This is a genomic window from Pseudonocardia sp. Cha107L01, assembly GCF_052566575.1.
Map to the genome: position 1 here is coordinate 9577270 of NZ_CP199579.1, position 55256 is coordinate 9632525.

58 protein-coding genes, 1 tRNA gene and 1 pseudogene (2 of these 60 only partly in view) are annotated in these 55256 nt (G+C 72.1%); 27 read left to right on the forward strand and 33 right to left on the reverse strand.

What is annotated here, in order from left to right; all coding sequences use genetic code 11:
• Positions 1-565, reverse strand: the 5' portion of a protein-coding gene (locus ACTXG6_RS45130) for a TrmH family RNA methyltransferase (protein WP_445185430.1). 326 nt of this gene lie to the left of the window's left edge; only the first 565 of its 891 coding nucleotides appear in the window; it begins with the start codon at positions 563-565; the stop codon falls past the left edge of the window.
• 114 nt (positions 566-679) lie between these two features.
• On the opposite strand from ACTXG6_RS45130, the gene ACTXG6_RS45135 reads away from it, so the two are divergent.
• Positions 680-1174 carry a limonene-1,2-epoxide hydrolase family protein gene (locus ACTXG6_RS45135; RefSeq protein ID WP_445185431.1) on the forward strand — a complete coding sequence of 165 codons (495 nt, stop codon included), beginning with the start codon at positions 680-682 and terminating at the stop codon, positions 1172-1174.
• 110 nt (positions 1175-1284) lie between these two features.
• Here ACTXG6_RS45135 and ACTXG6_RS45140 read toward each other — a convergent pair whose 3' ends face one another.
• Together ACTXG6_RS45140 and ACTXG6_RS45145 are read right to left on the reverse strand one after the other, a co-directional pair.
• Positions 1285-2385, reverse strand: a complete 1101-nt coding sequence (locus ACTXG6_RS45140; RefSeq protein WP_445185432.1) for an ABC transporter ATP-binding protein — start codon at positions 2383-2385, stop codon at positions 1285-1287.
• A 53-nt stretch (positions 2386-2438) separates the two neighbouring features.
• Positions 2439-2660 (reverse strand): DUF3618 domain-containing protein, encoded by a 222-nt coding sequence (locus ACTXG6_RS45145; RefSeq protein ID WP_445185433.1) that lies wholly within the window; start codon positions 2658-2660, stop codon positions 2439-2441.
• 113 nt (positions 2661-2773) lie between these two features.
• On the opposite strand from ACTXG6_RS45145, the gene ACTXG6_RS45150 reads away from it, so the two are divergent.
• Together ACTXG6_RS45150 and bcp are read left to right on the forward strand one after the other, a co-directional pair.
• Positions 2774-3355, forward strand: coding sequence for an antitoxin (locus ACTXG6_RS45150; RefSeq protein WP_445185434.1), 582 nt, complete (start codon positions 2774-2776; stop codon positions 3353-3355).
• Between the two features lie 185 nt (positions 3356-3540).
• Positions 3541-4008: a thioredoxin-dependent thiol peroxidase gene (gene bcp / locus ACTXG6_RS45155; protein ID WP_445185435.1), complete on the forward strand. Its 468-nt coding sequence runs from the start codon at positions 3541-3543 to the stop codon at positions 4006-4008.
• 21 nt (positions 4009-4029) lie between these two features.
• Here bcp and ACTXG6_RS45160 read toward each other — a convergent pair.
• A tRNA-Leu gene (locus tag ACTXG6_RS45160) sits at positions 4030-4105 on the reverse strand.
• A 91-nt stretch (positions 4106-4196) separates the two neighbouring features.
• Here ACTXG6_RS45160 and ACTXG6_RS45165 point away from each other — a divergent pair.
• Both ACTXG6_RS45165 and pcaC read left to right on the forward strand, forming a co-directional pair.
• Positions 4197-5513: a lyase family protein gene (locus tag ACTXG6_RS45165; protein ID WP_445185436.1), complete on the forward strand. Its 1317-nt coding sequence runs from the start codon at positions 4197-4199 to the stop codon at positions 5511-5513.
• Positions 5503-5877 carry a 4-carboxymuconolactone decarboxylase gene (gene pcaC / locus ACTXG6_RS45170; RefSeq protein ID WP_445185437.1) on the forward strand — a complete coding sequence of 125 codons (375 nt, stop codon included), beginning with the start codon at positions 5503-5505 and terminating at the stop codon, positions 5875-5877. The genes ACTXG6_RS45165 and pcaC overlap by 11 nt, the downstream gene beginning before the upstream one ends.
• Before the next feature lie 520 nt (positions 5878-6397).
• On the opposite strand, the gene rdgB is transcribed toward pcaC, so the two are convergent.
• The 8 genes from rdgB to ACTXG6_RS45210 all read right to left on the reverse strand — a co-directional run bounded on the left by rdgB (position 6398) and on the right by ACTXG6_RS45210 (position 11286).
• Entirely contained in the window at positions 6398-7009 is a 612-nt protein-coding gene (rdgB, locus tag ACTXG6_RS45175; RefSeq protein ID WP_445185438.1) for an RdgB/HAM1 family non-canonical purine NTP pyrophosphatase, read from the reverse strand.
• Positions 7010-7019: 10 nt separating this feature from the next.
• On the reverse strand, positions 7020-7781 hold the full coding sequence (gene rph, locus ACTXG6_RS45180; RefSeq protein WP_445185439.1) for a ribonuclease PH: 762 nt from the start codon (positions 7779-7781) through the stop codon (positions 7020-7022).
• Positions 7782-7873: 92 nt separating this feature from the next.
• Positions 7874-8659 (reverse strand): MBL fold metallo-hydrolase, encoded by a 786-nt coding sequence (locus ACTXG6_RS45185; protein ID WP_445185440.1) that lies wholly within the window; start codon positions 8657-8659, stop codon positions 7874-7876.
• Between the two features lie 5 nt (positions 8660-8664).
• The gene (locus ACTXG6_RS45190) at positions 8665-9093 is read right to left on the reverse strand and encodes a hypothetical protein (protein ID WP_445185441.1); all 429 of its coding nucleotides are present in this window, start codon (positions 9091-9093) and stop codon (positions 8665-8667) included.
• Positions 9086-9451 (reverse strand): hypothetical protein, encoded by a 366-nt coding sequence (locus ACTXG6_RS45195; protein WP_445185442.1) that lies wholly within the window; start codon positions 9449-9451, stop codon positions 9086-9088. The genes ACTXG6_RS45190 and ACTXG6_RS45195 overlap by 8 nt, the downstream gene beginning before the upstream one ends.
• Positions 9452-9523: 72 nt before the next feature.
• Positions 9524-10438, reverse strand: a complete 915-nt coding sequence (murI, locus tag ACTXG6_RS45200) for a glutamate racemase (RefSeq protein ID WP_445185443.1) — start codon at positions 10436-10438, stop codon at positions 9524-9526.
• Positions 10435-11073 carry a rhomboid family intramembrane serine protease gene (locus ACTXG6_RS45205; protein ID WP_445185444.1) on the reverse strand — a complete coding sequence of 213 codons (639 nt, stop codon included), beginning with the start codon at positions 11071-11073 and terminating at the stop codon, positions 10435-10437. The genes murI and ACTXG6_RS45205 overlap by 4 nt, the downstream gene beginning before the upstream one ends.
• A gap of 21 nt (positions 11074-11094) precedes the next feature.
• On the reverse strand, positions 11095-11286 hold the full coding sequence (locus ACTXG6_RS45210; protein ID WP_445185445.1) for a TetR-like C-terminal domain-containing protein: 192 nt from the start codon (positions 11284-11286) through the stop codon (positions 11095-11097).
• On the opposite strand from ACTXG6_RS45210, the pseudogene ACTXG6_RS45215 reads away from it, so the two are divergent.
• Positions 11231-11773: pseudogene (locus tag ACTXG6_RS45215) on the forward strand (aldo/keto reductase); the annotation flags it as partial. The gene ACTXG6_RS45210 and the pseudogene ACTXG6_RS45215 sit on opposite strands and share 56 nt — an antisense overlap.
• A gap of 339 nt (positions 11774-12112) precedes the next feature.
• Here ACTXG6_RS45215 and ACTXG6_RS45220 read toward each other — a convergent pair.
• From ACTXG6_RS45220 to ACTXG6_RS45240, 5 genes are all read right to left on the reverse strand, one after another.
• The gene (locus ACTXG6_RS45220) at positions 12113-12925 is read right to left on the reverse strand and encodes a DUF559 domain-containing protein (protein ID WP_445185446.1); all 813 of its coding nucleotides are present in this window, start codon (positions 12923-12925) and stop codon (positions 12113-12115) included.
• 251 nt (positions 12926-13176) lie between these two features.
• The gene (locus tag ACTXG6_RS45225; protein WP_445185447.1) at positions 13177-14127 is read right to left on the reverse strand and encodes a PLP-dependent cysteine synthase family protein; all 951 of its coding nucleotides are present in this window, start codon (positions 14125-14127) and stop codon (positions 13177-13179) included.
• 22 nt (positions 14128-14149) lie between these two features.
• Positions 14150-14425 (reverse strand): MoaD/ThiS family protein, encoded by a 276-nt coding sequence (locus tag ACTXG6_RS45230; RefSeq protein ID WP_445185448.1) that lies wholly within the window; start codon positions 14423-14425, stop codon positions 14150-14152.
• Between the two features lie 81 nt (positions 14426-14506).
• Positions 14507-14971, reverse strand: a complete 465-nt coding sequence (locus tag ACTXG6_RS45235) for a Mov34/MPN/PAD-1 family protein (protein WP_445185449.1) — start codon at positions 14969-14971, stop codon at positions 14507-14509.
• Positions 14972-15041: 70 nt separating this feature from the next.
• Positions 15042-15503 carry a winged helix-turn-helix transcriptional regulator gene (locus ACTXG6_RS45240; RefSeq protein ID WP_445185450.1) on the reverse strand — a complete coding sequence of 154 codons (462 nt, stop codon included), beginning with the start codon at positions 15501-15503 and terminating at the stop codon, positions 15042-15044.
• 116 nt (positions 15504-15619) lie between these two features.
• On the opposite strand from ACTXG6_RS45240, the gene ACTXG6_RS45245 reads away from it, so the two are divergent.
• Entirely contained in the window at positions 15620-16651 is a 1032-nt protein-coding gene (locus tag ACTXG6_RS45245) for an NADP-dependent oxidoreductase (protein WP_445185451.1), read from the forward strand.
• Between the two features lie 54 nt (positions 16652-16705).
• Here the strand turns inward: ACTXG6_RS45245 and ACTXG6_RS45250 are convergent, their stop codons facing one another.
• The gene (locus tag ACTXG6_RS45250) at positions 16706-17257 is read right to left on the reverse strand and encodes a DUF2017 domain-containing protein (RefSeq protein ID WP_445185452.1); all 552 of its coding nucleotides are present in this window, start codon (positions 17255-17257) and stop codon (positions 16706-16708) included.
• A 10-nt stretch (positions 17258-17267) separates the two neighbouring features.
• Positions 17268-17576, reverse strand: coding sequence for an ATP-dependent Clp protease adapter ClpS (gene clpS, locus ACTXG6_RS45255; protein ID WP_445185453.1), 309 nt, complete (start codon positions 17574-17576; stop codon positions 17268-17270).
• 98 nt (positions 17577-17674) lie between these two features.
• Here clpS and ACTXG6_RS45260 point away from each other — a divergent pair, with 98 nt between their 5' ends.
• From ACTXG6_RS45260 to ACTXG6_RS45270, 3 genes are all read left to right on the forward strand, one after another.
• A complete protein-coding gene (locus tag ACTXG6_RS45260; protein ID WP_445185454.1) occupies positions 17675-18961 on the forward strand; it encodes a nicotinate phosphoribosyltransferase in 1287 nt (428 codons plus the stop codon).
• 10 nt (positions 18962-18971) lie between these two features.
• Positions 18972-19514 carry a nicotinamidase gene (locus ACTXG6_RS45265; RefSeq protein ID WP_445185455.1) on the forward strand — a complete coding sequence of 181 codons (543 nt, stop codon included), beginning with the start codon at positions 18972-18974 and terminating at the stop codon, positions 19512-19514.
• Between the two features lie 174 nt (positions 19515-19688).
• Positions 19689-21758, forward strand: a complete 2070-nt coding sequence (locus tag ACTXG6_RS45270; protein WP_445190293.1) for an ATP-dependent DNA helicase — start codon at positions 19689-19691, stop codon at positions 21756-21758.
• Positions 21759-21795: 37 nt separating this feature from the next.
• Here the strand turns inward: ACTXG6_RS45270 and ACTXG6_RS45275 are convergent, their stop codons facing one another.
• The 3 genes from ACTXG6_RS45275 to ctaD all read right to left on the reverse strand — a co-directional run bounded on the left by ACTXG6_RS45275 (position 21796) and on the right by ctaD (position 25686).
• Positions 21796-22557, reverse strand: coding sequence for a peptidyl-tRNA hydrolase (locus ACTXG6_RS45275; protein ID WP_445185456.1), 762 nt, complete (start codon positions 22555-22557; stop codon positions 21796-21798).
• Positions 22558-22622: 65 nt separating this feature from the next.
• Entirely contained in the window at positions 22623-23867 is a 1245-nt protein-coding gene (gene serB / locus ACTXG6_RS45280) for a phosphoserine phosphatase SerB (RefSeq protein WP_445185457.1), read from the reverse strand.
• 55 nt (positions 23868-23922) lie between these two features.
• The gene (gene ctaD / locus ACTXG6_RS45285) at positions 23923-25686 is read right to left on the reverse strand and encodes an aa3-type cytochrome oxidase subunit I (RefSeq protein ID WP_445185458.1); all 1764 of its coding nucleotides are present in this window, start codon (positions 25684-25686) and stop codon (positions 23923-23925) included.
• Between the two features lie 799 nt (positions 25687-26485).
• Here ctaD and ACTXG6_RS45290 point away from each other — a divergent pair.
• The 11 genes from ACTXG6_RS45290 to ACTXG6_RS45340 all read left to right on the forward strand — a co-directional run bounded on the left by ACTXG6_RS45290 (position 26486) and on the right by ACTXG6_RS45340 (position 38849).
• A complete protein-coding gene (locus ACTXG6_RS45290; protein WP_445185459.1) occupies positions 26486-27547 on the forward strand; it encodes a Gfo/Idh/MocA family protein in 1062 nt (353 codons plus the stop codon).
• Positions 27544-28653 (forward strand): DegT/DnrJ/EryC1/StrS family aminotransferase, encoded by a 1110-nt coding sequence (locus ACTXG6_RS45295; protein ID WP_445185460.1) that lies wholly within the window; start codon positions 27544-27546, stop codon positions 28651-28653. The genes ACTXG6_RS45290 and ACTXG6_RS45295 overlap by 4 nt, the downstream gene beginning before the upstream one ends.
• Before the next feature lie 206 nt (positions 28654-28859).
• A complete protein-coding gene (locus ACTXG6_RS45300; protein ID WP_445185461.1) occupies positions 28860-29516 on the forward strand; it encodes a hypothetical protein in 657 nt (218 codons plus the stop codon).
• A 7-nt stretch (positions 29517-29523) separates the two neighbouring features.
• Positions 29524-30915 carry a YveK family protein gene (locus tag ACTXG6_RS45305; RefSeq protein ID WP_445185462.1) on the forward strand — a complete coding sequence of 464 codons (1392 nt, stop codon included), beginning with the start codon at positions 29524-29526 and terminating at the stop codon, positions 30913-30915.
• Positions 30916-30928: 13 nt separating this feature from the next.
• Positions 30929-31783: a polysaccharide deacetylase family protein gene (locus tag ACTXG6_RS45310; protein WP_445185463.1), complete on the forward strand. Its 855-nt coding sequence runs from the start codon at positions 30929-30931 to the stop codon at positions 31781-31783.
• A gap of 155 nt (positions 31784-31938) precedes the next feature.
• Positions 31939-33552, forward strand: a complete 1614-nt coding sequence (gene murJ, locus ACTXG6_RS45315) for a murein biosynthesis integral membrane protein MurJ (protein WP_445185464.1) — start codon at positions 31939-31941, stop codon at positions 33550-33552.
• Positions 33549-35015, forward strand: coding sequence for a hypothetical protein (locus tag ACTXG6_RS45320; protein WP_445185465.1), 1467 nt, complete (start codon positions 33549-33551; stop codon positions 35013-35015). Before murJ ends, ACTXG6_RS45320 begins: the two co-directional genes overlap by 4 nt.
• Before the next feature lie 61 nt (positions 35016-35076).
• Complete coding sequence (locus ACTXG6_RS45325; protein WP_445185466.1) at positions 35077-35658, forward strand: sugar transferase; 582 nt, start codon at positions 35077-35079, stop codon at positions 35656-35658.
• Positions 35655-36665 (forward strand): glycosyltransferase, encoded by a 1011-nt coding sequence (locus ACTXG6_RS45330; protein ID WP_445185467.1) that lies wholly within the window; start codon positions 35655-35657, stop codon positions 36663-36665. Before ACTXG6_RS45325 ends, ACTXG6_RS45330 begins: the two co-directional genes overlap by 4 nt.
• Before the next feature lie 683 nt (positions 36666-37348).
• Positions 37349-38440 carry a lipid II:glycine glycyltransferase FemX gene (locus tag ACTXG6_RS45335; protein ID WP_445185468.1) on the forward strand — a complete coding sequence of 364 codons (1092 nt, stop codon included), beginning with the start codon at positions 37349-37351 and terminating at the stop codon, positions 38438-38440.
• 202 nt (positions 38441-38642) lie between these two features.
• Complete coding sequence (locus ACTXG6_RS45340; RefSeq protein WP_445185469.1) at positions 38643-38849, forward strand: hypothetical protein; 207 nt, start codon at positions 38643-38645, stop codon at positions 38847-38849.
• Between the two features lie 46 nt (positions 38850-38895).
• On the opposite strand, the gene ACTXG6_RS45345 is transcribed toward ACTXG6_RS45340, so the two are convergent.
• On the reverse strand, positions 38896-39720 hold the full coding sequence (locus tag ACTXG6_RS45345; RefSeq protein WP_445185470.1) for a right-handed parallel beta-helix repeat-containing protein: 825 nt from the start codon (positions 39718-39720) through the stop codon (positions 38896-38898).
• Entirely contained in the window at positions 39717-40043 is a 327-nt protein-coding gene (locus ACTXG6_RS45350; protein ID WP_445185471.1) for a hypothetical protein, read from the reverse strand. The genes ACTXG6_RS45345 and ACTXG6_RS45350 overlap by 4 nt, the downstream gene beginning before the upstream one ends.
• A 182-nt stretch (positions 40044-40225) precedes the next feature.
• Here ACTXG6_RS45350 and ACTXG6_RS45355 point away from each other — a divergent pair, with 182 nt between their 5' ends.
• Together ACTXG6_RS45355 and ACTXG6_RS45360 are read left to right on the forward strand one after the other, a co-directional pair.
• The gene (locus ACTXG6_RS45355) at positions 40226-41308 is read left to right on the forward strand and encodes a lipid II:glycine glycyltransferase FemX (RefSeq protein ID WP_445185472.1); all 1083 of its coding nucleotides are present in this window, start codon (positions 40226-40228) and stop codon (positions 41306-41308) included.
• A gap of 31 nt (positions 41309-41339) precedes the next feature.
• Positions 41340-42611: a nucleotide sugar dehydrogenase gene (locus ACTXG6_RS45360; protein ID WP_445185473.1), complete on the forward strand. Its 1272-nt coding sequence runs from the start codon at positions 41340-41342 to the stop codon at positions 42609-42611.
• Between the two features lie 142 nt (positions 42612-42753).
• Here ACTXG6_RS45360 and ACTXG6_RS45365 read toward each other — a convergent pair whose 3' ends face one another.
• Positions 42754-42999 (reverse strand): hypothetical protein, encoded by a 246-nt coding sequence (locus ACTXG6_RS45365; protein ID WP_445185474.1) that lies wholly within the window; start codon positions 42997-42999, stop codon positions 42754-42756.
• Positions 43000-43103: 104 nt separating this feature from the next.
• Here ACTXG6_RS45365 and ACTXG6_RS45370 point away from each other — a divergent pair, with 104 nt between their 5' ends.
• Positions 43104-44063 carry a GlxA family transcriptional regulator gene (locus ACTXG6_RS45370; protein WP_445185475.1) on the forward strand — a complete coding sequence of 320 codons (960 nt, stop codon included), beginning with the start codon at positions 43104-43106 and terminating at the stop codon, positions 44061-44063.
• Positions 44064-44139: 76 nt separating this feature from the next.
• On the opposite strand, the gene ACTXG6_RS45375 is transcribed toward ACTXG6_RS45370, so the two are convergent.
• The 3 genes from ACTXG6_RS45375 to ACTXG6_RS45385 form a co-directional block, all read right to left on the reverse strand.
• Positions 44140-44973, reverse strand: coding sequence for a metallophosphoesterase family protein (locus tag ACTXG6_RS45375; RefSeq protein WP_445185476.1), 834 nt, complete (start codon positions 44971-44973; stop codon positions 44140-44142).
• Positions 44974-44989: 16 nt separating this feature from the next.
• Positions 44990-46174, reverse strand: coding sequence for a carboxylate--amine ligase (locus tag ACTXG6_RS45380; protein WP_445185477.1), 1185 nt, complete (start codon positions 46172-46174; stop codon positions 44990-44992).
• Between the two features lie 602 nt (positions 46175-46776).
• Positions 46777-48657 carry an AAA family ATPase gene (locus ACTXG6_RS45385; RefSeq protein WP_445185478.1) on the reverse strand — a complete coding sequence of 627 codons (1881 nt, stop codon included), beginning with the start codon at positions 48655-48657 and terminating at the stop codon, positions 46777-46779.
• Between the two features lie 321 nt (positions 48658-48978).
• On the opposite strand from ACTXG6_RS45385, the gene ACTXG6_RS45390 reads away from it, so the two are divergent.
• Entirely contained in the window at positions 48979-49917 is a 939-nt protein-coding gene (locus tag ACTXG6_RS45390; protein ID WP_445185479.1) for a hypothetical protein, read from the forward strand.
• Positions 49918-49957: 40 nt separating this feature from the next.
• Here the strand turns inward: ACTXG6_RS45390 and ACTXG6_RS45395 are convergent, their stop codons facing one another.
• From ACTXG6_RS45395 to ACTXG6_RS45415, 5 genes are all read right to left on the reverse strand, one after another.
• Entirely contained in the window at positions 49958-50743 is a 786-nt protein-coding gene (locus tag ACTXG6_RS45395; RefSeq protein ID WP_445185480.1) for an enoyl-CoA hydratase/isomerase family protein, read from the reverse strand.
• A gap of 2 nt (positions 50744-50745) precedes the next feature.
• Positions 50746-51849, reverse strand: coding sequence for an NAD(P)-dependent alcohol dehydrogenase (locus tag ACTXG6_RS45400; protein WP_445185481.1), 1104 nt, complete (start codon positions 51847-51849; stop codon positions 50746-50748).
• A 204-nt stretch (positions 51850-52053) separates the two neighbouring features.
• Positions 52054-52887: a crotonase/enoyl-CoA hydratase family protein gene (locus tag ACTXG6_RS45405; RefSeq protein ID WP_445185482.1), complete on the reverse strand. Its 834-nt coding sequence runs from the start codon at positions 52885-52887 to the stop codon at positions 52054-52056.
• A gap of 21 nt (positions 52888-52908) precedes the next feature.
• Positions 52909-53802 carry a zinc-binding dehydrogenase gene (locus tag ACTXG6_RS45410; protein ID WP_445185483.1) on the reverse strand — a complete coding sequence of 298 codons (894 nt, stop codon included), beginning with the start codon at positions 53800-53802 and terminating at the stop codon, positions 52909-52911.
• 68 nt (positions 53803-53870) lie between these two features.
• Positions 53871-54380 (reverse strand): DUF5313 family protein, encoded by a 510-nt coding sequence (locus ACTXG6_RS45415; RefSeq protein ID WP_445185484.1) that lies wholly within the window; start codon positions 54378-54380, stop codon positions 53871-53873.
• Between the two features lie 79 nt (positions 54381-54459).
• Here ACTXG6_RS45415 and ACTXG6_RS45420 point away from each other — a divergent pair, with 79 nt between their 5' ends.
• Positions 54460-54942: a MarR family winged helix-turn-helix transcriptional regulator gene (locus ACTXG6_RS45420; protein WP_445185485.1), complete on the forward strand. Its 483-nt coding sequence runs from the start codon at positions 54460-54462 to the stop codon at positions 54940-54942.
• Positions 54939-55256: the 5' portion of a DUF309 domain-containing protein gene (locus ACTXG6_RS45425; protein ID WP_445185486.1), read on the forward strand. The gene runs 219 nt beyond the window's last position; the window shows 318 of its 537 coding nt (coding positions 1-318); it begins with the start codon at positions 54939-54941; its stop codon lies off the right edge, out of view. Before ACTXG6_RS45420 ends, ACTXG6_RS45425 begins: the two co-directional genes overlap by 4 nt.

Consider the following 55256-nt stretch of genomic DNA (forward strand, 5'->3'; position numbering starts at 1 on the left):
GGGCCCAGCCCTGGAACTCCGCGGGGTCCGCGACGGTGACCACCGGGACCGCGAACAGCGACCCCATGCTCGCCTTCACCGCGGCCGGCGCGAACGGGTCCGCCGTGTCGCCGAGCAGGATCACCCCGGCCGCCCCGGCCGCGTCCGCGGTGCGGATGACCGTGCCCAGGTTGCCCGGGTTGCCGATCTGGTGCAGCGCCAGGAACACCGCGTCGGGACGCACCGCCAGCGCGTCCAGCTTGCTACCCCGGGCCCCCACCACGGCGAACAGCCCGGGCGGGCGGTCCCGGTCGGTGAGCCGGCCGGCCAGCTCGGCGGTCACCGCCGCCACCCGCACCCCCCGGGCGCGCTGCTGGGCCACCATCTCGGCCGCCGAGTCGGGGAGCAGTTCGGGCACCACGACGAGCGTCTCGACGTCCCAGCCCGCCTCGACCGCGCGCCACACCGGCTGGATCCCCTCCACCACGAACGCGCCCTCGCGGCGGCGGTGCTTGCGGTCCGCGAGCGACCGGATGCGCTTGACCAGGGGGTTGGCCGCGCTGGAGATCACCTCTGCGGAAGTCATGGCCCGCCTAACCTACTTGCCACCGCCGCCCCCGGGTTGATCGGCAAGCCGAGGTAGGCAACGGTGGCACCAGGAGCCGCGACGCACCGGCCGATCCGATCCCGAGGAGCCCAGATGACCGTGCCGAACACCGAGCCGAACACCGAGCCCAGCCCCGCGCCCAGCGCGGCCGCCGGCGTCAGCGCAACGACGACCGCCGGCTCGGTGGCCACCGTGAAGGCCTTCCTGGACGCGCTGGGCCGGCTGGACACCGACGGGGCGCTGGCGCTGCTCGCCGACGACGTCGTCTACCAGAACGTGTCGCTGCCCAAGGCCAACGGCAAGGCGGCGGTCGCCAAGCAGCTCGGCCTGTTCGGCCGCTACTGCAAGGGCTTCGAGGCGATCAACCACCGGATCGTCGGCGACGGCGACACCGTCCTCACCGAGCGCACCGACATCATCGAGATCGGCCGGGTCCGCTCGGAGTTCTGGGTGTGCGGCACGTTCGAGGTCCGCGACGGCAAGATCGTGCTCTGGCGCGACTACTTCGACTGGGCGAACATCATCGCCGGCACGGCGAAGGGCGCCGGACGAGCGCTCGTCGGGCTGGCCAAGAGCTTGCGGCGCTGACTGCGATCGGGCCGGCAGCCCCGGTTGGGCCGTCGGTCGGACTCGGACCGTCGCCCCGGTTGGGCTGCCGGTCCGCTTCGAGCAGGCGGCTTCGGTCAGGTGGGCGGGCCTCAGTCGGGTAGGCGGTCGCCGCTGCCGGGGTCGAACGTGTGGACCCGCTCCGGGGTGCGCAGCCCGACCCGCACGGTCTGGCCGAACGCCGGCGCCTCGGTGCCCACGGTGCGCACGATCATCCGCACCGGCTCGTTGTTGATCGACACCTCGCCGTAGACATACGCGTCGGCGCCGAGCTCCTCGACCAGTTCGACCTTGAGGCTCATACCCGGCGCGCCCTCGCCGACCAGCCGCAGCGACTCCGGCCGCACACCGAGCCTGACCTCGGTCAGCGCCGCGGTCTTGGCGGCGTCCAGGGTGGTGCGCGGCAGCGGCACGCTCAGCCCGTCCAGCGCGACACCGTCGGCCCGCAGCGGCGCGGTGACCAGGTTCATGCCCGGCGAGCCGATGAAACCGGCGACGAACGTGTTCACCGGCCGGTCGTAGAGCTCGCGGGGGGTGGCGCACTGCTGCAGCAGCCCGTCGCGCAGCACCGCCACCCGGTGGCCCATCGTCATGGCCTCGACCTGGTCGTGCGTGACGTAGATCGTGGTGGTGCCCAGCCGGGTCTGCAGCGCGGTGATGTTCGCCCTGGTCTCGACCCGGAGCTTGGCATCCAGGTTGGACAGCGGCTCGTCCATCAGAAAGACGGCGGGCTCGCGGACGATGGCCCGCCCCATCGCGACCCGCTGGCGCTGACCACCGGACAGCGCCCGGGGCCGCCGGTCCAGGTACGGCGTCAGATCCAGCATCCTGGCCGCCTCGGCAACCCGGGAGGTGATCTGGTCCTTCGGGATCCGCTTGAGCTTGAGGGCGAACGCCATGTTCTCCGCGACCGTCATGTGCGGATACAGCGCGTAGGACTGGAACACCATCGCGATGTCCCGATCCTTGGGAGGCACAGCGGTGACGTCCCGACCGCCGATGTCGATCGCACCCTCGTCGACGTCCTCAAGCCCGGCCAACATGCGCAGCGCGGTGGACTTACCGGAGCCGGACGGACCGACCAGCACCAGGAACTCACCGTCCGCGATGTCCAGGTCGAGTTTGTCGACCGCGCGTACCGGAGGGGACCCTGCGAAGACCCGGGAAGCTTCCCGGTAACTGACCTCTGCCATTCGGGTCATCCTGACATGTCAAGGCCCCGGACGGCAGAGGCGCGGGCCAACGACTAGCGGAAGAGCTTGCGCAACAAGAGAAGGGCGACCAGGGCACCAACCCCGATCAGCGCGAACTTGACCTTCGGATCGCCGAGCTTGGCCTTCGCGGTGTCCTTGCCGCTGTCGACCAGTCGCTTCGGGTTCGCCCGCTCGGCGAGCGCGTCCAGCGTGCCGGCGAGCGCGTCGCGGGCCTGCTCGATCTCCTGCTGGATGGCGTCCGGATCGCGTGCCACGGCTCCTCCTCGCATCGAACCACGTACGTGGAGGGCCAACCGTAGATCACTCGGTCGGCTCCGGTTGAGCCAGCTACCCCTGGCCGGCTTGCCGGACTGACTACGCTTGCTGGATGGACGCCGATGACCTCATCAAGCAGGGCCGTGAAATCGCCGGCAAGCTGCGCGACGGTGCCGGCGAGCAGGTCGCGCAGCACGAGAAGCAGATCAAGAGCACCCTGGGCAAGGTCGTGAGTTTCGTCAACGACAAGACCGGCGGGAAGTACGCCGACCAGGTGGGCAAGGCAGTGGGCTACGTCGAGCACGGCGTCGACCTGCTGGCCGCCGGCAACCGCCCCGGCGACGCTCCCGGTGACACCGGTGACACCGGTGCCACTGGCGCGCCGGGTGCGCCGGGTGCCGGTGGCGCGCCGGGTGCCACTGGCGCGCCCGGCGCCGGTGGGCCGACGGGTGCCGGTGGGGCTCCCGGCGCCGGTGGGCCGACGGATGCCGGTGGGGCTCCCGGCGTGCCGGATGCCAGCGGGGCTTCGGGAGCTGGTGCACCAGGAGCAGCACCCACCCCGCCGCCGACTTCAGCCGCGCCGCCACCGCCGCCGCCGGCCCCGGCGCCTCCGTCGGCCACACCTCCGCCGCCGCCCGCCGCACCGCCGGCCGAGGAGCCGCTGCCACCCAGGTACGAACCGCCGACCGGCTGACCGGCGGCGCCGCCGTCCGAGTTCCGTCGTCGAGTTCAACGTGGTTCTCTTTTGATCATGCTGGAAACCAGGACCACGTTGAGTTGATCAATCGCGGTGGGCCGACCGCGTGCGGGACTGCGCGGCGCGCGGGGTAGGGCCGCGACCCGTCGGCCGGCTGACAGCGGTAGCGGTAGCGTCGGGGCATGACTTCCCGCCTCAAGCCCGGCGACCCGGCGCCGACTTTCACACTGCCCGATGCCGACGGCAACCCGGTATCCCTGGCCAACTACCGCGGTCGCCGCGTCGTCCTCTACGCCTACCCGGCGGCCAGCACGCCCGGTTGCACGAAGCAGGCCTGCGACTTCCGGGACAGCCTGGCCGAGCTCAACGGCGCCGGCCTGGACGTCATCGGCATCTCCCCGGACAAGCCGGCGAAGCTGGCCAAGTTCCGCGACGCCGAGGGCCTGACCTTCCCGCTGGTCTCCGACCCGGAAAAGGCGGTGCTCACCGAGTACGGCGCGTTCGGCGAGAAGCAGATGTACGGCAAGACCGTGACCGGGGTGATCCGCTCGACGTTCGTGATCGGCGCGGACGGCAACATCGAGCTCGCCCAGTACAACGTGCGGGCTACCGGGCACGTCGCCAAACTGCGCAAGGACCTGTCCGTCTAGCCCAGCCGGGCTGGAGACTCCTGGTGCCGGCGGCGGGATTCGAACCCGCACTGACGGCCACCTAAAGACCGCGCCTCTGCCGTTGGGCTACGCCGGCGTTGCGGGGACAGAATACTCAGCCGCCCGCAACTCCGGCGCCGGCGGCGCAACTCCGGCTGCCCCGGCGGGCCCCGCTACGGTGGGAAACCGTGCAGCCCGAGTCTGACCAGGGTCTGCTCGCCCCGATCTGGGCGGGCAGCGTGGCCGAAGCCCGCACCGGGGACGGTGCACTGATCCGCGCGATGCTCAGCGCCGAGGCCGCGTTGGCCCGGGCCCTGGCCAGCACCGGACTGGCACCGGCCCGGGCCGCCGAGGTGATCACCCGGGTGGCCGCCGAGCTCAGCATCGACCCGCGCGCGCTCGCGCTGGCCGCCCGCTCCGGCGGCAACCCGGTGATCCCACTGGTGCGCGAGCTGCGCGCGGCGGTGGCCGCCGCCGACCCGGACGCGGTCGAATGGGTGCACCGGGGCACCACCAGCCAGGACGTCCTGGACACCGCGTTCATGACGGTGTCCGCCGCCGTGCTCTCCGACGCGGTACTCCCCGGTCTGGCCGGCGCTACCGAGGCGGCCGCGCGACTCGCCGCCGAGCACCGCGACACCGTGTTGGCCGGGCGCACGCTGACCCAGCACGCGGTGCCCACCACGTTCGGCGTCAAGGTGGCCGGCTGGCTGTCCGGGTTGCTGGACGCCGACGAGCGCTGCCGGCAGGTCCGCGCCAAGTTGCCCGCGCAGCTCGGCGGCGCCGCCGGCACGCTCGCGGCGCTGGACGGCCCGAGGGTGGCCGTGGCGGAGGCCTTCGCCGCCGAGTGCGGGCTCACCGCGCGGGAGACGCCGTGGCACACCGTGCGCACCCCGGTCGCGGAGTTGGCCGGCGCGCTCGCGCTGGCGACCGGGGCGTGTGGCAAGGCCGCGCTGGACGTCACCGTGCTGGCACAGACCGAGCTGGGTGAGGTGGCCGGTGACCCGGGCGGCGAGTCGTCGGCGATGCCGCAGAAGCGCAACCCGGTGACCGCGGCACTCGTGGTGGCCGCCGCTCGCGAGGCACCCGGGGCGTTGGCCGGCCTGCACCTCGCGCTGCTCGCGGAGAACGAGCGACCGGCCGGTGCCTGGCACGCCGAGTGGCAGCCGTGGCGGGCGTTGCTGCGGCTCGCCGGCGGGGCGGCGGCGGGCACCGCGCGACTGCTCGGCGACCTGCGACCGGACCCGGCGGCGATGGCCGCGACGGTGCGCCGAGGTGAGGGCGCGCTGCTGGCCGAGCGGCTGGCCGGGGCACTGCGCCCGGAGTTGGGCACCGGCGCGGCGGCCGCCGTGCGCGAGGCGGCACTGGGCGGTCGGCTGCCGGCGCTGCTCGCCGAGCACGGGCTGGACGACCCGGCCGGTTACCTGGGCGCCGCACCGGAGTTCGTGGACCGCACGCTGGCCCGCTACGAACGGCACATCGAAGGGAATGCACATGGAGCTTGACCAGGACGGGCTCGCGGTCCGCCGCGAGGTGCTGGGCCCCGAGTATGTGGACGCGGCACTGGCCAATGCGGACGGGTTCACCTCGGACTTCCAAGAGATGATCACCAAGTACGCCTGGGGCGGTATCTGGGGCCGGCCCGGGCTGGACCGCCGGACCCGCAGCGTGATCACCTTGACCGCCCTGGTCGCCGGCGGGCACCACGACGAACTGGCCCTCCACGTGCGGGGCGCGCTGCGCAACGGGCTGAGCAGTGCCGAGATCGCCGAGGTCCTGATGCAGACCGCGATCTACTGCGGCGTGCCGGCGGCCAACGCGGCGTTCCGGGTGGCCAAGGACGTCATCGCCGAGGAAGCGGCCGGCTGAGTAGCGGCTGCGATCCGGCTCCGGGAGACCGGGAGCGGCGGCGTCTGCGCGGGCGGGCGGGAGCGGCTCGGCCGCGGGAGCGGGAGCGGCTCGGCTGCGGCTCGGCCGCGGGAGCGGGAGCGGCTCGCGAGCGCGGGAGCGGCTCGGCCCGACCGCGAGAGCGGCCCGACCGCGGGAGCGAGAGCGCCGGTTCCGACTTCGCACCGAAATCGACCGCACGGCTGATTTCGCCGCGCAAAATCGCCCTCACTTCGATCTCGGTGAGTTCGATCCGCTCGGCACGAACCGGCCCGAACTCGTGGGAACCGGTCGGACACCCGCTGCGTCCTAGTAGATAACCGACCAGATGCCGCGCCCAGCGGCCCGATCGGTCACAGCCTCCACCGGCGGGCACGACCGGTGGAGGGATCGGTTGCGCGGCTCCCGGCCCCATGGGCGCGGGCCGGGGCCCCGCACCCGCACTCCGGCACGGGGCCAACCTTGGGGGAGGGGGGAGGGCCCGACAAATCAGCGACGCAACTCAGCTGCCGGCCAGCCCACGAAGCGCGGGCAGCAGCGCGCGGAACGCCCGGCCGCGGTGCGAAGCGGCGTCCTTCTCCTCGGCGGACAACTCGGCGGAGGTCCGTTGCCCGCCGTCCGGCACGAAGATCGGGTCGTAGCCGAAGCCGTTGGTTCCCCGGGGCTCGCGGATCAGCCGACCGCGCCACTCCCCGCGCGCCACGGTCTCCTTGCCACCCGGAACCACCAGCACCGCGGCACACACGAAGGCGGCGCCGCGACGCTCGTCCGGGGTGTCCGCCAGCTGGCCGAGCACCAGGTCCAGGTTGCCCTGATCGTCACCGTGGCGGCCCACCCACCGCGCGGACAGCACCCCGGGCATCCCGTTGAGCGCGTCCACCGCCAACCCTGAGTCGTCGGCCACGGCGGGCAGCCCGGTGGCCGCCACCGCGTCGCGCGCCTTCGCCAGCGCGTTCTCCGCGAAAGTGGCCCCGGTCTCCGGCGCCTCCGGGTACTCGGGGACGTCAGCCAGCCCGACCACCTCGACGCCGGACGCCGACCCGAGCTCCTCGCGCAGGATCCGCTCCAGCTCGGCCAGCTTGCCCGGGTTCCGGGTGGCCAGCAGCAGCTTCACGCCGGCTCCGTCACGCCGAGCTTCCGTCCGACGGCAGCTCCTTGGGGTAGGGCTCGGCCAGCGCGGCGGCCTGGGCGGCGGCGAGTTGGACGCAGCCGGCCAGCGCCATGTCCAGCATCGAGTCCAGCGTGGACCGGGTGAAGGTGGCACCCTCCGCGGTGCCCTGTACCTCCACCAGGGTGCCCACGTCGGTGGCCACCACATTCATGTCCACCTCGGCGCGGGAGTCCTCGTCGTAGGGCAGGTCCAGCCGGACCCGGCCGTCCACCACACCGACGCTGACCGCCGCGATCTGACAGGACAACGGCTTCGGGTCGTTCAGCCGGCCGGCGGCGCCCAGCCAGGTCACCGCATCGGCCAGTGCCACATAGGCGCCGGTGATCGCGGCGGTCCGGGTGCCGCCGTCGGCCTGCAGTACGTCGCAGTCGATCGCGATGGTGTTCTCGCCGATCGCGGCCAGGTCGATGCAGGCCCGCAGCGAACGGCCGATCAACCGGCTGATCTCGTGGGTGCGGCCACCGATGCGGCCCTTCACCGACTCACGGTCGCTGCGCGTGTGGGTGGCCGAAGGCAGCATCGCGTACTCAGCGGTCACCCAGCCCAGCCCCGAGCCCTTGCGCCAGCGCGGCACCCCGTTCGACACGCTGGCCGCGCACAACACCTTGGTTTCCCCGAACGACACAAGCACCGAGCCCGCCGGATGCCGCTGGAACCCTCGAACGATCTGCACCGGGCGGAGTTCGTCGTCCGCCCTGCCGTCTCCTCGTGTCACCTGGACACCCTAAAGGGGGCGCCGCGGCGCGCACGCCGGAGTCCCGGTAAGGAGATCGTCCGGGCCGCACCGCCCCGCCGCGGCACGACCGCTCAGATCTCGTAGCTGGCGCCCGCGCTGACCAGTTCGACCGGGCCGTCGTAGGCGGACTTGGCCTCGGCGAGCAGCACGGCGGAGTCGTACCAGACCGGGATGTGGGTGAGCAGCAACCGTCCGACGCCGGCCGCCGCCGCATGCTCCCCCGCCTCCCGCCCGGACAGGTGCACACCCTCCGGCTGTGCCTCGCCGTGCGGCCCGACCTGCGGCCAGGTCGCCTCACAGAGCAGCACGTCGGCTCCGCGCGCCAGGTCGATCAGCGATTCGCAGGCCCCGGTGTCGCCGCTGTAGACCAGGCTCCGGCCCTCATGCTCCAGCCGGGTCGCGTAGGACTCGCACGGGTGCACCCCGAGCCGGGCGCGCACCTGGCAGCCGCCGATCTCGAGGGTCAGCGCATCGGTGATCACCTGGAAGTCGAGCACGTCGGTGAGGTCCTCGACGCACCGCTCGGCGGTGGATGCGCAGTACTGCGCGGCCAGCCGGTCCGCCGCCTCGCCGGGGCCGTAGACCGGCAACCGCCGACCGGCCGGCGGATACGGCGGCGCCGGGTGGTAGCGCCGGTAGACCACCAGTGACGCCACGTCCGCGCAGTGGTCCGGATGCAGGTGCGAGAGCACCAGCGCGTCGAGCTGGAACGGATCCAGGTAGCGGTGCAGCGCACCCAGCGTGCCGTTGCCGAGGTCGAGCGCGACGGTACTGTCGCCGGCCCGCACGAGATATCCCGACGACGGCGACCGCGGCCCCGGTCCGCTGCCCGAGCAACCCAGCACGGTGAGCTCCATGCGGGTTATCTTGCCTTTAACCCACCGGTTCGGCCGGTCCTGTAGAGCCAAAACAACCCGAGTAGCGGCAGCACCAGCGGTATCCAGCCGTAACCGGCGCCGTAACCGGACCACACGGTGGCACTCGGGAACGCCGCCCGGTCGAACACACTCAGCGAGCCGACCACCAGTACCCCGACCAGTTCGATCGTCACCGCCGTCCAGGCCAGCCGGCGCGCACCGGGACCGTTCCGGGCCAGCCCGATGGTGGCCAGGATGTACACCACACCGGAGAACGCGGACAGCAGGTAGGCCAGCGGCGCCTCGTGGAACTTGGTGGCCAGCTGCACTCCGGCCCGGGCGGTCGCGGACAGCGCGAACACCGCGTAGACCGCGATGAGCACCCGGCCGGGTCCGGTCGCGGTGGCCCGCCGCTCGGGTACCGGCTCAGACATTCGCCCCCGCCCACAGCGCGAGCAGCCGCAGTACCACCACGCCCATCGCCACGGCCGCCACCGCGATCACCGCGCCACCCCAGCGGGTCGGTTCCGCCCGGGCGAACTGCAGCGAGATCGGCAGCACACACACCGAGACCAGCAGGTAGATCAGGAAGGTGGACGTCTCGGTGGGGCGGGTGCCGCCGAACACCCGGGCCGCCGCGATCAGCGCCTGCCCCACCAGCAGCGCCTCGACCACGCCGACCGCGAGCACGTGCGGGCGCTCCGCCGGCCTGCCCAGCACGGTGCTGACGATCCCGAACACCGCCAGCGCACCGGTCAGGCACACCAGCGCGACCGCCAGGGGGTGGATCATGCGGCGGACGATACCCGGCTCCCGGCCGGTCCCGGCCGAGTGCCCAGCCGGCTGCCCGGCGGCGGATCCGGCTCAGGGCCGCCCGGTCAGCGCGGCGGTCGGCCCGGTGGTCGGCCCGGTGGTCGGCTCGGTGGTCGGCTCGGTGGTCGGCAAGGAGCTCACCGCGCCGATCTCCGGGCCGAGGAACCGCCGGCCGAGACGCCGGAACGGCTCCGGGTCGCCGGTGGCGAGGAACTCGTGCCCGGTCATCGGCGTGAGCGCCGGCTCGCGCAGCAGGTCCAGCTCGGAGAGCACCCGCAGGACGTCCTTGGCCGTCTCCTCGGCGCTGGAGACCAACGTCACATCCGGCCCGAGCGCGAGCTGCAGCACCCCGGACAGCAGTGGGTAGTGCGTGCAGCCGAGCACGACGGTGTCCACCTCCGCGCGCTGCAGGGGTTCCAGGTAGCTCTGCGCCAGCCCGAGCACCTGCCGGCCGCTGGTCATGCCACGCTCGACGAAGTCCACGAAGCGCGGGCAGGCCACCGGGACGACGGTGACGTCGGTGGCGGCGGCGAACGTGTCGGTGTACGCGCCGGAGCGGATGGTGACCTCGGTGCCCAGCACCCCGATCCGGCCGTTGCGGGTGGCCGCCACCGCACGCCGCACCGCCGGTCGGATCACCTCCACAACCGGCACCAGGTAGCGCTCGCGGGCGTCCACCAGGCAGGCCGAGGACGCCGAGTTGCAGGCGATGACCAGCAGCTTGACCCCGCGGTCGACCAGCTCGTCGCCCAGTGCCAGCGCGTGCCGGCGGACCTGCGCGACGGGCAGCGGCCCGTACGGTCCGTGCAGCGTGTCGCCGATGTAGACCAACCGCTCGGCCGGCAACTGGTCGAGCACCGAGCGGGCCACGGTGAGCCCGCCGACGCCGGAGTCGAACATGCCGATCGGCGCGTCCACCGGCAGCTCCCGGTAGTTGCCCGGACGGGAGCCCGGCAGCCGGCTCATCGGGGTACCGCCACGGTCTCGCCGCCGCGGCGCCGCCGGTCCGCACCGGCGACGATGCGGGCCGCCAGTACGCCGCCGAGCGCGCCGAACAGGTGCGCCTGCCAGGAGATCCCCGGCTGGCCGGGCAACAGCCCGAACAGCACCCCGCCCCAGAGGAAGAACAGCACCACAGCCAGCAGGATCTGCTTCGCGCTGCCCGCGAAGAAACCGCGGAACAGCAGGAACACCAACCAGCCGAAGATCACCCCGGAGGCGCCGACGGTATCGGTGCCCGGCGGGGAGAACACCCAGACGCCGAGGCCGCTGACCAGCCACACCAGCGCGGTGACCCCGACGAACTGGCCGAAACCACCGGCCATCGCGAGGAACCCGAAGAGCAGGAAGGGCAGCGTGTTCGACTCCAGGTGCGCCCAGCTGGCGTGCAACAACGGGGCGAACAGCACGCCGTCGAGGTGGCTCGGATCGCGGGCGATGATGCCGCCCTCCGCGTCCAGCGACTGGCCGGTGCTCGCGTCGTACGCCTCGACCACGTAGAGCAGGAAGGTGAACAGCAGCATCGTCATCGCGGCCACGAACGGCCTCGCCGGCAGGACCCGATAGGCCGATCGGCGCCGAGGCAGGGCGGGGCTCACCACGCGGTCACCATGCCCATGAGGCTACGCGAGCGCGGCGGCGCAGAGCCCGGGGAACACGGTGTCGACCACGGTGCGCGCGTACTCCGGGGACAGCGGCTCGTGGCTGACCAGCAACCGGTAGTAGAGCGCCCCGTACAGCGCGTCGATCGCCACGTCGATGTCCAGCCTCGGCAGCACCGGACCGATCGTCTCCGCGCTGGGGCTGGGCTGCATGGGCATGAGCTACGCCTACGGGCCGGTGGACGACACCGAGTCGACCCAGCTGCTGCGCCGGGCCGTCGAGCTGGGTGTGACCCTGTTCGACACCGCCGACCTCTACGGCTTCGGGCACAACGAGCAGCTGGTCGGCCGCGCGCTGGCGCCGGTCCGGGACCAGGTGTTCATCGCCACCAAGTTCGGCATCACCCGCAAGCCGGACGGCGACTGGAGTGGCCCCAGCCCGGCCGACGGTCGCCCGGAGTACGTCCGCGCCTCCGTCGACGCCTCGCTGAGCCGGCTCGGTGTGGACCACATCGACCTCTACTACCAGCACCGCGCCGACCCGACGGTGCCGATCGAGGAGACCGTCGGGGCGATGGCCGAGCTGGTCAAGGCCGGCAAGGTCAACCACCTCGGCCTGTCCGAAGCCGCGCCGGAGACCATCCGCCGGGCGGTCACGGTGCACCCGATCGCCGCCGTGCACTCGCCGAGCTGGACGCGCTGCGCCCCGCCGGCAACCGGGTGGCCAGCGAGGGCGAAACCAACCGGGTCACCGCCTCCGTGAGCTGACCGCGGCCCGCCGCCCGGTGCGCCGGCCGCGGGCCGGGCCGACCGCAACGTTGGGCCGACCGCAACGTTGGGCCGACCGCGGGCTGGGCCGACCGCAACGTTGGGCCGGCCGCGGGTTGGGCCGGCCGCCAACGCCGAGCTGAACGCCGCACTGGTTCGATCATGGTTCGACCAGTGTGGTGTTCAGCTCGGCGAACGCTCGATGGCCGCCAACTCCGCCACGCGGTCGCCCTACGGGCGCGGCGCGTTGCAGGCGGCCCGCGCGGTCGCTTTACATGCGCGGTGCACGAGCGGCGAGGATGTCATGCACCCGGCGGACCGTGTCCGCCGCGCACACCTGGTCGCGCCCCACCCGCAGCGTCTGCCAGCCGTAACCGGCCAGCTCGGCGTCCCGTTCACGGTCGCGCTCCCCGCCCCGCCGGGTGAAATGGTGCGCGCCGTCGTACTCGATAGCCAGCTTTGCCGCCGGGTAGGCAAGATCGACCCGCGCGAGGGCGAGCCCGTGCTCGTCCATGATCCGGTACTGCACCTCCGGAGTGGGCAGACCGCCCCGGACAAGCAACAGCCGCAACCTGGTCTCCCCAGGGCTCTCCGCACGAAGGTCGGCCAGCCGCACGACCTCGACCAACCGCCGGCACCCGCGCGCACCCGGCTCGACGGACCGCCTGGCCAGCAACTCCACCGGCTCGAACCCGCCCACCCTGGTCAGCGGTTCCACCGCGACCACTGCCTCGACCAGGGGTAACCGCCTCGCCAGATCCCACGCCGTGCGCACCGCGGAGGTGACTCGGCACCCCGCGATCTCGACCACCTCCCCCGCGCCGACACTGCCGTAGCGCACGAACAGGCCTCGGTGACGCCGGTACTTCCGCGCCATCAGGACCTCGGCCGGTGCGCTTGGCGGGGCGCAGTCCGCCCCGAGCAGCAGCGCCGCCGAGTACCCGGCCAAGACCCCGCCCCGGTCCCGGACCAGCAAGTACGCGGCGGCCGACCGCAACGCCAGGTCACCCGCGGGCCCGGCCGGCACGTACACGTCCGGGAACAGCCGGCGGAACCTGGGCCCGGCGAGCTCATTCCGGCTCACCAGCCCGAGCTCGACCGCGGCCGACCCGCGAAAAGGCCCATCCAGCACCACCGCAGCCTGACCGAACCCGGCTACCCACCGTGGCGCTTTCGCCGAACCGAACACCAAACTGGTCGACCCCGTGATCAAACCAGTGTGGTGTTCAGCTCGGCGAACACACCCGGCAGCCTGACCGAACCGGGCTCCGGAACGCCGAACGGCCCCGGCTCGGGGGATCCGAGCCGGGGCCGTTCGCCGCGGAAACAGGCAGTTCAGGCCCAGAGTTGGCCGTCCAGATCGGCGGCGCTCTCCTCCAGGTCACCGGCGTACGCGCCGGTGGAGAGGTACTTCCAGCCCGCGTCGGCCACGATCAGCACGATGTCGGCCGGTTCCGCTCCCCCGGCGGCCTTCTCCGCCACCGCGAGCGCGGCGTGCAGCACCCCGCCGGTGGAGATACCGGCGAAGATGCCCTCGTGCTCGACCAGCTCACGGGTCCGGCGCAGCGCGTCGAAGCTGCCCACCGAGTAGCGGGCGGTCAGCACCTCCGGGTCGTACAGCTCCGGCACGAACCCCTCGTCCAGGTTGCGCAGCCCGTAGACCAGCTCCCCGTAGCGCGGCTCGGCCGCCACGATCTGCACGTCCGGCTTCTGCTCACGCAGGTACCGCCCGGTGCCCACCAGCGTGCCGGTGGTGCCGAGGCCGGCCACGAAATGCGTGATCGTGGGCAGGTCGCGCAGGATCTCCGGACCGGTGGTGCGGTAGTGCGCGCGGGCGTTCTCCGGGTTGCCGTACTGGTAGAGCATCACCCAGTCGGGGTTCTCCGCCGCCAGCTTCTTGGCCATGGCGACCGCCTGGTTGGAGCCACCGGCGGCCGGCGAGGAGATGATCTTGGCGCCGTACATCAGGAGCAGCTGGCGGCGCTCCTCGGAGGTGTTCTCCGGCATCACACAGATCAGCTTGTAGCCCTTGAGCTTGGCAGCCATGGCCAGCGAGATCCCGGTGTTGCCCGAGGTCGGCTCCAGCACCGTGGCACCGGGCTTCAGCCGGCCGTCCGCCTCGGCGGCCTCGATCATGGCCAGCGCCGGCCGGTCCTTGATCGAGCCCGTCGGGTTGCGGTCCTCCAGCTTGGCCCACAGCCGCACGTGTGACGCCGGCGAGAACGAGGGCAGCCCGACCAGCGGGGTGTTCCCGACAGCCTGCAGCAGGGAGTCGTAGCGAGCCATCAGCTTCTGGCCTCCCTGGGGTTTAGACCCCGCCGGCGACCGCCGGCAGGATGGTCAGGGAGTCGCCGTCGGCGACGGGGGCCTCGAGCCCACCGGCGAACCGCACGTCCTCGTCGTTGACGTAGATGTTCACGAACCGGTGCAGCGAACCGTCCTTGATCAGACGGGCCTTGATGCCGCCGTGCTTGGCGTCCAGGTCGGTGATGACCTCGGAGACGGTGCTACCCGACGCCTGGACGGACTTCTCCCCGCCGGTGTGGGTGCGCAGGATGGTGGGAATCGAAACGGTGACGGCCATGGGTCCTCCTCGTGGTGCGGCCGAGCCGGGAACGGGCGAGCTGAGATGTCGCGGTGGGTTGTCCGCCCCGCGCGACAGGGGTCAGCGACAGTCTGGGACGTCGTCCGCGCCGGTATGGGAGAACATGTACGTCTCGACCACCTCGACGGTCTCCTCGGTGATCTCGCCGTCCACGATCCGGTAGGACCGGAACTCCGGTTCCCCGGCGGGCTGGTCGTCCCTGGTGGAGACCAGCACGTAGTGCGCCTCCGGCTCGGACGCGTAGGACACGTCGGTCCGGGACGGGTAGGCCTCGGTCGCGGTGTGCGAGTGGTAGATCACCACCGGCACCTCGTCGTTGCTGTCCATCTCGCGGTACAGCCGCAGCAGGTCGCCGGACTCGAACTCGTAGAAGGTCGGTGACCGGGCGGCGTTCACCATCGGGATGAACCGCTCAGGGCGGTCCGACCCGGCCGGCCCGGCAATCACCCCGCACGCCTCGTCGGGATGGTCCCGACGGGCGTGCGCAACGATCTCGTCCACGAGATCTTTCCGGATCACCAGCACCGGTCCAGGGTACGGGCACGTCTGCTCCCCCTGCACGTGAAGCCCTGCCTTGTCACACCCGTCCGGGTTGCTAGCCGGCATGGGCGAGCCGACCGGCGCCGTACCGGTCACTCCTCCCGGCGGCGTCCCGCTGCGCCCGCGCCCCGTCGTAGCCGGCCCTGGCGGCGGCGACGTCGTCCATGTGCAGCTCGGCCCAGTCCTTGATCGCCTTCAGTACCGGGAGCAGTGATCGGCCCAGCGGGGTCAGCTCGTAGTCCACCCGCACCGGCACGCTCGGGGTCACCGTCCTGGCCAGCAGACCGTCCCGCTCCAGACCGCGCAGCGACTGGGTGAGCATCTTCTGACTGACGCCGGGTACCGCGCGGGACAGCTCGCCGTAGCGCAGCGGGCCCTCGCTCAGCGCCACCAGCAGCAGCGTCACCCACTTGTCGCCGATCCGGTCCAGCAGCTTCGACGTCGGGCACGCCCGGACGAACTCCTGGTAGGCGAGCGCCTCCTCACGACGTCGCTGCGCCGCCGACTGGGTCGCCATCAGCTCTCCTCCCGGTGCGGTACGCACTTGCAAGTGCGTTCTTACCAAGGCCGGGTGGCCCTTCATATGTTCCCGATGAGACGGAGAAACCGTCAGGGTCGGCAGAGGAGAACGCCATGCGTGCAGTCGTCGTGCGGACCTACGGAGGACCGGAGGCCCTCGAGATCGAGGAGCTCCCGCTGCCCGTTCCCGGGCCGGGGCAGATCCGGATCCGGGTACGGGCCGCCGCGGTCAACCCGGTGGACGTGTTCGTGCGGTCCGGGACCGCCGCCCTGGCCGGGATGCTGCCGGACCGGGCCGGGGTCGGGATCGGCTGGGACGTGGCCGGCGAGGTCGACGCGGTCGGCCCGACGCTCGTCGCGTCGGACAGCCCGGCAGGCGGCGCGGCGTTCGTCGCGTCGGACAGCCCGGCAGGCGGCGCGGCGTTCGTCGCGTCGGACAGCCCGGCAGGCGCGGCGTTCGCCGTCGGTGACCGGGTCGTCGGGCTGTCCGACCGACTGGACGTGCCGACCGCCGGCTACGCCGACTACCTGGTGCTGGACGCCGAATCGGTCGCCGCGGCGCCCCGTGACGTGAGCTTCGAGGCCGCCGCGACGCTGCCGCTGAACGGGCTCACCGCCGCCCAGGCACTGGCCGGACTGGGGCTGCGGGCCGGCCGGACGCTGCTGGTCACCGGCGCCGCCGGCGCGGTCGGTGGTTACGCCGTCGAGCTGGCGGTCGCCGCCGGGCTGCGGGTGGTGGCGGCCGCCTCGGAGCGCGACCGCGAGCTGGTGCTCGGTTTCGGCGCCGAGCTGTTCGTGCCCAGGGAGGCCGAGCTGGGCGCGGCGGTGCGGGCGCTGGTTCCCGGTGGGGTGGACGGCGTGCTGGACGCGGCGACGATCGGGGTACGGGCGCACGACGCGCTGCGTGGCGGCGGCTCGTTCGCCTCGGTGACCGGGCCCGCCACCCCGCCGGCGCTGCGCGGCACCCGGGTGCACACGGTGTTCGTCCGGGCCGACGGGCGGCAGCTGGCCGAGCTGGTGGCGCTGGTGGAAGCCGGCACGCTGACACTCCGGGTGGCCGAGACGTTCCCCCTGGAGAAGGCCGCCTCGGCGCACCACCGCTGCGCCGAGGGCGCGGTGCGCGGCCGCCTCGTACTGGTGCCCTGAGTTGACTGCCGTGACTGGCGAGTGGTCCGGGAGGACCACTCGCCACTCACGGGGTTACATCGCGGCGGCGCGGGACTGGACCAGGGCGTCCTGCACGAACGTCAGCCAGTGGTACACGCTCAGATGGGCGGCCAGGGCCTCGTCGGCCGGCGGCTCGTCCGGCATGTCCTCGGTGACCCCGAGCGTGGTGCCCAGCGCGAGCCGCACGTCGTTCAGCGCGGAGAGCCAGGCATCGGCCTGCGGTGGGGTGAGCTCGGCGCGGCCGCCATCCGGCGGGCAGGTGTCGAGCACCACGGTGGCCGCCTCCGTCTTGGCCGCGACGAGCTCGGGCTCGCGGGCGGCGCGCAGCATGGCGGCCAGCTCCGGGTCGTCCCGGTGGAAGTCGGGCAGCAGCCTGGCCAGCACCGCGTCCTCCGGCGGGCGGGTGTGCCCGGACGTGATCCCGGTCAGTTCGGCCAGCTCGTCGACCGGCACGTCGTCGGTGCGCTGCACGAGCATGGTGCGCACCTGGCCGATCAGGCCGCGCAGCAGCGCCGCCTCCTGCTGGTCGAACACGCCGACCAGCCGCAGCTTGGCGCCCCGTCCCTGCCTGCGCCAGCCGTTCAACGCTGACCTCTCACGAGCGCTGCATGGTGGCCCACAGGCCGGCGGCGTGCAGCTTCGCGACGTCGCCCTCGACCTTGTCCTTCGATCCGGACGACACGGTGGCGCGTCCCTTGTGGTGCACGTCGAGCATCAGCTTCGTCGCCTTGTCCCGGTCGTAGCCGAACAGTTTCTGCAGTACGTAGGTCACGTAGGACATCAGGTTGACCGGGTCGTTCCAGACGATGGTCTGCCAGGGCACCTCGACGGCGACGGAGTCGTCCGCGACCTGCTCCGCCTCGTGGGTGGTCCCCGTCCTAGGCGCGGATAGTGGTGCGGCCATGCGTCCATGGTGACAGCTCCCGGGTGTCGCGCGCACGCCCGGGCACGAGGTGGTAACACGATCGGCCCCGAGACGCCGCGACAGTAGGCTTCGCGGTCATGACACCTGCCGGCAGCACCGGGCTGCTGACCGACCGCTACGAGCTGACCATGCTGGCCGCCGCGCTGGCCGATGGGACCGCGTCGCGGCAATGCACCTTCGAGCTGTTCGCGCGCCGCCTGCCGGACGGGCGCCGCTACGGCGTGGTCGCCGGCACCGGCCGCCTGCTCGAACAGCTCGCCCGGTTCCGCTTCACCGACGCCGACCTGGATGCGCTGGCCGAGGACGGGGTGGTCGGCCCGGACACCCTGCGCTGGCTGGCCGACTACCGGTTCGGCGGCGACATCACCGGCTACCCGGAGGGCGAGCTGTACTTCCCCGGCTCCCCGGTGCTCACCGTCACCGGCACCTTCGCCGAGTCGGTGATCCTGGAGACGCTGGCGCTCTCGGTGTTCAACCACGACTGCGCGATCGCCTCGGCGGCCGCCCGGATGGTCGCCGCCGCCGGTGGCCGGCCGCTGATCGAGATGGGCTCGCGGCGTACCCACGAGGAGGCAGCGGTGGCCGCCGCGCGGGCCGCCTACCTGGCCGGGTTCGCCAGCACGTCGAACCTGGAGGCCGGCCGCCGCTACGGCATCCCGACCACCGGAACGGCCGCGCACGCGTTCGTGCTGCTGCACGACGACGAGCGTCAGGCGTTCGCCAGCCAGGTGGCCAGCAGCGGTTCGAAGACCACGCTGCTGGTGGACACCTACGACATCACCCGGGGCATCGAGGCCGCGGTGGCGGCGGCCGGCCCGGAGCTCGGCGCCATCCGGATCGACTCCGGCGACCTCGGCGAGCTGGCCCGCCAGGCCCGCGAGCAGCTCGACAAGCTCGGCGCCCGGGGCACCAGGGTGGTGCTGTCCGGCGACCTGGACGAGTACGCCATCGCCGCGCTGCGCGCCGAGCCGGTGGACGCCTACGGGGTGGGGACCTCGCTGGTCACCGGATCCGGGGCGCCGACCGCCGGCATGGTCTACAAGCTGGTCGAGGTGGACGGCCGGCCGGTGGCGAAGCGCAGCTCGGCGAAGGAGTCCCGGGGCGGGCGCAAGTCCGCGCTGCGCCGCTACAAGCCGACCGGTACCGCGCTGGAAGAGGTCGTGTACCAGGCCGACAAGCCGGTGCCCGCCGGCCCGCACGACCGGGTGCTGCCGGTGCCGCTGGTGCACCGCGGCGAGCCGGTGAACGGGCGGGAGTCGCTGGAGCAGTCCCGCGAGCGGCTGCGCGCGGCGCTGGTCTCGGTACCCTGGGAGGGCCTCAAACTGTCCCGGGGCGAGCCGGCCCTGACCACCGTTTTCGGCTGAGGGGGCCCCGGTGCGCGCGCTGATCATCGTCGACGTCCAGCTCGACTTCTGCGAGGGCGGCTCGCTGGCGGTGGCCGGCGGCGCCTCGGTCGCCGAGCGGATCAACGCTGTGACGGGCCGGTACGACCAGGTGGTTGCGACCAGGGACTACCACGTCGACCCCGGCGACCATTTCAGCGCGACGCCGGACTACGTGCGCTCCTGGCCGGTGCACTGCGTGGCCGGCACGGCGGGCGCGGCGTTCCACCCGGCGCTGGACGTGGCCCCGATCGGTGCCGTCTTCGCCAAGGGCGGGTACGCGGCCGCCTACTCCGGGTTCGAGGGCGCCGAGCCGGGCGGCGCCGGCCTGGCCGACTGGCTGCGGGCCCGCCAGGTCACCGAGGTCGACGTGGTCGGCATCGCCACCGACTACTGCGTCCGGGCCACCGCGCTGGATGCGGTGCGCGCCGGTTTCGCCACTGCGGTGCTCACCGACCTCACCGCCGGCGTGGCGCCGTCCAGCACGGCGGCCGCGCTGGACGAAATGCGCTCGGCGGGCGTCACCGTGGCCTGAGCCGACCGGGGTTTTCGCCTCCCCTTCCCACGCTCGGCGCGCGGGGCCGGCCCCGGACCGCGTGGGGCCGCCGACCCGTCGGCTGAGCCCTGTAGCGTCGTTGACGTGCCGGCCACGACCGCCAAGCTGACCCCGCCCACCCCGAGCGGCATCGACCTGCCCGGGGTTGACGAGATGCTCAGCGCCGCCGTCGAGGCACTCGGTGGGCAGCCCCGGGAAGGCCAGCAGAAGATGGTCCGCGCGGTGCGCGAGGCGCTGCTCGGCGGCACCCACCTGGCCGTGCAGGCCGGCACCGGCACCGGCAAGTCGCTGGCCTACCTGATCCCGGCGATCCGGCACGCCATCGCGAACGACACCACCGTGGTGATCTCCACCGCGACGATCGCGCTGCAGCGCCAGCTGGTGGACCGTGACCTGCCCCGCCTGGCCGAAGCGCTCAAGCCGGTGCTGGGCCGCAAGCCGACGTTCGCCATCCTGAAGGGCCGGCGCAACTACCTGTGCCTGCACCGGATCAGCGGCACCGAGGACCTCGACGACGGCACCGACCAGCTGTTCGACCCGTTCGCCATCTCGGCGATGGGCCGGCACGTGAAGCGGCTGCACGAGTGGTCCTCCGACACCGACACGGGCGACCGCGACGAGCTGGTACCCGGCGTACCGGACTCGGCCTGGCGCCAGGTTTCGGTGACCGCGCGGGAATGCCTCGGGGTGTCCCGCTGCCCGGTCGGCACCGACTGCTTCGCCGAGCGGGCCCGGCACGAGGCGGGGCGGGCGGACGTCGTGGTCACCAACCACGCACTGCTCGCGATCGACGCACTGGAGAACCGCGCGGTGCTGCCCGAGCACGACGTCGTGGTCGTCGACGAGGCGCACGACCTGGTGGACCGGGTCACCGGGGTGGCCACCGCCGAGCTCACCGCCGGGTCGGTGGCCGCCGCGTCCCGCCGCTGCGGCAAGCTCGTCGACCAGGCCGTCGCCGACCGGCTCAACGAGGCGTCCGAGGGACTCGCCCTGGTGCTCGCCGACGCGCCGCTGGGCCGCTGGGAGAACGGGCTGCCGGCCCCGGTCGCCGGTGCGCTGACCGCCGCTCGCGACGCGACCACCGCGTGCCGGGCCGGCCTCGGCTCGGAGCGCCGGGAGGACCCGGAGCACGCCACCCAGCGCAAGCTCGCGCTCGCGCTGCTGGACGAGGTGAGCGAGACGGCCACCCGGCTGCTGGCGGCGTTCACCGAGGAGGACCCGGCCAAGCGCTACGACGTGGTGTGGCTGGCCGAACAGGGCCCGGACGGCACCCGGAGCCGGGTGCTGCGGGTGGCGCCGCTGTCCGTCGGCGGGCTGCTGCGCGAGCGGCTGTTCGGCCCGCGCACCGTGGTGCTGACCTCGGCGACCCTGACCCTGGGCGGCTCGTTCGACGCGTTGGCCAGACAGTGGGGGCTGCCGGCCGAGCAACCGAACCCGGACGGCGCCGAGCTCACCGGCGGCGTGGAGACGCACGACGGCGCCGCGGGGAAGGCCGGCGCCGCGAAGAAGGCCGGCGCCGCGAAGCGCGACCCGATCGCCGACGCCGACACGGTGCGCTGGTCCGGGCTGGACGTCGGCTCGCCGTTCCAGCACGAGCGCGCCGGCATCCTGTACGTCGCCAAGCGGTTGCCCACCCCGGGCCGGGACGGCCTGCCGAAGGCGTACCTGGACGAGATCGCCGAGCTGGTCACCGCGGCCGGCGGCGGCGCACTGGGCCTGTTCTCCTCGATGCGCGCCGCCAAGCAGGCTACCGAGGCGCTGCGCCCCCGGCTCGAGCAGCCGATCCTGTGCCAGGGTGACGACGCCACCGGGTTGCTGGTGAAGAAGTTCGCCGAGGACGACGCGACCTGCCTGTTCGGCACCCTGTCCCTCTGGCAGGGGGTCGACGTCCCGGGCCGCTCGCTGCGCCTGGTGCTGATCGACCGCATCCCGTTCCCCCGCCCGGACGACCCGCTGGTCTCGGCGCGGCAGCGCGCGGTGGACGCCCGCGGCGGCAACGGATTCCTCACCGTGTCGGCCACCCACGCCGCCCTGCTGCTCGCCCAGGGCGCCGGGCGGCTGCTGCGCGGGATGGACGACCGCGGCGTGGTGGCGATCCTGGACTCCCGGCTGGCCACGGCGCGCTACGGCGGGTTCCTGCGCGCCTCGCTGCCGCCGTTCTGGCCGACCACCGACCCCGAGGTGGTGCGCGCCGCCCTGCGCCGCCTAGCCGCCCGGCCGTAAGCCCCGGGCCGGGGCGGGGGCCCTGCGCGGGGGTTATTCAGGCGGGCCAGTGGGCGGCGCAGGTGACGGTGCCCGGTGCCACCTCGGTGAAGCCGGCGTCCCGCACCAGCACCGTGGAACGGCCGCCCGCCGCCGCGTCCAGCACCGCGCGCCACCCTTGCGGCGTCGCCACCCGGACCGCGCAGCGCAGCCCGTCCGCCCGCCACTGGGCGAGTCGGGCCGCCGGCAGCGCCGCAGCCATGATCATCGTGGCGTGGCCGACCTGGGCGGCCGCCTTGCCGACGGTCAGCTCCACCGCCGGGTTCAGCCAGATGACCGGCAGGCCGGGAACCGGCTCGCCCGGTTCGTCCGGCGGCAGGTCGGTGCCGGCGATCTGCAACCGGGACACCTCGCGCGGCGACTCCGACACCAGACCGGGTACCAACGCGCGCACCTCGGCGAGACCCGAGTCACCGCGCACGGCCACGGTCACCCCCGGCAGCTGCTGTACCGCCGCCCAGTGCGCACCTCGGGCCCGCCGGGTGACCTTGCGGATCCGGCCACCCACCCAGCGCGACACCTCGTCGTACCACTCGCCGCCCGGCGCGGAGCGGGGATCGAGGCAGACCGCCACCGCCGCGCTGGCCGCCGCCTCCAGCAGCGGGGTCCGCCCCGGCGGCTCGGCCCGCTCCACCCGCAGCACCATCGGCATGGCCCGCACCAGCGCGGGGTCCTCACCGGAGGTGTCGGAGGTGGCAGCGGCGGGCAGCCGCAGCCAGTCCACGTACCGCGCGGCCAGCGGAGCAAGCACCTCGGGCACGCCAGCATCCGGCCCCGCGCCCGCTGAGCTCGCGTCCGAGCTGGAACTCATGGCTGAGTTGGAACTCATGGCTGGGTGGGCAGGGGGACGCGGCGCAGCACACCCTCGGCCGCGTCGGCCACCTCGACCTCGTCCCGGGTGATGCCGAGCACGAACAGCACCACGTCGAGGTAGGGGTGCGACAGCGCGGTGTCGGCCACCTCGCGCAGCGCCGGCTTGGCGTTGAAGGCAACCCCGAGCCCGGCGACGGAGAGCATGTCGATGTCGTTGGCGCCGTCGCCGACCGCCACGCACTGCTCCAGTGGGATGCCGTACTCGGCGGCGAAGCGGCGCAGCGCGACGGCCTTGCCGGCCCGGTCGACCACCTCGCCGAGCACCTGCCCGGTCAGCCGGCCGTCCACCACTTCGAGGTCGTTGGCCGCGCAGAAGTCCAGGCCCAGCTCGTCGACCAGCCGACGCACCACCGGGGTGAACCCACCGGAGACCACGCCGCACCGGAAGCCGAGGCGCTTGAGGGTGCGGATCGTGGTGCGCGCGCCGGGAGTCAGCTCGAGCTCGTCGGCCACCTCGTCGAGCACCGAGACCGGCAACCCGGCCAGCACCGCGACCCGGCGGCGCAGCGACTCGGTGAAGTCCAGCTCGCCGCGCATGGCCGCCTCGGTGACCGCCCGGACGTCCGCCTCCGCCGACGCGCCGGCCCGGGCCGCCAGCATCTCGATGACCTCGCCCTGGATCAGCGTCGAGTCCACGTCGAACACGATCAGCCGCTTGCTCCGCCGGGCCAGCCCGGCCCGCTCGACCGCGACGTCCACCCCGACCGAGGCGGCCACCTCGACCAGCTTGGCGCGCAGCGTGCCGTGCGGGTGCTCGTGCGGGTCGGTCGGGTCCGGGGAGACCATCAGTTCCAGGCCGGTGACCGGGTAGTCGGCCACCCGGCGGATCGAGTCGATGTTCGCCCCGACCGCGGCGAGCGCGCGGGCCACCTCGCCGAAGGCCCGTGCGGTGATCGGCTGCCCGAGCACCACGACGACGTGGCTGGACGCCCGGCGGACCTGCTCCCCGTCGGACTCGATGGAGGTGCGCACCGTCATCGCGATGCTGGCCATGGCCTGCTCGACGGCCTCCTGCAGCCCCTCCGGGTCGCGGTCGGTGGCGACCAGCGCGCCCAGCGTGAGCTGGCCCCGGATCACCACCTGCTCCACGTCCAGGAGTTCGACGCCGTGGCGGATCAGCGCGGCGAACAGCACTGAACTGACACCTGGTCGGTCCGGGCCGGTCACCGTGATGAGAACGGAAACACCGTGGTTCATCGCGGCCTTTGCGTGCGGTCGGTCACCGACTCACCTTGCCTGTGCAGAGACAGGGTCAGTGCTCCTTCGGGTCACCGTTCGGCAGGTTTTCCGGCGCTGTCTTCGCGGCGGCCAACTCGGACGGCGTGGTGTGCCCACCCCGGCTGCCCGTGTGCGCCTCGCCGCGCAGCCGGCCGACCAGGTGCGGGTAGTGCAGCTCGAACGCCGGTCGCTCGGAACGGATCCGGGGCAGCTCGGTGAAGTTGTGCCGGGGCGGCGGGCACGAGGTGGCCCACTCCAGCGAGTTGCCGTGGCCCCACGGGTCGTCCACGGTGACCACCCGGCCGTACCGGTAGCTGCGGAACACGTTCCAGATGAACGGCAGCGTCGAGGCACCCAGGATGAACGCGCCGATCGAGGAGAAGGTGTTCAGGAAGGTGAACCCGTCGGTGGGCAGGTAGTCGATGTAGCGGCGCGGCATGCCTTCGGCGCCCAGCCAGTGCTGCACCAGGAAGGTGGCGTGGAAACCGATGAAGGTCAGCCAGAAGTGCACCTTGCCGAGCGTCTCGTCCATCATCCGGCCGGTCATCTTCGGGAACCAGAAGTAGATGCCGGAGTAGGTGGCGAACACGATCGTGCCGAACAGCACGTAGTGGAAGTGCGCCACCACGAAGTAGGTGTCGCTGACGTGGAAGTCAACCGGCGGCGAGGCCAGCAGGATGCCAGTCAGCCCGCCGAACAGGAAGGTGACCAGGAAGCCGACCGCGAACAGCATCGGCGTCTCGAAGGTCAGCTGCCCCTTCCACATGGTGCCGATCCAGTTGAAGAACTTGATCCCGGTCGGAATGGCGATCAGGAAGGTGGTGAAGGAGAAGAAGGCCAGCAGCACCGCGCCGGTGGCGTACATGTGGTGCGCCCACACCGCGAACGACAGCGCGGCGATGGAGACGGTCGCGTAGACCATCGCCTTGTAGCCGAACAGCGGCTTGCGGCTGAACACCGGGAACACCTCGGTGACGATGCCGAAGAAGGGCAGCGCGACGATGTAGACCTCGGGGTGGCCGAAGAACCAGAACAGGTGCTGCCACAGGATCACCCCGCCGTTGGCCGGGTCGAACACGTGCGCGCCCAGGTGCCGGTCGGCCTCCAGGCCCAGCAGCGCGGCGGTGAGCACCGGGAACGCCACCAGGATCAGGATCGTGGTGATGAAGATGTTCCAGGTGAAGATGGGCATCCGGAACATCGTCATACCTGGTGCACGCAGGCAGATCACCGTGGTGAGCATGTTCACGCCGCCGAGGATGGTGCCCAGGCCGGCGACCGCAAGACCCATGATCCACAGGTCCGCGCCGACACCCGGCGAGTGCGTCACGCTGGACAGCGGCGTGTAGGCGAACCAGCCGAAGTCGGCGGCGCCACCCGGGGTCAGGAAGCCGGAGAGCACGGTGAGCCCGCCGAACAGGAACAGCCAGTAGGAGAAGGCGTTCAGCCGGGGGAACGCCACGTCCGGCGAACCGATCTGCAGCGGCAGGATGTAGTTGGCGAAGCCGAACAGGATCGGCGTCGCGTACAGCAGCAGCATGATCGTGCCGTGCATGGTGAACAGCTGGTTGTACTGCTCGGGCGAGAGGAACTGGGTGCCCGGGCGGGCCAGCTCGGCGCGCATCAGCAGCGCCATTGCACCGCCCGCCATGAAGAAGGCGAACGAGGTCACCAGGTAGAGAATCCCGATGTCCTTCGGGTCCGTCGTGTGCAGGAAGCGCAGCAGGGACGCTCCCTTAGCCGTTCGTCGCGCCGGGTACGGGCGCGACGAGATCGGCTGGGGGGCCACGGCAGTCACTGCTACCTCCTGCATTGCCGACAGTGGTGGGGCCTGACGCGCTGATCCTAGCCACCGGCCGCCGCCAACGGCGCCCCGGACCCCGCCGTCGAAGGTTCGATCCGGGCCGGCGGGGAGCGATCGGGAGCAATCAGGGGCAATCGGGGGCACTCGCCGACACCCGATCCGGTGACGGACCGCCCACGGAGGTGCACCGACCAGCGCACGGCCGCCGGACCAGCTGGCCCGAATCTACTGTGAGTCCGCACTGGAGCCGCACTGGAGCCGCACTGGAGCCGCACTGAGCACTTCCTGAGAGCTAGCGAGGGGGGTACGAGCCTGATCGACCGCCGCGGGTACGGTCGACCCGTTGGGGTAGCGGCAGTCCGCCGCTTGCAGGCCCCCCGGCGGCCCGGCGCGGTGGGTGACCACCAGCCGAATGTCGTCGGACAACTGGTGACCGACCCCCGGCAAAGCGGTCTCTGGGCCAGCTGGATAACGGATTGATGACAGTTGCGCAGCGAAAACGACAGAGCCCGGACCAGTCGCACGGCTGGCCCGTCTCTCCTGCTGGCCGCAACGATCCGATGTTGAGGCCGTTAGACACGACGAGCCCGGGGCGCCAGCACCACGGCGCACGTCGGTTTCAGCCGAGGCTGGCAGCTATGCCTTTGACGCTCCATCTGAACCTGCTGAGGATGGAGCAAGTAACAGCCGGTGAGCACACGCCGACGCTTCAGGGGGCGTCGGGTGGCTGCGCACACTCGGTCTGGGGTCAGCCGAACGCCCGAACAGGGTCTAAAGCAACGGAGGTCAATTGATGGGTCGCACACCCACGCGCGTCGGGGTGGTCGGATACGGGTACTGGGGTTCGAAGCACGTTCGCGTGCTCAACAGCCTGCCTGACGTCGACGTCACCGTGATCGACCAGGACGAGCAGCGGCTGCGCGAGGCGATGTCCAGCTTCCCCTCTGTGCGCATCGCCACCGACCTGACCGACGAGCTCGAGTCGCAGGACGCCGTCGTCGTGGCGACCCCGCCGGGTGCGCACGCCCCGGTCGCCATGCAGGCCCTCAACGCCGGCCTCCACACCCTGGTGGAGAAGCCGCTGGCCAACTCGGTCGCCGAGGCAGAGGCGCTGGTCGCCGCCGCGCAGGCGTCCGACGTGCGGCTGATGGTCGGCCACACGTTCGAGTACAACGCCGCGGTCTGGAAGCTCAAGGACATCATCGCCTCCGGCGAGCTGGGCAAGGTGCTCTACATCGACGCCGCCCGGCTGAGCCTGGGTCGCTACCAGAACGACTGCAACGTCATCTGGGACCTGGCCCCGCACGACATCTCGATCGTGTCCTACCTGCTGGACGAGGTGCCGAGCACCGCCGCGGTCTGGGCACAGCACAACATCAGCACCGAACACGCCGACGTGGCCTACGTGAAGCTCGACTTCGAGCGTTCCGGCGCTACCGCGTTCGTGCAGCTGTCCTGGCTGCACCCGGAGAAGATCCGCCGGGTCACCGTGGTCGGCGAGAAGAAGATGGCCGTCTACAACGACATGTCCGACACCGACCGGATCCGCATCCACGACGCGGGCGTCGACCCCAAGCAGGTCGACGAGGCCGCCTCGCACGGCTTCCCGGTCAGCTACCGGACCGGCGACATCGTCTCGCCGTACGTGCCGTTCCAGGAGCCGCTGCTGGTCCAGGACAGCCACTTCATCGAGTGCGTCCGCACCGGCCAGCAGCCCCGCACGCCGGGCGAGCGCGGCCTGGACATCGTCCGGGTGCTGGCGGCCACCGATGTGGCGAGCGCCACCGGCGGGCCCGCCGCGGTCGCCGGCGCGCGTGACCTGGCCGCCACCGGCAACGGGCGGGTGCGGTCGTGAGCGATCAGCACGAGCCCGTTCCGTTCCTCGACCTGGCCGGGGTCAACGGTGCGCTGCGCGCCGAGTTCGAGCGCGCCTACTCCGAGGTGCTCGGGCACGGCCGGTTCATCAACGGCCCCGAGGTCGGCCGGTTCGAGGCCGAGTACGCCGAGTACTGCCAGGCCCGCGCGGCCGTCGGGGTCGGCAACGGCACCGACGCACTGGAGCTGATCCTGGCCGGGCTGGGCATCGGCCCCGGTGACGAGGTCATCGTCCCGGCCAACACGTTCATCGCCACCGCCGAGGCCGTCCTCTACGTCGGCGCCCGGCCGCGGTTCGTGGACGTGTTGCCGGACACCCTGCTGCTCGACCCGGACGCGGCCGACGCGGCGGTGAACAAGAACACCGCCGCGATCATCGGCGTCCACCTGTTCGGCCAGATGGTCGACACCGACCGGCTCCTCGAGGTCACCCGCAAGCACTCGCTGGCCTTCATCGAGGACGCCGCGCAGGCGCATGGTGCCCGGTTCGCCGGGCAGCGGGCCGGCAGCGTGGGGGTGGCCGCCGGGTTCAGCTTCTACCCCGGCAAGAACCTCGGCGCGCTGGGCGACGGCGGTGCCGTGGTCACCCAGGACGCCGAGCTGGCCGCCAAGATCCGTCGGCTGGCCGACCACGGCCGGTCCGCCGACAGCCGGTTCCACCACGACCTGCGCGGCCGCAACAGCCGGCTGGACTCGGTCCAGGCCGCCGCGCTCTCGCTGAAGCTGCCCGGGCTGGACCAGGGCAACGCCGGCCGGGTGCGTGCCTGGGAGCAGTACGTCAACGAGCTGCCCCCGACGGTCCGCCCGGTGACCCGCCACCCGAAGGCGGAGGCCGTCTACCACGTGGCCGTCGTCGAGGTGGACGAGCGGGACAAGGTCTGCACGGCGCTGGACGAGGCCGGTATCGGCTGGGGTCTGCACTACAAGACCCCGTGCCACCTGGACTCCGCCTACAGCGAGTTCAAGGAGAGCCTGCCGGTGGCCGAGGCGGCCGCCGACCGGATCCTGTCCCTCCCGATGTCCCCCACCCTGACTGAGCGGCAGGTCAGCAGGGTCTGCGAAGTACTCAGGAGTGTCACGGCATGACGCGTCCGCCCGACGCGACGCGGAGTGGAGGGGGCTCGAACTCGCCCTCGACCTCCGCTCCCAGCAGCCGGCAGCCCCTGCCCGGCCCGCCATCCGGCGGGCCGGCTGGGGGGCCGTTCCGGCCGCCGGGCCCGCGCTTCGCGCCACCGCCGCCACCTCGGCGACGGCTGACGTCCGCGCAGGGGTCGCGTCTGGGCCTGTACGCGTTGGTGATCATCGTGCTCGGCGCCGCCGCCGGCCTTGCGGTGACGCTGCTGCTGCCGACGCAGTACGCGGCGCGTACCGCGATCGAGTACAACGTCTCGGTCGAGAACGCCAGTGACTTCCTCCGCACCGACCGCAACCTGACCACCCAGACCGTGCTGCTGACCAGCCGCGCCGTGCTCGGACCGGTGGCCGACGCCAACAACATCTCGGCCGACGACCTTGCCGGGCGGGTCACCGCGACCCTGCTCAACGCCAACTCGGTGAACAGCGAGGTCATCCAGGTCGACGTCGTCTACCCGGACCGCGCGAGCGGCGTCAAGCTGGCCACCGCGATCGCCAACCAGTACCTGACCGTGGTCAAGGCGAACAGCCCGGCGAACTACATCCAGACCCAGCTCGACGACGCCCGTCGTCAGCTGTCCTCCGCCACCGCGGCGAACCAGGCCACGCTGCAGGCCCGGGTCGCCACCCTGCAGGGCCAACTGGACACCGAGAACATCACCGGCAACCGCGCATCGGTCGTGGTGCCGGCATACTCGGTCGCCACACCCGCCTATCCGAGACCGTCGCTCGCGGCCGCCGCCGGCGCGCTGTGCGGGATCGTGGTGGCGGGGCTGGTCGTGATCGCACTGTCCCGACGTTGGACGCGGAGTTGATGTTCAGATGACACGCGCCTCAGACGCTGCGCGAAACACCGGGAACGGTGCCACCGGTTCCCGGAACACGCCGGGCACCGATCCGGCGACCCCGGACTCACCGGTCGGCGGCCGCCAGCCCGACCGCGGCCGCTCCGCCGGGCAGAGCGGTGGGCAGGGGCCGTGGCCGATCAGCTCGACGCCCGTCGGTGGTTCCTCCGGTGGCTCGTCGGGCAAGCCCGGCTCGGGTGGGCCCACCAGCCGCGGCGGCAACGGCGGTTCGAGCTCGGGCAACCCGGATTCCGGCGGCCGGGGCACGGCGGCCGCCGGCTCCCAGGGGCGCGGCGGCCAGGGCCCGTCCAACGACGGCAACCAGGGCTCGTCCAGCCAGGGCCGCCAGGGCTCGGGCAACAGCGGCGCCGGCTCGGCCGGCCCCGGTTCGAGCGGCGGCGCCGGGCAGGGTCCGGGGAACAAGCCGGCCGCTGGCAACCCGGGCGCCGGCAAGTCGGCCACACCCGGCTCGGGCACCGGCAACCCGGGTGCCGCCACCTCTGGTCCGGCGGGCCACGGACCGGTCGCTAGCGGTTCCCGACCCCCGGGCGCGGGTGCGCTGCCGAGCGGCCCGCCGAGGAGCCGTCCACCGCTGCCCGGCCCGCCGCCGGGCATGCGGCTGCCGGGCCCGCCGATGGGCGGGGCGCCCCGGTTCGCCCCGCAGCCCCCGCCCCGCCGCAAGCTCACCGGCGGCCAGCGCAGCCAGCTGGTGTTCCTCACCGTGGCGCTGCTGGTGGTCGGCGCGGTGCTCGGTTACGCGGCATCCCTGTTGCTGCCCACGCAGTACGCCGCCCGGACCACGATCCAGTACAACATCGCCGGCGAGAACACCGGTGACTTCCTCAAGACCGACCGCAACCTGACCACCCAGACCGTGCTGCTGACCAGCCGGAACGTGCTGGGCCCGGTCGCGGACGCGAACGGCATCGCGGTGGACTCGCTGACCGGGCAGGTCAGCGCGAGCATCCTGAACGCCAGCGACATCATCCAGCTGCAGGTCAAGAACTCGAGCCCGGACACCGCCGTGACCCTGGCCAACGCGATCGCCAAGCAGTACCTCACGGTGGCCAACAGCAGCGGCCCGCAGGGGTACCTGCAGTCCCAGCTGGACGCGGTCAAGAAGCAGCAGGCCAGCCCCGGCACGGCGGCGGAGACCACCGCGCTGGCCACCCGGGCGGCGACCCTGCAGGCCCAGCTCGACCAGATGAACCTGACCCAGAACCAGTCCTCGGTGTTGGTGCCGGCGTACGCGGTGACCGACCCGGTGTCGCCGAACAAGTCGCTGGCCGCGATCACCGGCGGGATCTGTGGACTGATCATTGCCCTGATGACCGCGGTGACGCTGAGCCGCCGCTGGACCCGGAACTGAAACTGAACTGAACATGACGACCAGAGCTGGCAGTAGCGTCGACGCGCCCCGGATGTCCTGGCGGATGCCCCGGGTGCTGATGTACCACAACTTCGGCGAGGTGCCGCCCGCCGGCGACCCGGAGCACCTGTTCGTCAGCGTGGAGTCCTTCCGGGCGCAGCTCGACCTGCTGCGTCAGCGCGGCTGGCGGGCACTGACGCTGGACGAGTTCACCGCCACCCTGGACGGCGCGCCGGCCCCCCGGAAGTCGTACCTGATCACCATCGACGACGGCCACGAGTCGGTGCTGAGCATCGCGGCGCCCATCCTGGCCGAGGCCGGCATCCCCTCCGTGCTGTTCGTCCCGCCCGGCGTGCTCGGCGGGCCGATCAAGTGGAACCCGGTCTACGCCGACGAGCAGCTGTCCGGCAAGTCCGAGATCGCCACCCTGGCCGGCACCGGGATGGAGGTGGGGGTCCACGGCTACGACCACACCCGGATGTTCGGCATGGACAGCGCCGAGCTGCACCGCAACGTGGTGCACGCGCGGGACGAGGTGGCCGCGATGATGGGCGGCACCCCCCGCTCCTTCGCCTACCCGTTCGGCACCCACGACCGGGACGCCCGCCGGGCCCTGGAGGACGCCGGCTACACGGTCAGCTTCGCGGTGGCCCGCGAGCACGGCCGGTTCGCCGTCGACCGGATCTATGTCAAGGGCACCGACTCGCTCGCCCTGTTCCGGTTCAAGCTCTCGCTGGTCTACCGGTTCGCCTCCCGGGTCGGCGGGCGGACGCCGTGGCTGCGGCACCAGGTACGCACCCTGATCCAGCTGGTCAAGGGAGACAAGGAGCCCAATCCGGGTGAGCGGGCCATTCCCGAGAGCAGGTAGGCTCGCCGCCGTTTGGCGTCAGCCGACCGGCGCCTGGGGACACCGAGGTTTTCCGCAGATCTGATGGCCGCGTCCACGTGAGGGGCAACACAGCGTGAAGGTAGGACCCCAGCCCACCCCGAGCACCGAGCCGCGCCGGATCGGCGGCTGATCCCATGGTCGACCCCGCAGCGGCCGCGCCGGTGGAGAACTCCAACCGCGAGGCAACCGCGCGCAACTCCGTCACCGTCGTCGTCTGGACGCTGGTCAGCCGCATAGCCGGGCTGGTCCGCGTGCTGGTGATCGGTGCGCTGATGGGGCCGACGTACTTCGCCAACATCTTCCAGGCCGGCTACGTACTGCCGAACACGATCCACTCCACCATCGCCGGCCCGATCCTGGCCATGGTGCTCATCCCGACCATCGTGCGTTCGCTGGACTCCGGCGGCACCGAGCTGGCCAAGGCCAAGCTGGCCCGCATCGGCGGCCGGATCCTCGGGGTCGGCGCGACCGGCGCGCTGCTGCTCATGCTGCTCTCCCCCGTGGTGGCCTGGTCGTTCACCGCCGGTGTCCCGGAGCCGCTGCGGCACCGCGCCTGGGTGATGACGATCATCCTGATCCTGTTCGTGGCGCCCCAGGTGGTGTTCTACGGGGTGTGTGCGCTCGGGGTCGCCGCGCAGCAGTCTCAGGGCAGGTTCGCGCTGCCGGCCGCCGCGCCCGCGATCGAGAACGTCGCCACGATCATCACGGTGCTGGCCGTGATCTGGGCCTACGGCCCCGGCCTCGAGGTGGACACCGCCCCGTACGGCATGATGATCATGCTCGGGGTCGGCACCACGCTCGCCGTGGTGGTACACGCCGCGCTGCAGATGTACGGCACCTACAAGTGCGGGCTGTTCGTGCTGCCGTGCCGGGGCTGGAAGGACGACCCGGAGTCCCGCGACGCCGTCCGCCGGGTGTACCGCTCGATCCCGGTCGCCGGCTGCCCCTCGGTCACCAACTACGTGCTCACCGCCGTGTCCAGCACGGTGCCCGGCGGCGTGCTCGTGGTGCAGCTGTCCTACCAGGTGTTCTGGGCGCTGTCGTTCCTCGGCGCCCGCGCGGTGTCGATGGCCGCGCTGCCCCGCCTCGCCACGGCAGCCGCCGCCAAGGACCCGCACCGGTTCGCGGTGGCCTGGCGCCAGGGCCTGTTCTACGCGGTGATCGCCAGCCTGCCCTCGCTGTGTCTGCTGGCCGCGTTCGCCTCCCCCACGGCGGACCTGCTGGCCAACGGCGAGCTGCGCGAGGCCAACCTGATCAGCGAGCTGGCCGCCTGCCTTGCCGTCGCCGCGTTCGCCCAGATGGCCGGCGGCATCCACGACTTCGGCCGCCAGGCGCTGTACTCCCAGCTGGACGACAAGGGCCCCCGGATCGCCAGCTTCGTCGGCCTCGGCGTGGGCGTGGTGGTGGCGTTCAGCACCCTGCTGCTGCCGGCCGACGGCAGCCGCCTCGCCGGCCTGGTGGTCTGTGTGCTGGCCGGCGAGCTGGCCTCGGCGATCACCGTGCTGGCCCGGATGCGGCAGTCCTTGCGGCCCGAGGCGTTCACCACCCGGGTCCACCTGGTGGTCATCGCGCTGGCCACCGTCTCGATGTTCCCGGTGATCATCGCCGGCCGCTGGCTGTTGCACCTGCTGAACCCGAACAGGCTGACCGAGCTCGGCGTGCTGCTCGGCTGCGGAGCGCTCTCCCTCGGCGCGTTCCTGCTCGTCGTGCGCTACATCGGGCTCAAGGTGACGGCGGAGCCGACATGACCCAGACCCTGCCGCCCCGGGACGCGGGCCCCATCGGCCGGGGCGCCGAGGCCGCCGCCCGCGAGTCCAGGATCAGCCGCCTCATCATCACCAGCTCGGTGCTGCTCAGCGCGGTGGCCGGCGCGGTGGCAGCGCTCTACGGCTCGACCGCCGCGTACGGCCTGGTCGGCGCCACCCTCGGCGTGCTGCTGTTCACCACGGCGGCCCTCTACCCGATCTTCGCCACCTACTCCTACCTGCTCACGCTGCCGATCATCGCCGGCATCGACAGGGACACGCTGATCCCGCTGGTGCGCCCCAACGAGGCACTGCTGGCCCTGGTGGTCGCCGGCGCGGTGTTCGGGGCGTTCCTGCGCTACGTGCGCGGCGACGACATCCGGCCCCGGTTCATGCCGGCGGTCGACGTGCCGCTCGGGGTCTTCCTGCTGATGGCCACGGTGTGGCCACTGACCTCGCTGACCCTTCGCGGCCACATCCCGACCGGCGAGGAGTACGCCTCGATCCTGCCGATGGCCAAGCTGGTCGGCCTCTACTTCCTGGTCCGCTACACGGTCACCACCGACGCGCGGATCCTGCGCACCATCCGGTTCATCGTCTGGCCGGGCGCGCTGGTGGCGCTCATCGCGGTGCTACAGACACTGCGCTTCCCGCCGGTGGCCGCACTGCTGGACACCTTCTGGAACAGCGGGTCGAACGCCGCCACCCCGGACGAGCTGGGTGAGCGCGGCAGCGCCACCCTGGGCTCCCCGATCGCCACCGGCGACGTGGTCATCATCTGCCTGATCCTGGTGCTCTGCTGCGGCGCGCGCGGCCTGCTCGGGCGCCGGGAGCGGCTGATCCTGGCCCTGACCCTGGGCACCGGGGTGTTCGCCGCCGGCCAGTTCTCCACCTGGATCGCCGCGCTGGTCGGCTTCGCCCTGATCGCCTGGCGGTTCCCCGACCTGCGCCGCCAGGCCAAGCGCTTCGCCCCGCTCGCGCTGGTCGCCCTGGTGATCGGCGCACCGGCCTTCCTGGGCCGGCTGGAAGGCATCGGCGAGTTCGGTACGCCGGTACCGGAGAGCTGGCTGGGCCGCTACGACAACCTGCGGTTCATGTACCTGCCGCACTTCGACTGGACGACGACGCTCATCGGGGTCTCCCCGAACACTGTGCTGGAAGCCGCCGAACGCTGGCGGGAAGTGATCTACCTCGAGTCAGGGGTCCTGTACTTCCTGTGGATCGGCGGCGTTCCCCTACTTGCCGCGTTTCTGTGGCTTTCCCTGAGAGTGTTACGTACCGTGCGACCGGCCGTCCGCCATCCGGGTGCGTTCGGAGCGTGCGCCTCAAGTTTGGAAATCGTTTGGTTGTTCTTGCTCGTTCTTACTCTCATTGACCCGCATCTACAGCTCCGCGGCACCGGAGACCTGATCTTCACGTTGCTGGCGATCACTGTTGGAGGGATCGATGCCCGACGTCGAACTTGACTCCGCACTGCCTGAAACGGCGACGTGGGAGTCAGTTGCGCGCCGTGCCGTGGATCTGACAGTGTCCCTCGCCGCACTGCTGGTGCTGGGAATCCCGTTGATCGTCATCGGCCTGGTGATCCGCTGGACCAGCGTGGGTCCGGCGCTGTTCCAACAGCAGCGGGTGGGCCTCGGCGGCAAGACGTTCACGATGTACAAGTTCCGCACCATGCGGACCGGCGTCGGCGACGAGATGCTGCGTGAGCTGATCGCGGCCGAGCTGCGCGGCGAGGACACCTCCGTCGACGGCAGCTACAAGCTCGACAGCGACCCCCGGGTCACCCCGATCGGCGTGTTCCTGCGCAAGACCAGCCTGGACGAGCTGCCGCAGCTGATCAACGTGCTGTTCGGCGACATGTCCCTGGTCGGCCCACGCCCGTGCCTGGAGTGGGAGGCGCGGATGTTCCCCACCGAGTTCCAGCCCCGGTTCTCCGTGCGCCCCGGCATCACCGGCCTCTGGCAGGTGAGCGGGCGCTCCACGGTGAGCACCCTGGAGATGCTGCACCTCGACCTGACCTACGTACGGACCCGCAACCTGGTGGGCGACCTGTCCATCCTGGTCCGTACCGTGCCTTCCATGCTCAAGGACCACAGCGTTCGATGACCACGCTCTTCGTCGCGACCACCGGCGGCCACCTCGCGCAGCTGGACCAGCTGTCGCGGAGAATTCCGATCGACCCCGACGCGGTGTGGGTGACCCACGCGAACGAGCAGAGCACCTCGCTGCTGGCCGACCGCGATGTCGAGTACGTGCCCTACATCGGCTTCCACTCGGTGCCCGGGGTGCTCAGGACCATGCCGCACGCGCACAAGCTGATGCGCGAGCGGAAGATCACCCGCGCGGTGTCCACCGGTTCCGGCATCGCGCTGGCGTACCTGCCGTACCTGGCCGCGCGGGGCGTCGAGTGCCACTACATCGAGAGCGCGGCACGGGTGTCCGCCCCGTCGAGCACCGGCAAGCTCCTGCGCCGCGTGCCCCGGGTGCACACCTACTGCCAGTACCCGCACTGGGCGGACGCCGGCTGGCACTACGGCGGCAGCAGCTTCGACGTGTACCTGCCCGCCGAGACGCCCCGTGAGCTGGGCGACACGGTCCGGGTGGTGGTCACGGTCGGCACCGCGGCCGAGTTCCCGTTCCGCCGGCTGATCGAGCCGCTGGCCACACTGCTCGCCGAGGACGGCCCGCTGAGCAAGACGGTGGAGCGGCCGGTCGAGGTGCTCTGGCAGACCGGCTGCACACCGGTGGACGGCCTGGACATCACACCGCGGCCGTTCCTGCCGGCGGCCGAGCTGGACGCCGCCCTGAGCGAGGCCGACATCGTCATCGCGCACGCCGGTACCGGCTCCGCGCTCGCCGTGCTGGAGGGCGGCCGGATGCCGCTGATGGCGCTGCGGCTGGAGCGGTACGGCGAGGCCGGCGACGACCACCAGAAGGACCTGGCGGCCGAGCTGAGCCGGCGCGGGCTGGCCACCACGATCGCCGACCCCGCCACGCTGACCGTCGACGAACTGCTCGCCACCCTGACCACCAGCGTGGTGCGCACCGACAACCCGCCACCGTTCCGGCTGGACGACGTGCCCTCCCGAGCCGGCGCCGGCACCACCGCGTAGGAGCCGTGTCCGGCCGGTTGGTTGGGGCGCGCCGGGTTGAGCCGGGCCGGTGGGTTGGGCCGGGTTGGGTTGGGCCGGGTTGGGTTGGGCCGGGCTGGGTTGGGCCGGGCTGGGTTGGGCCGGGCTGGGTTGGGCCCGGCTGGGTTGGGCCGGTTGAGCCGGGCCGGTTGAGCCGGGCCGGTTGGCTGGACCAGGTGGGTTGAGCCGGGCCTGCCGGCCGGCGGTTCCACTCGCTTCCGCCGGCCCCGCCGGGGCGGAGTTCATGGTCAACACAACGTAGTTCTGGTTTGATCATGAATTTGACCAGAATTATGTTGAGTTGACCATCGGCGCGCCGCACCGCCGCCGCAACCGTGCGCCGCCGCCGCTCCCGCACGCACCTGCGCGTCGCGTCCAGGCGGCGCGCGCACTCACCAGTCCCCCGCCGACCGATCGGGCCACCGCACACACGCCGGAGCCAGCGCACACACGTTCCAACCCGTGTGCGGCGACCCGCCGTTGTGTGCGGCGTACCAACCTGTGTGCGGCGGGCCGCCAGTTCGATCAAGAAGATCCGGACAGCGGACCCACAGTGCGCGCACAGACTGCGTGCCTAGCTTCGAAGTATGTCCTCGTCAGCGACGCTTCCACTCCTGCCGCCCCCGCCGGCGCTCCTCCCGCTGGCTCTCCCACTCACCGTCACCGTGACCGACCGGCCGACCGCGTCCGCGCTGGCCGACTGGAGCCGACTGGTGGCCGAAAGCATCGGTGGCGACGTGGCTCAGCTGCCCGAATGGGCTCGGCTGCGCGGCACCGTCGGCTTCCGGGCGCGCTACATCCTCGTGCACGCCGGCGGCCCCGGCGGCGAACTGCTCGGCGGTGCACAGGTCCTGGAGCGGCCGCTGCCACTGCTGGGCAGCGTGGGGTATGTGCCGTACGGGCCGGTCGTCGCCGAGGGCCTCAGCGACCCGTCAGCGGTGCGTGCCGCGCTCTCCGACGCGCTCACCGAACTGGGGCGCACCACCCTGCGGATGCTGTTCGTGCAGCCGCCGGCCGGCGGTGAGGCGGTCAGCCGGGAGCTGCTGGCACGGGGGTTCCGTCCCTCGGACGCCAACATCGCGCCCGGCCAGACCCTGCGCCTGTACCTGCACCACGACATCGGTGAGCTGCGTGCCGGCCTGAGCAGGCGACTGCGCACCTGGACCAACCGCTGGGAGTCCCGGGGCGTCACGGTCCGGCTGGGCACCGAGGCCGACGTGCCGCTGCTCGCCGGTCTCGTGGCCCGATCCGGCGAGCACCAGGGCTTCGCCGCGGTCACCGCCGACTACCTGGCCACCCTGGTCCGCGAGCTGGGCCCGAGCGCGGTGATCTTCGTCGGCGAGCTGGACGGCCGGCCGGTGGCGGCGGCGCTGTTCACCCGCTACGCGGACAGCCTCAAGCTGCGCTTCGCCGGGATGGACCGCGACGAGGCGGTGAGCCGGAGCAACGTGCCGGCCGCCGTGCAGTGGTACGCCATCCAGTGGGCGAAGCGGACCGGGCTGCGCTGGTTCGACCAGGGCGGCATCAGCGCCGAGTCCGCCGACGCGCTGTTCACCGGGCAGTCCCGGGACTCGCTGCGCGGCGTGGACCGCTTCAAGGCGAGCTTCGGTGGCGAGCCGCACCGGAGCCCGCCGGCGGTCGAGCTGATCGCCAACCCGGTGCTGCGCGCCGGCTATGACCTGTCCCGGGACTGGGCACCCGGTCGGCGGCTGATCGAGCTGGCCAAGGCCGTGCTGCGCACCGGGCGACTCCGGTAGAGAGAATCATTCGACCCGCCGTCGGCCGACACTGAGGAGCCGCTCAGCGGCACCTCGGTCCGTCCGCGGCATGATTAAGACCGTTCGTCGTGCCGTGAACCTTCGAAAGAAGTGAAACGGACCGGGGGGCAGCGAGCGATACAGCGGACGACGACGGCCGATCGGGCCGCCGCGCCGGAACGACCGAGCAAGGTGGACGAGCATGTCTGAGCGCAAAACGATCGCCCCCGGCCCGCTCTCCGCGATCCGCGCGTTGCGGCTGGATGCATGGCGGCCGGTGCACACCGAGCCGGTCGACCGTCTGCTCGGCTCGCTGCGCCCGGTCCTGAGTGAGTTCCTGCCGGCCCGCCGGGTTGCCCTGGTGCCGGCGCAGCGGTTGACCCCCGAGGTCGTGGAGTGGCTCGGCTGAGCCCGGAGCGCCGACCCACCCCGCCGGACCCCCGCCCGGCATCCGCTCAGCGCTGGTTGCGGTTACCCACCGCGGCCACCGGCTCGGACTCCTCGTCAGCCTCGTAGACCGGCTGCTCCCCGATCAGCACGTTGTCGTCCACCGCCGCATCGGTGGCCCCACTGGACAGGTAGATCCCCCGGTACAGGTTCGGCCCGGTGATCGTGTTGCCCCGGATCACCACGTGCGGGTAACCGTCCAGGTTCACCGCCTGGGACCCACCCACGGCGCAGTAGTTGCCGGTGAAGGTGATCGAGCGCACCCCGGCGGGGACGCCCGGGTTGCCGTACTTGCCGGTGGCGATCAGGCACTGCGCACCGACCCGCTCGCACCGGTTGCCGGAGAGCACCACGTCGAAGGTGGGCGGCGCGTCGGAGTCGTAGGTCTGGAAGCAGTCCGTGTGCGGGGCGTCGCCGTCCGGGTAGCCCTCGTCGGAGATGTCCCGCACGGTGTTCTCGGTGATCCGGATGGCGGTGCCGAAGAACCGCATCCCGTCGGCGTCGCTGGCCTCCCGGCGCACCGAGCCGCTCACCGTGTTCCGCCGCACGGTGATCCGGTCGCCCTCCACCCGGATGCCGGTGCCGTCGGTGCCGTGCACCACGTTCGACTCGATCACGGAGCCGGAGCACTCGCAGTCGATCCCGGCCCCCACCGCGTTGAGCACGTTGTTGTGGTGCGCCCGCAGCCCGGCGCCCCTCAGCTGCAGCCCGTCGCCGTCGCGGACCGTGAATCCGGCCACCTCGACCTGACCGGCCCGCACGTCGATACCGCGTACCTGGGCGCCGTCGGAGAGCACCCGTACCGGCGCGGCCGCGGTGCCCGAGCTGGTCACCCGCAGCGTGGTCGCGGCCAGCCCCGGACCGGTGAGGCAGATCTGGCACCCGGGTGGGCGGTGTCCAACGCCTGCTGGGCCGCGGCAGGGTCACCGATGGTCACCGGACAGCCGCCGGCGGGCAGTGCGTTCGGCGGCACCAGGTCGGGTGCCGGCACGGTCGGCGGGGCGGACCGGGACGGCGAGGAACCGCCGTCCGACCCGGCCCCGCCGCCACCGCTCTCGCCGCACCCGGCCAGTGCCGCCAGCACCGCCACCAGTCCCGGCACGCCGCCGCGTCGCGCCCTGTTCCTCAACCGTGTCCCACCCGCCTCATCAGTCACCCGCGAACTCCCCGTACCGCCAGGGTATGCACGGCGGCCGCCACCGCGTCGGGACTCGGACCCCGCCGGGGCGGGGCCGCAACCCGGGAGGGTGGGAGCGCGCGGGTGACTCTGTGCGTCCGGGTATCGTGGACGCGAGATGCTCACGGTCAGTAGCCGACCGGGACAGGCCAGTCCAGCGGTTGGCGGAGATCCCGCCGGTCGCGGTCAATTTCGAGGAGTGCACCGTCAACGCGATTCACCCGGTCGATCCCCGCACAGACCCGAGGTGGCGGCAGCTGGCCGAAGGGCCGGCAGGCGGCCTCTTCACCTCGCCGCCGTGGATCCAGGCCGTCTGCGACAGCTACGACTTCACTCCCGAGGCCAGGATCTCGGTGGCGCCGGACGGCATCCCGGTCGGCGGCTTCGCCTGGGTGACCGTGTCCGACATGCGCGGTGACCGAATCTCGGCGCTGCCGTTCTGCGACCGCGCCGACCCGATGCTGAGCGCCCCCGAGGCGTGGGCGGGGCTGGCCGACGACGCACTGGCGACCGGCACCCCGCTGACGATGCGCTGCTTCTCGGACAACCCGGCGACGACGGACCCCCGGCTGCGGGCGGCGGGCGAGGCCGCCTGGCACGGCACCCCGCTGGAGTGCACCGAGGAGGAGCTGCACGCCCGGATCAGCTCCACCTCCCGGCGCAACATCAAGATGGCCGACCGCAACAACGTCACGGTGGTGGCCAGCACCGAGCTGGACGCGGTGCACGCCTTCCACCGGCTGCACGTGCGGCTGCGCAAGAACAAGTACCGGCTGCTGGCCCAGCCGGTGGAGTTCTTCGAGCGGATCTGGCAGCAGTTCACCGGTGCTGACGGAGTGATCACGCTGCTGGCCGAGGTGGACGGCGAGGTCGCCGCCGGCGCGATGTACCTGGTCTGGGGCGACACGCTGTACTACAAGTTCGGCGCCTCGCTGTCGGAGTACCTGCCGATGCGGCCGAACGACGCGCTCTACTGGAACGCGCTGAAGCTGGCGCTGTCCCGGGGGCTGCGCAGCGTCGACTGGGGGATCTCCGACCTGGACCAGCCGGGCCTGGTGTCCTACAAGCGCAAGTGGGCCAGCGAGGAGCACCGCGTCGTCACGCTGCGTGGCGGCCCGGACCCGACGCCGAAGACCGAGGTCGGCACCATGCTCGGTGAGCTGACCCGGCTGTTCACCGAGCCGACCGTCCCGGACGACATCAGCACCCAGGCCGGCGCACTGCTCTACCGGCACTTCTGCTGACACCCGAGCTGAACCAAAGGGGTTGCACTACATGACGCAGGACGCACGCCGAGTGGTCATTCTCGGCCAGGGCTACGTCGGGCTACCGGTCTCGATGCGGGCCGTCGAGGTCGGCTACGACGTCGTCGGCTTCGACGTGGCCAAGGACAAGATCGACCGGCTGCGCAGCGGCAAGACCTACATCGACGACATCACCGACGCCGAGATCGCCGCCGCGCTGGCCACCGGCCGGTTCGCCCCGTCCGCCGACCCGGCCGACATGGCCGACTTCGACGTGGCCGTCATCTCCGTGCCCACCCCGCTGCGCGACGGCGCGCCGGACCTGTCCTACATCGAGAAGGCGTCCGACAGCATCGCGCCGTACGTGCGCAAGGGCTGCTGCGTGATCCTGGAGTCCACCACCTACCCCGGCACCACCGAGGAGGTCGTGGTCCCCCGCCTGGAGGCGATCAGCGGGCTGCGCGCCGGCGCCGACTTCCAGGTCGGCTTCTCCCCGGAGCGGATCAACCCGGGCGACCCGGTGTACGGCCTGAAGAACACCCCGAAGATCGTCTCCGGGGTCGACGAGGCGTCGCTCAAGGCGGTCGCGGAGTTCTTCGGCCAGCTGGTCGACAAGGTGGTCCCGGTCAGCGGCACCAGGGAGGCCGAGCTGGCCAAGCTGCTGGAGAACACCTTCCGCCACGTCAACATCGCGCTGGTCAACGAGCTGGCGATGTACTGCCACGAGCTGGGCATCGACGTCTGGTCGGTGATCGACGCGGCGGCCAGCAAGCCGTTCGGCTTCATGAAGTTCACCCCCGGGCCCGGCGTCGGCGGGCACTGCCTGCCGATCGACCCGTCCTACCTGTCCTGGCAGGTGCGCCGCACGCTCGGCCGCAACTTCCGCTTCGTGGAGATCGCCAACGACGTCAACGACCACATGCCCGACTACGTCGTCACCCGGGCCACCGCGCACCTGAACACCGACCGCAAGGCCGTCAACGGCAGCACCATCCTGCTGATCGGGCTGGCCTACAAGCCGAACTCCGGCGACGCCCGGGAGTCCCCGGCGATCGCGGTCGCGCACCGGCTGGCCGACCTCGGCGCCTCACTGCGCGCGGTCGACCCGCTGATCCCGGCCGACCACGTACCGGCCGGCATCGAGATCGTCGACTGCACCGAGGCCGAGGTCACCGCCGCCGACCTGGTCATCGTGCTCACCGACCACGAGGTCGTCGACTGGCCGCTGCTCGAGCAACACGCCACCAAGGTGCTCGACACCCGCAACCGCCTGCGCCACGCCCCCGGAGTGGACACCCTCTAACCCGGTTACCGAGTTGGCGGCCGCACAGACCGGCTGAGGGCGGCACAGACCGTGCATGGTCTGTGCCGCCCTCAGCCGGTCTGTGCCGGCGCGAACCACGGGCCGCGGCGGCCGGTCTGTGCCGGCGCCAACCACGGGCTGGTCAGCGGTCTCCTCGCACGACGTGGGGCAACCCCGCGCGCCAGCTGAGGTCCGGGGCCGCGTGGTGGCGGGGGGCCGGTACCGGCGCCTCCGGCAGCGCCCACAGCTCGGCCTCGAGCCGGGCGAGGTCACGGTCCTCGACGTCGGTACTGCCGATCAGCTCGCGCCGGCGCGGTGGTTGGCGGCGCAGCTGCCGGTAATGATTCCGCTCCACACCGTAGACCAGCAGCGCGAATACGATCACCATGAGTACTGAGGAAGTCATGGCACTAAGTATCCGATAGTCAACATCGCGCCAAAAGCGGCAGACCTGCCCCTGTACGACAAAATCCTGCCAGGTAGGCTGCCGGCATGTTGCGGACCGTCTCCGTCGTCCTCATCGACGACGTCGCCCCGTTCGAGTTCGGCGTGGTGTGCGAGGTGTTCGGCATCGACCGCACCGCCGACGGAGTACCGCCGTTCGACTTCCGGGTGTGCGGCGAACACCCCGGCGAGCCACTGCGCACCGATGTCGGGGTGCGGTTCACCCCGGAGCACGGCCTGGACGCGCTGGAGGACGCCGACCTCGTCGCGGTGCCCGCAGCCAAGATCAGGGACGAGTACCCGGTGAAGGTGCTCGACGCGTTGCGCGCTGCCGCCGACCGGGGCGCCACGCTGCTCTCGGTGTGCAGCGGTGCCTACCTGCTCGGCGCGGCGGGCCTGCTCGACGGCCGCGACGCCACCATGCACTGGCACCACGCCGCCGAGTTCGCCGCGCGCTTCCCACTGGCCCGGGTCGACCCCGACGTGCTGTTCGTGGACGACGGCAACATCATCACCAGTGCCGGCACCGCGGCCGGCATCGACGCCTGCCTGCATCTGGTCCGCCGGGAGCTCGGCGCGGTCGTCGCCACGATCATCGCGCGACGGATGGTGGTGCCGCCGCAGCGGGAGGGCGGCCAGCGCCAGTTCATCGAGATGCCGATCCCGCCGGACGCGGAGAGCCTGCAACCCCTGCTCACCTGGATGCTGGACACCATCGCCGTCGAGCATCCGGTGGCCGAACTGGCCCGCCGGGCCGCGCTGTCCGAGCGCACCTTCGCCCGCCGCTTCCTCGCCGAGACCGGCACCACCCCACACCGTTGGCTGTCCGCCCAGCGGGTGCTGCACGCCCGCCGGCTGCTCGAGCAGACCCAGCTCAGCATCGACGAGATCGCCCAGCGGTGCGGCTTCGGCGGCGCGGCCCTGCTGCGGCACCACTTCCACCGCTCCGCCGGGGTCACGCCGACCGACTACCGCCGCACCTTCGCCTGCGACAGCACCGACGCCTGAGTCAGCCGGTCAGCACGCCTGAGCCAGCCGATCAGCACGGCGGAGGTCAGCACGGCGGAGGTCAGCACGGCGGAGGTCAGCCTCCGGGACGCCGGGCGGCCAGGTAGCTCGGCAGCCGGCGCAACCGGCGTTGGACCGAGGCCAACCTGCCGGGGCGCACGTGCATGCTGTCCGTCGGGAGCCGCTGGCCACGCAGCGCGCCGCGGACCGCGCGGTAGTCGTAGTCCACCGCGAAGAACTGGACACCGACCGGGTCGACGCGACCACCGACACCGGTGTCGGACAGCTCCAGCAGCGCGAACCGGGCCAGTGGCCGGGGTTCCCGCTGCCGGGACTGCCCGACGGAACCGGGGTTGACCAGGTAGCGGTGGCCGGCGAGCAGGCGCGCCGACCCGTCCGGGCCGAGAGCCGGTTGGTCGCCCGAACCGTGGCGGTACAGCCACGCGCGGTGGGTGTGCCCGAGCACCAGGACACCCGCGTCGGGGTGCTCGACGGCGAGGCGGTCCAACTGGGCACTCGCCTGCGGGGGCCGGCGGATGTACTCCTCCGGGTCGGCCAGCGAACCGTGTGCCAGCACCAGCCCGGGCACGCGCGCGGTGCGGGGCAGCGCGGCCAGGTAGCGCCGGGAGCCCGCGTCCAGCGCCCCTCGGGTCCAGTCCAGCGACTCCCGTGCGCGGCGGCTGCACCGATCACTGGACAGCTCGCCGAGCGCCACCAGCTCGTGGTTGCCGGCGACGCACACCGGGTCCAGGGCCGCGAGCTCGGCGACGCACTCGTTCGGCTGCGGACCGTAGCCCACAACGTCCCCGGCGCACAGCCAGCGATCCACCCCCCGCGCGGCGAGGCACCGGACGGCGGCCCTCAGCGCGGGGAGGTTGGCGTGGATGTCGGTCAGCAGGCCGTAACGCACGTCGGCGGGGAAGGGCTCAGCTGAATTCGCCGACGCGGGCGCGGGAGGCGGCCATCCCGACGAAGGGCATCGGGTCGCGCCAGGACCAGAACGCCTTCGCCTCGCACCGTGCCGCGAACCGCAGCCACCGGCCCACCGACATCCCGCCGGCCCTCGCCGCCAGCACGTCCTTCGGGTGCACCCACTTCACCGGGCGCGGGTGCGCGGCCAGCGCCGGGCGCGGCCGTCCGGTCAGATCGGCGTACACCGCCGCCGGGATGTTGACCCCGGCCCGTGCCCCCGGGTGGTTCCACAGACTGGTGCGGGCGTTGATCTCGAACAGGTACAGCTGCCCGTCCGCAGCCCGCTTGTAGTCGAACTTCGCCATGCCGCGCAGATCCAGCAACTCCACCAGCTTGCGGCCGGCGTGCAGCACGTCGGCCACATCGGTGATGGACAGCGACGTGGTGAAGCCGCACTCCAGCGGGTAGGTGCGGATCTTCTTGCCGGTGAACTCCGCGACGATCTCGCCGTGGCTGTCGGAGTAGACGTGATAGCTCTCGATCGCGCTCTCCGCGCCGGTCACGAACTGCTGGGCGACCAACGTGCGACCCATCTCGGCCAGCATCGGCCAGACCTCGCGCAGCCGCTGCTCGTCCTCGATGACCAGTGCCTTGACCTTCACCCCACCCTGGTCACAGATATGGCGCCAGCCCCGGTCCCGGCGCTCCGGCTTGATGATCAGCGGATAGCCCAGCTCGGTCAGGTCCGGCGGCTCGTCACCCAGCCCGGGCGGGATCACCGTGGTCGCCGGCACCGGCAGCGAAAGCCGCTCGGCCAGGTTGGAGAACAGGCCCTTGTCCGCCATCGCCTCGACGAGCTCGGCGTCCGGGATGGAGATCCGGAACCCCCGCTGGAGCCGGTCCCGGTGGCGGGACACGAACAGCAACGCCTGATCGGAGCTGTAGAACAGCACCGGCGGCTCCGGCTGGGCCCGCGCCCAGGCCACCAACCGGTCCGCCAGCGCCTCGTCGTGCGCCTCGAGCGGCTGGGTCCAGTCCCAGTGGAACACCGGCGTGCAACGGGTTGAGTACTTCGTGGCGTCGCCGGGGGTCGAGACCACCGCGCACGGCAGGCCCGCGATCTGCAGGGAGCGGACCACCTCGATTGCCCCGCCACCGATGACCAGAGCTATCGGTAGCGCTGTGCGATCAAGAGCCACGTACTCCCCCATCCGTCGGATCGGCTCGCTCGTGACCAACCGACTCGCTGCTCATTCATCCGTATTTGGAGAGAGGGACGTTACTGAGCGCCGCCACTCGGAGGGGGCCGGGGGGCGCCATCCGCCGCCGTCAAGATCGCCTGTTCGTACTCCGATCGGGCCAGCGTTACCGCCGAATGGCGGGTCGCGGGGTGGCGTCCGGCGCACTGGGGTCGGCTCACCGGATCGCCTCGCCAATTCGTGCGGTGACCTCGGCACATGTTGCCGAGCCGGAACTGGCGCCGACCGGTAGGGCCCCACGATCACCCTTACGGCCGCACCGCCCTACCCGCCAGGAGCGGGCCGCCGCTCACGGCTTCCTGCCCGGTCAGGAGGCGGTCCGCCGTTCGAGGGGTCACCGTCGGGTCGCCGTGCGCGCCCGCTGTCACCGTCTGTCATCCCCGGCGACACCCACCCGGTAGACGATCATGTGCGCAGTTCGTTCACCGCAAACTGACCGTGATTCTCAGCGTTGTCTCAGGATGATCGGCCCGCCGGGCGTGTCGGCGGCGCCGGATGCACTCGGCCCCTCGGCCGCCCTCGGCCGAGTCGCTCCGCGCGGCTCAGCTCATCGCGAGGACCCGGCTCAGCGCGGGCGCGATATCGGTCAGCTTGCGCACCGCCTGGTACTGGCCGCCGCCCCTGGTGGCCAGCGCGCTCGCCGCGCGGGCGGCTTCCTCGGTGGGCAGCGGACACAGCACGTGCAGCCGGTCGATGCCGGCGAGCGCGGTGGCCGGTTCGGCGCCGGCGGTGTGCAGGCAGTCGCTCAGCAGCACCACGATCCGCTCGTCGGCGGCCGCCCGGGCCAACTGCCCGCTGGCCTCGCGCAGCGCGGCGGCCAGGTCGGTCAGCCCGTGACCGCGCAGGCTGACCAGGTCGGACACCAGTTCCTCGGCCGGCCGGTGCACCCCCTGCGGGCTGAGCACCGAAACGTCCTCACCGAAGGCCAGCACGCTGGGCTCGAGCCGTCGGGCCCCGTCGCCACTGCCGGCCAGCACCACGCCGGCGGCGGCCACCGCGGCCAGCGCGACCGCCAGCCCGCTCATCGAGCCGCTCGAGTCCACCAGCAGGCAGACAGCCTTGCGATGCGCCGTCCAGGACCGGGTGACCAGCTCCTCGCTGGTCGGCGGCCACCGCCCCGACCAGCGGTCCAGGGTGCGGTCCAGGTCCAGGTCGCCCTCACCGGAGCGGCCGGGGCCAAGCCGGCGGGTTCCCCGCGACTTCGTCGGCCCGGTGCGACCGAGCTGGATGAACACCCGGCCGGCCAACCGCCGGGCGGCCGCCCGCAGGTCCCGGTCGGTGGCCCTGGCCAGGTCCGCCAGCAGGGCCGCGGCGGCATCCGGGTCGGCGGCCATCGCGGCGTCGAAGGCGGCCTCGTCGAGCTCACCGGCCTTCGGCGACACGCGCTCGAACGCCTCGTGGCGACTGGCCAGCTCGACGCGGCCGTGGGTGCGGGCGGACTGGTCCCTGCGGGGGCGTGACCTGCGCTGGAAGCCTGCCTCTGGGTTGTCAGAGGGCAGGCGGTTACCTTTTCCCTGGCCGCCCGGGGGCTGTTCGCCGCTCTCGCCGGGGGGTTCGGATTCGGGCTCCGGACCCGGTGGGTCCGGCTGGTCGGCCGGCCAGAGCGCCTCGAGCAGCTCGTCGATCACCGACTCGGCGGTGCGGTCGACGCCGTCGGCCACCCGGATCCGTCCGGACAGCGCCGCGTAGGCCGCGTCCCGGGCCGTCTCGCGCGCCAGCTTCGGCTCCGCGCGCAGCGCGGTCAGCCCGGTGAGCAGGTGCACCAGGTCGATCGCACCGCGCACCGAGGAGCCCATCCGCACGTCGCGGTGCTCCCGGGTCGCCCTGGTCAGCCCCACCGAGAGCTGCACGACCTTGCCGTTGGTCCCGGTCATCGCGGTGGTGATGGCCTGCTCGGCGGCCTCGTCCTGGTAACCGAGCACCACCCGGCACATCCGGTCCGCGATGGCCTGGCTGACCCGGGCGGTGCCGATCGCGTCGAACGGGTTCATGGCGGCGATCAGCCGGAACTTGTCGCCGGCGTACACGGTGCCCAGCCTCGGCACCGCGATCTCGCCCTCGGTGAGCACGGTGATCAGCACGTTCAGCGTTTCCTCCGGAACCCGGTTGAGCTCCTCGAGATACAGCAGGCCGCCGCCGCGCATCGCGGTGAGCAGCGGCCCGTCCAGGAAACTGGCCGGCAGGTAGCCCTCGGAGAGCACCTGGGACGGGTCGTAGGCGCCGATCAGCCGGGCCGGGGTGAGCTCGGCGTTGCCCTCGACGAAGACCACCTGCTGGCCGGTCTCGCCGGCGATGGAGCGCAGCAGGGTGGACTTGCCGGTGCCCGGCGGCCCCTCGATCACCACGTGCCGCCCGGTATCCAGCGCGACGGTCAACACCTCGCGTTCGCGGCGCAGTCCGATGATCGGCGGTGCGGGGCTCACGTGGTCCTCCGTGCTGTCAGGACGCCATCGTCGCGGGCGCGGTGTTCTGTTCTCCGACCGTTCAGTGCTAGATAATCACGCCCTGGACATTCCTGCCGTCAACCAGGTCCGAGTAGGTGTTGGTGGTCGCTTCGTCGCGAGATGCCTCGAAGGGTCAGCGCCGAACGGCCGACCGCGCGTGGTGGGCGGCACACTGCCCGGCCGAGGCCCTGGTCAGCGGCTCGGGGCGGCCCACGTCGAGGTCTCTCAGCGGCCCGTCGGTACTGTCCGGCGGGGGAAAAAGCTGGCCCGGACGGGCCACCGCAAGGGGAGACTTCAGCCGTGCAATCCATCATCGCGCCGCTCGGGCAGCACGAACGCGAACTCTGGGGTCACCAGACCATCAAGCTCCAGCACAGTCTGGCCAGCCTCGACCTGTTCTCCGACGGCTACCTGGCCAAGATGATCGAGACGGCCGCGCCGAAGAACATCGCGATCCATGCCGAGGGTGGTGCCGACCCGTCCACCTGGCCCTCGGTGGCCCGGGGCAGCGCCTCCGGCGAGCAGGTGCTCGACGCGGTGCGCGGCGGCATGCTGTGGCTCAACCTGGTCGGCATCAGCGAGTGGGACTCCCGTTTCGCCGAGCTGGCCGACCGGATCTTCGCCGAGTTCGAGCAACAGGTCCCCGGGCTGAACGTGGTCAAGCGCAAGGTCGGCGTGCTGATCTCCTCCCCGAAGGCGACGGTGCACTACCACGTCGACGTACCCGGGCAGGCGATCTGGCAGGTCCGGGGGCGCAAGCGCTTCATCATCTACCCCAGCACCCACCCGTTCCTGAAGCGGACCGAGCTGGAGGCCGCCGTCCGCTCGGCCACCTACGGCGTTGCCTCCTACCAGCCCTGGTACGACGACTACGGCGTAGCGCACGACCTCGAGCCCGGCGAGGCGCTGCACTGGCAGCTCAACGGCCCGCACCGGATCGAGAACTTCGACGAGCTGTCGGTGTCGCTGACCACCGAGCACTGGACACCGGAGATCCGGCGCACCTACGCGCTGAACTACGGCAACGGGCTGCTGCGGCACTACGGCTGGGCACCCCGGTCCACCGCGACCAGCGGAGCGGCCTTCTGGGCCAAGGTCGGCCTGACCGCCGCGTACCGCAAGAGCGGGCTGCAGAACAAGCACGGCTACCAGCGCATCGCCAGGCACGTGGTCGACCCGGCCGCCCCGTTCGGCGCCCGCCCGCTGCCCGAGTCCGAGTGGGCACCGCCCGGTTCGTGAACCTGTGAGTGGTATTGGTCGCCAGGGCGACCAGTACCACTCACGAGCCTTTCTGGTTCCGGAGTCGGCTGACCGCCTCCGTGGTGGCCGGCTCGCGCATCAGTGCCACCTGCGCCCGGCTCTCCAGCTCGAGTGCGCCGAGCAGTGCCGGCGCGTCCACGTTGGCCCGCAGCGATCGCTTGGTCAGCTGGACCGCGAGCGGGGCGTGCGCGGCGATCTGACCGGCCAGCTCGACCGCCTCGGCTGCCAGTTCGCCGTCGCCGACCGCCCGGTTCGCCAGCCCGATCCGAACGGCCTCCTCGGCGTACACCGGGCGCCCGGTGTAGAGCAGCTCGGCGGCCAGCCCGGTGCCCACGATGCGGGGCAGCAGCCAGGACGTCCCCAGGTCACCGCCGGACAACCCGATGCGCACGAACACCGCCTGGAACCGGGCGGACGCGCCGGCCAGCCGGATGTCGGCCGCCAGCGACAGGCTGAACCCACCGCCGGCGGCCGGCCCGTGCACCGCCGCGATCACCGGCTTCGGCAGCGCGTACACCGCGTGCAGCGCCCGCCAGGCAGTGTCCTGCAGCGCCAGCAGATCGGCCGTGGCCGCGGCCGGGAAGTCGCCGGCGGCAGCCAGGTCGTAACCGGCGCAGAAGCCCGCCCCGGCGCCGGTGAGCACCACCGCGCGCACCGAGTCGTCCACCCGCAGCCGCTCGGCCACCTCGGTGAGCTCGGTGAACATCTCGGCGGTCATCGCGTTGAGCCGGTCCGGGCGGTGCAGCGTCAGCCGCGCCACCCCGGGCCGGGGCTCGTCGAGTCGGAGCGTCTGGAGCTCGGGCACTGTCAGTCGTGGACCAGGACCGCCTTGACGACCTCGCCCCGGTGCCCTGCCTCGATCGCCTCGTTGATCTGGTTGAACGGGAACTTCGTGATCATCTTGTCGAACGGGAACCGGCCCTCGCGGTGCAACGCCGCCAACCGGGGGATGAACTCGTCCGGCACCGCGTCACCCTCGATGATCCCGTAGATCTTGATCCCGATGATCATCGCCTGCATCAGGCTCAACCCGATCGCCGCCGTCGGATCGGTCGGCACCCCGACCAGGCCCAGCGCGGCGTGCGGGGCCATCGCACCGAGCGAGGCCTCGATCACCGACGGAATCCCGGTCGTGTCGAACACGTACTGCGCGCCGATCGGCACGATCGCCCGGACCTGCTCGGCCAGCTCGCCCGCCGCCGGGTCCAACGCGTGCGTGGCACCCAGCTCCAGGGCCAGCGCCCGGCGACTGGCGTGCGGCTCCACCACGATGATCGTCGAACAGCCCTGCACCACCCCACCCAGCACCCCGGCCAACCCCACCGACCCGGCACCCAGCACCAACAGCGACGACCCCTCGTGCGCGGCCATCGAGTTCATCACCGCACCCGCACCGGTCTGGATGCCACACCCCAACGGCCCCACCAGCTCCAACGGCGCGTCATCAGCCAACTTCACCACGTTCTGCTCGTTCGCCAACGCATGCGAGGCGAACGAGGACTGCCCGAAGAACACCGAGTTCACCGGACCCTCCGCCGAGGTGATCGGCGAACTCCCGTCCGGGCGCACCCCCGCATAGTTCAACATCAGGAACTGGTAGCAGTACGCCGGCGACCCCAACACACAGTTCTCACACGACCCACAACTGTTGAACGTCAACGCCACCTTGTCCCCGGCCTTGACCTTCGTGACACCCGCACCGACCTCGAGCACCGTGCCCGCACCCTCATGCCCCAACACCGCCGGCATCGGGATCGGCACAATGCCCTCCCGCGCCGCCAGATCCGTGTGACACAACCCCACCGACTTGATCTTCACCAGGATCTCGCCCGCCTTCGGGCCATCCAAGGTCAACGTCTCCAACGTGAAATCGGCCAACGGCTTGTGCGCGACGGCGGCGGTGATCTCCACAACACTCCTTCTTCTTGTCGGTGCGGCTTCTCGGCGGTGACTCTTCGCGGCGGTGACTCTTCGCGACGGTGACTCTTCCCGACGGTGAGGCGGTTATCCTCCGCCGGGGGTGCTCCGGTCGCATCGCCCCGACGGGAGGCATCCGTGCCCCTATCGAGTCGCCGGCGCGGCCGGACGCCTCAGGGAGGGTGCGGCCCAACGGACTCAGTTGTCGAAGCGGGCCGGGCGCTTCTCCCGGAACGCGGCCAGGGCCTCGTCCAGATCGGTGGAGAGCAAGGTGCCGGAGTTCCAGGTGGCGATCTGGTCAAGGCCGTCCGCGATGGAGTGGTCCCGGGCGTAGGTGATCGCGTGCTTGGTGCCGCGCATCGCCAACGGCGACTTCGCGGCCAGCTCGCGGGCGATCTCCAGTACGCCCTTCTCCAACTCCGCCGGCGTGTCGAAGCAGCGGTTGACCAGGTGCAGCCCGGCCGCCTCGGTCCCGGACACCGCCCGGCAGGTGTAGGCCAGCTCGCGGGCCACCCCCTCGCCGACGATCCGGGGCAGCCGCTGCAGCACGCCCACGTCGGCGGCAAGGCCCATGTCGACCTCCTTGAGCACGAACTGGGCGTCCGCCGAGGCGTAGCGCAGGTCGCAGGCCACCGCGAGGTCCAGCCCGGCGCCGACGCACGCGCCGTGTACCGCGGCCAGTACCGGCTTGCGGCAGCGCTCGAGCGAGGAGAGCACGTCCTGCAGGTCCAGGATGGTGCGGCGCAGCTGCTCACTGGCCCGCCCGGCGCAGTAGTCCACCCCGGCACCGGCCTCCGAGCCGGCGCGGAACTCGGCGAGCATGCCCAGGTCGATGCCGGCGCAGAAGTGCGCACCGTTGCCGCTGAGCACCACCACCCGGACGGTCGGCTCGGCATCGAGCGCCCTGGCCGCGTCGCGCAGCTCCTGCCACATCGGCCGGTTCAGCGAGTTGGCCCGCCCCGGGCGGTTGAGCCGCAGCTCGGCGACACCGTCCTGGACGGTCAGGGCGAGCGTGCTGAAGTCAGTGTTCACCCGGACTGCATAACACGGCTCTCAGTCGTGATCCAGTACCGCCTTGCCGGCGAACGTGCGACCGAGCAGACCGGCGACCGCCTCGTCGAACGTGCGCCAGGACCCGCGCCAGCCCACGTCCACGGTCAGCCGCCCGTCGGCGACCAGGTCGAGCAGGTAGGCCAGGTCGCCGCCGAACGCCCCGCTGGCCTGGAAGGCCACCAGCGACTTGGCCGGCCCGACGGTCGAGTACACCGGGAACACCGCAGGCTCGCCCGAGGTCCAGCCGATGCTCTGCAGCGAGCCGCCGTCCGCGAGTGCGGCCCAGGCGCCGACCAGCGTGGCACCGCCGACGTTCTCCACCACGACGTCCACCGGGTCCAGTCCGTCCACCCCGGCCACCACCTCGTGGGCACCCAGCTCGGCCAGCCCCTCGCCCCGGCGCGCGGCGGCGACCACCTGCGCGCCACCGAGCGCGGCCAGCTGCACGGCGTACCGCCCGACCCCACCGGAGGCGCCGGTGACCAGCACCCGCTTGCCGAGCAGCGGTCCGGCGGCCCGCAGGGCGCGGAGTGCGGTGACCCCGGCGACCGGCAGCGCGGCGGCGACCGCGAGGTCGACCGACGCCGGCACCACGGCCAGCTCGGCGGCCGGCACCGCGCGCAGTTCGGCCCAGGCGCCGGCGTAGCCGAAGGTCAGCACCCGCTCCCCCGCCGCCGGTCCGGAGCCGTCCTCAGCCGCCTTGACGACCACCCCGGCGGCGTCCCAGCCAGGGACCGAGCCCGGCTCCGCGTTCGGCGCGCTGCTCACGTCGCCGAAGTTCAGCGAGGAGTGGCGGATCTCGACCAGAGCTTCGTTCGGGGCCGGTGCCGGGTCCGGCGCCTCCGCCAGTACCAGGCCGGACGGTGAGCCGGGGGTGACCACGAGTGCGCGCATGTGAGCTGCCTCTCCGAGGTACGTCTTGGATGACGCGAACTCAGTCGGCAACCCCGGCGTCTCCCGGGCTATTCCGGGTCGCTGCCCGACTGGGGCTCGGGCTCGGCGGCGGCCGCGGGGTGGCGCCAGTTCTGGGCGTAGCGCGCCGCATCGGCCTGGCGGACCTCGGCGTTGGCCTCGTCGCGCACCGCCTGCGCCATGCCCACCGGATAGCCGGCCTGGCCGACCCGGTGCTCGACGATCTCGTACATGTATGCGCCCGAGTAGAGCAACCCGAGCAGCAGGCCGGCGGTGACCGCCGCGATCCGGATCGCCAGCGTGCCCGGTACCACCAGGAGCAGCACCACGATGACCGGCGCGACCTGCACCACGGCGCGGGCGAAGTGCCGCAGTGGCCAGGTGCGGGTGGTCAGGTCGTGCAGCACCCAGGTCCGGTAGCGCGCCGGCAGCCGCCCGCCCACCGCGTACCAGAGCCAGTGCACCGGGTCGGGGCGGCGCACCGGGACATCCTCGCCCTGAGTGCCGTCAGCACCCGCCGCCGGCTCGCTCGGCGTCGCCCGGCCGTTGAATTCGGTCACCACGGACATCATTCCTCCAGCCGGTCCCGACCGTATGTGCACCAATGCTTGGTACACCAATGTACTGTACTCTCACGACGTGGGAACCGATAGCAACGGTGAGCTAGCAGACACCGACCTCCTGGCGCTGGACCGGCAGGTCTGTTTCGCGCTGGCGGTCGCCTCCCGGACGGTCATCGCGCTGTACCGGCCGCTGCTCGAGCCGATGGGGCTCACCCACCCGCAGTACCTGCTGATGCTGGCGCTATGGGAGCACGACCCGCGCTCCGGGCGGGAACTGGCCGGGCTGCTCCAGCTCGATCCGGGCACGCTCACCCCGCTGCTCAAGCGCCTGGAGACGGCCGGCTACCTGACCCGCCGGCGCGACCCGGCCGACGAGCGCTCCCTGGCCGTCACACTCACCCCGGCCGGGCGGGCGCTGCGCGCGCGGGCCGAACGGATCCCGCCGGCGATCATCGATCGGCTCCGGATGAGCCTGGGCGAGCTGCAGGACCTGCACGGGGTGCTGACCCGGGTGATCGGGGCGGCCACCTCGGCGCCAACGGAAGAACCCGCCCGATGAGCGACCCCGACGCCCAGGCCCGGGCGCGGCAGCCCCTGGACCCGGACCGGCGGGACCGTGACCCCGAGGGCCGCGCCCGCAACGCGCGCCCCCGGGACGCGTCCGGCCGGCCCCTCGCCCGGGGCGCCCCGGGGGTGGACCGGGTACCCGAGGACGTCGTACTGCCGCCCGCCGAGGCGTTGCGCGAGGCGCAACGGCTGCTCGACGCCGGCCTGCCGTTCCAGGCGCACGAGGTGCTGGAAGGCGCCTGGAAGGCGACCGAGGGGGTGCAGCGGACGCTCTGGCAGGGCCTGGCGCAGCTGGCCGTCGGGCTG

Coding starts and splice junctions, on each gene's coding strand:
- ACTXG6_RS45225 (WP_445185447.1), bottom strand. CDS start 14,127: ATGGCTCGCTACGACTCCCTGCTGCAGGCTGTCGGGAACACCCCGCTG.
- ACTXG6_RS45290 (WP_445185459.1), top strand. CDS start 26,486: ATGGGTCGCACACCCACGCGCGTCGGGGTGGTCGGATACGGGTACTGG.
- ACTXG6_RS45185 (WP_445185440.1), bottom strand. CDS start 8,659: ATGGAGCTCACCGTGCTGGGTTGCTCGGGCAGCGGACCGGGGCCGCGG.
- bcp (WP_445185435.1), top strand. CDS start 3,541: ATGACTTCCCGCCTCAAGCCCGGCGACCCGGCGCCGACTTTCACACTG.
- ACTXG6_RS45305 (WP_445185462.1), top strand. CDS start 29,524: ATGACACGCGCCTCAGACGCTGCGCGAAACACCGGGAACGGTGCCACC.
- pcaC (WP_445185437.1), top strand. CDS start 5,503: ATGGAGCTTGACCAGGACGGGCTCGCGGTCCGCCGCGAGGTGCTGGGC.
- ACTXG6_RS45360 (WP_445185473.1), top strand. CDS start 41,340: ATGACGCAGGACGCACGCCGAGTGGTCATTCTCGGCCAGGGCTACGTC.
- ACTXG6_RS45340 (WP_445185469.1), top strand. CDS start 38,643: ATGTCTGAGCGCAAAACGATCGCCCCCGGCCCGCTCTCCGCGATCCGC.
- ACTXG6_RS45195 (WP_445185442.1), bottom strand. CDS start 9,451: ATGATCCACCCCCTGGCGGTCGCGCTGGTGTGCCTGACCGGTGCGCTG.
- ACTXG6_RS45330 (WP_445185467.1), top strand. CDS start 35,655: ATGACCACGCTCTTCGTCGCGACCACCGGCGGCCACCTCGCGCAGCTG.
- murJ (WP_445185464.1), top strand. CDS start 31,939: ATGGTCGACCCCGCAGCGGCCGCGCCGGTGGAGAACTCCAACCGCGAG.
- ACTXG6_RS45140 (WP_445185432.1), bottom strand. CDS start 2,385: ATGGCAGAGGTCAGTTACCGGGAAGCTTCCCGGGTCTTCGCAGGGTCC.
- ACTXG6_RS45365 (WP_445185474.1), bottom strand. CDS start 42,999: ATGGTGATCGTATTCGCGCTGCTGGTCTACGGTGTGGAGCGGAATCAT.
- ACTXG6_RS45245 (WP_445185451.1), top strand. CDS start 15,620: ATGCGTGCAGTCGTCGTGCGGACCTACGGAGGACCGGAGGCCCTCGAG.
- ACTXG6_RS45370 (WP_445185475.1), top strand. CDS start 43,104: ATGTTGCGGACCGTCTCCGTCGTCCTCATCGACGACGTCGCCCCGTTC.
- ACTXG6_RS45320 (WP_445185465.1), top strand. CDS start 33,549: ATGACCCAGACCCTGCCGCCCCGGGACGCGGGCCCCATCGGCCGGGGC.
- clpS (WP_445185453.1), bottom strand. CDS start 17,576: ATGGCCGCACCACTATCCGCGCCTAGGACGGGGACCACCCACGAGGCG.
- ACTXG6_RS45230 (WP_445185448.1), bottom strand. CDS start 14,425: ATGGCCGTCACCGTTTCGATTCCCACCATCCTGCGCACCCACACCGGC.
- ACTXG6_RS45240 (WP_445185450.1), bottom strand. CDS start 15,503: ATGGCGACCCAGTCGGCGGCGCAGCGACGTCGTGAGGAGGCGCTCGCC.
- ACTXG6_RS45135 (WP_445185431.1), top strand. CDS start 680: ATGACCGTGCCGAACACCGAGCCGAACACCGAGCCCAGCCCCGCGCCC.
- ACTXG6_RS45190 (WP_445185441.1), bottom strand. CDS start 9,093: ATGTCTGAGCCGGTACCCGAGCGGCGGGCCACCGCGACCGGACCCGGC.
- ACTXG6_RS45310 (WP_445185463.1), top strand. CDS start 30,929: ATGACGACCAGAGCTGGCAGTAGCGTCGACGCGCCCCGGATGTCCTGG.
- ACTXG6_RS45210 (WP_445185445.1), bottom strand. CDS start 11,286: ATGCAGCCCAGCCCCAGCGCGGAGACGATCGGTCCGGTGCTGCCGAGG.
- ACTXG6_RS45270 (WP_445190293.1), top strand. CDS start 19,689: ATGCTCAGCGCCGCCGTCGAGGCACTCGGTGGGCAGCCCCGGGAAGGC.
- murI (WP_445185443.1), bottom strand. CDS start 10,438: ATGAGCCGGCTGCCGGGCTCCCGTCCGGGCAACTACCGGGAGCTGCCG.
- ACTXG6_RS45150 (WP_445185434.1), top strand. CDS start 2,774: ATGGACGCCGATGACCTCATCAAGCAGGGCCGTGAAATCGCCGGCAAG.
- ACTXG6_RS45260 (WP_445185454.1), top strand. CDS start 17,675: ATGACACCTGCCGGCAGCACCGGGCTGCTGACCGACCGCTACGAGCTG.
- ACTXG6_RS45410 (WP_445185483.1), bottom strand. CDS start 53,802: ATGCGCGCACTCGTGGTCACCCCCGGCTCACCGTCCGGCCTGGTACTG.
- serB (WP_445185457.1), bottom strand. CDS start 23,867: ATGAACCACGGTGTTTCCGTTCTCATCACGGTGACCGGCCCGGACCGA.